The sequence below is a fragment of the Micromonospora rosaria genome, assembly GCF_001567585.1.
GTDB classification, from domain to species: Bacteria; Actinomycetota; Actinomycetes; order Mycobacteriales; family Micromonosporaceae; genus Micromonospora; species Micromonospora rosaria.
The window spans coordinates 1-54,331 of record NZ_LRQV01000035.1 but is presented as its reverse complement, the minus strand read 5'-3'; the positions used below and the strand labels follow the sequence as shown (position 1 = coordinate 54,331).

The 54,331-nt window shown below is 70.3% G+C and carries 42 protein-coding genes and 6 pseudogenes; 25 read left to right on the top strand and 23 right to left on the bottom strand.

Features of this window, described 5'->3' with window-relative positions; all coding sequences use genetic code 11:
- Window positions 1–80: 80 nt before the first annotated feature.
- From AWW66_RS36420 to AWW66_RS36415, 3 genes and pseudogenes are all read left to right on the top strand, one after another.
- On the top strand, window positions 81–473 hold the full coding sequence (locus AWW66_RS36420; RefSeq protein WP_425413273.1) for a hypothetical protein: 393 nt from the start codon (window positions 81–83) through the stop codon (window positions 471–473).
- Window positions 474–546: 73 nt separating this feature from the next.
- Window positions 547–867: a hypothetical protein gene (locus AWW66_RS12380; RefSeq protein WP_157527418.1), complete on the top strand. Its 321-nt coding sequence runs from the start codon at window positions 547–549 to the stop codon at window positions 865–867.
- Between the two features lie 132 nt (window positions 868–999).
- A pseudogene (locus AWW66_RS36415) lies at window positions 1,000–1,285 on the top strand (IS30 family transposase); the annotation flags it as partial.
- Between the two features lie 688 nt (window positions 1,286–1,973).
- Here AWW66_RS36415 and AWW66_RS32680 read toward each other — a convergent pair.
- The 3 genes and pseudogenes from AWW66_RS32680 to AWW66_RS12365 form a co-directional block, all read right to left on the bottom strand.
- Window positions 1,974–2,324: pseudogene (locus AWW66_RS32680) on the bottom strand (creatininase family protein); the annotation flags it as partial.
- Window positions 2,325–2,557: 233 nt separating this feature from the next.
- Window positions 2,558–3,106 carry a hypothetical protein gene (locus tag AWW66_RS12370; RefSeq protein WP_067364522.1) on the bottom strand — a complete coding sequence of 183 codons (549 nt, stop codon included), beginning with the start codon at window positions 3,104–3,106 and terminating at the stop codon, window positions 2,558–2,560.
- Window positions 3,107–3,203: 97 nt separating this feature from the next.
- Window positions 3,204–6,122, bottom strand: coding sequence for an AfsR/SARP family transcriptional regulator (locus AWW66_RS12365; RefSeq protein ID WP_245648200.1), 2,919 nt, complete (start codon window positions 6,120–6,122; stop codon window positions 3,204–3,206).
- Here AWW66_RS12365 and AWW66_RS36220 point away from each other — a divergent pair.
- From AWW66_RS36220 to AWW66_RS12345, 6 genes and pseudogenes are all read left to right on the top strand, one after another.
- A complete protein-coding gene (locus AWW66_RS36220; RefSeq protein WP_083978429.1) occupies window positions 6,078–6,695 on the top strand; it encodes an FG-GAP-like repeat-containing protein in 618 nt (205 codons plus the stop codon). The two genes, AWW66_RS12365 and AWW66_RS36220, sit on opposite strands and share 45 nt — an antisense overlap.
- A gap of 222 nt (window positions 6,696–6,917) precedes the next feature.
- Window positions 6,918–7,070, top strand: a pseudogene (locus AWW66_RS32670) (IS5/IS1182 family transposase); the annotation flags it as partial.
- A gap of 411 nt (window positions 7,071–7,481) precedes the next feature.
- Window positions 7,482–9,095: a flavin monoamine oxidase family protein gene (locus tag AWW66_RS12355; RefSeq protein WP_067364512.1), complete on the top strand. Its 1,614-nt coding sequence runs from the start codon at window positions 7,482–7,484 to the stop codon at window positions 9,093–9,095.
- 44 nt (window positions 9,096–9,139) lie between these two features.
- Window positions 9,140–9,787, top strand: a complete 648-nt coding sequence (locus AWW66_RS12350) for a Rid family hydrolase (protein WP_211271923.1) — start codon at window positions 9,140–9,142, stop codon at window positions 9,785–9,787.
- Between the two features lie 361 nt (window positions 9,788–10,148).
- Window positions 10,149–10,382: a hypothetical protein gene (locus AWW66_RS33660; RefSeq protein ID WP_157527414.1), complete on the top strand. Its 234-nt coding sequence runs from the start codon at window positions 10,149–10,151 to the stop codon at window positions 10,380–10,382.
- 148 nt (window positions 10,383–10,530) lie between these two features.
- Window positions 10,531–11,247, top strand: coding sequence for a hypothetical protein (locus AWW66_RS12345; protein ID WP_067364506.1), 717 nt, complete (start codon window positions 10,531–10,533; stop codon window positions 11,245–11,247).
- 660 nt (window positions 11,248–11,907) lie between these two features.
- On the opposite strand, the gene AWW66_RS12340 is transcribed toward AWW66_RS12345, so the two are convergent.
- From AWW66_RS12340 to AWW66_RS12325, 5 genes are all read right to left on the bottom strand, one after another.
- Window positions 11,908–12,159 (bottom strand): hypothetical protein, encoded by a 252-nt coding sequence (locus tag AWW66_RS12340; RefSeq protein ID WP_067364503.1) that lies wholly within the window; start codon window positions 12,157–12,159, stop codon window positions 11,908–11,910.
- A 127-nt stretch (window positions 12,160–12,286) separates the two neighbouring features.
- Complete coding sequence (locus AWW66_RS12335) at window positions 12,287–13,405, bottom strand: cellulose binding domain-containing protein (RefSeq protein WP_067364500.1); 1,119 nt, start codon at window positions 13,403–13,405, stop codon at window positions 12,287–12,289.
- A 10-nt stretch (window positions 13,406–13,415) separates the two neighbouring features.
- A complete protein-coding gene (locus AWW66_RS33655) occupies window positions 13,416–13,586 on the bottom strand; it encodes a hypothetical protein (RefSeq protein WP_157527412.1) in 171 nt (56 codons plus the stop codon).
- A 190-nt stretch (window positions 13,587–13,776) separates the two neighbouring features.
- Entirely contained in the window at window positions 13,777–15,933 is a 2,157-nt protein-coding gene (locus AWW66_RS12330) for an alpha-galactosidase (RefSeq protein WP_067364498.1), read from the bottom strand.
- Window positions 15,934–15,983: 50 nt separating this feature from the next.
- Window positions 15,984–17,195 (bottom strand): ROK family transcriptional regulator, encoded by a 1,212-nt coding sequence (locus AWW66_RS12325; protein WP_067364495.1) that lies wholly within the window; start codon window positions 17,193–17,195, stop codon window positions 15,984–15,986.
- Window positions 17,196–17,650: 455 nt separating this feature from the next.
- On the opposite strand from AWW66_RS12325, the gene AWW66_RS12320 reads away from it, so the two are divergent.
- From AWW66_RS12320 to AWW66_RS12290, 7 genes are all read left to right on the top strand, one after another.
- Window positions 17,651–19,327 (top strand): ABC transporter substrate-binding protein, encoded by a 1,677-nt coding sequence (locus AWW66_RS12320; RefSeq protein WP_083978427.1) that lies wholly within the window; start codon window positions 17,651–17,653, stop codon window positions 19,325–19,327.
- Window positions 19,328–19,363: 36 nt separating this feature from the next.
- Window positions 19,364–20,353 carry an ABC transporter permease gene (locus AWW66_RS12315; protein ID WP_067364489.1) on the top strand — a complete coding sequence of 330 codons (990 nt, stop codon included), beginning with the start codon at window positions 19,364–19,366 and terminating at the stop codon, window positions 20,351–20,353.
- 15 nt (window positions 20,354–20,368) lie between these two features.
- Window positions 20,369–21,424: an ABC transporter permease gene (locus tag AWW66_RS12310; protein WP_067364486.1), complete on the top strand. Its 1,056-nt coding sequence runs from the start codon at window positions 20,369–20,371 to the stop codon at window positions 21,422–21,424.
- Window positions 21,421–22,347, top strand: a complete 927-nt coding sequence (locus tag AWW66_RS12305; RefSeq protein ID WP_067364483.1) for an ABC transporter ATP-binding protein — start codon at window positions 21,421–21,423, stop codon at window positions 22,345–22,347. Before AWW66_RS12310 ends, AWW66_RS12305 begins: the two co-directional genes overlap by 4 nt.
- On the top strand, window positions 22,344–23,258 hold the full coding sequence (locus AWW66_RS12300; RefSeq protein WP_067364480.1) for an ABC transporter ATP-binding protein: 915 nt from the start codon (window positions 22,344–22,346) through the stop codon (window positions 23,256–23,258). The genes AWW66_RS12305 and AWW66_RS12300 overlap by 4 nt, the downstream gene beginning before the upstream one ends.
- A 178-nt stretch (window positions 23,259–23,436) precedes the next feature.
- Entirely contained in the window at window positions 23,437–24,759 is a 1,323-nt protein-coding gene (locus AWW66_RS12295) for an AGE family epimerase/isomerase (RefSeq protein ID WP_083978425.1), read from the top strand.
- Between the two features lie 126 nt (window positions 24,760–24,885).
- Window positions 24,886–25,173, top strand: a complete 288-nt coding sequence (locus AWW66_RS12290) for a PfkB family carbohydrate kinase (RefSeq protein ID WP_067364477.1) — start codon at window positions 24,886–24,888, stop codon at window positions 25,171–25,173.
- 66 nt (window positions 25,174–25,239) lie between these two features.
- Here the strand turns inward: AWW66_RS12290 and AWW66_RS12285 are convergent, their stop codons facing one another.
- Together AWW66_RS12285 and AWW66_RS12280 are read right to left on the bottom strand one after the other, a co-directional pair.
- Window positions 25,240–27,702: a glycoside hydrolase family 2 protein gene (locus AWW66_RS12285; protein ID WP_067364474.1), complete on the bottom strand. Its 2,463-nt coding sequence runs from the start codon at window positions 27,700–27,702 to the stop codon at window positions 25,240–25,242.
- A gap of 140 nt (window positions 27,703–27,842) precedes the next feature.
- Entirely contained in the window at window positions 27,843–29,099 is a 1,257-nt protein-coding gene (locus AWW66_RS12280; protein WP_067364471.1) for an ROK family transcriptional regulator, read from the bottom strand.
- 174 nt (window positions 29,100–29,273) lie between these two features.
- Here AWW66_RS12280 and AWW66_RS12275 point away from each other — a divergent pair, with 174 nt between their 5' ends.
- Window positions 29,274–30,770, top strand: coding sequence for a cellulase family glycosylhydrolase (locus AWW66_RS12275; protein WP_067364468.1), 1,497 nt, complete (start codon window positions 29,274–29,276; stop codon window positions 30,768–30,770).
- A 115-nt stretch (window positions 30,771–30,885) separates the two neighbouring features.
- Entirely contained in the window at window positions 30,886–32,970 is a 2,085-nt protein-coding gene (locus AWW66_RS12270) for a beta-galactosidase (protein WP_067364465.1), read from the top strand.
- A 316-nt stretch (window positions 32,971–33,286) separates the two neighbouring features.
- On the opposite strand, the gene AWW66_RS12265 is transcribed toward AWW66_RS12270, so the two are convergent.
- Window positions 33,287–34,432 carry an ROK family transcriptional regulator gene (locus AWW66_RS12265; RefSeq protein ID WP_067364462.1) on the bottom strand — a complete coding sequence of 382 codons (1,146 nt, stop codon included), beginning with the start codon at window positions 34,430–34,432 and terminating at the stop codon, window positions 33,287–33,289.
- Window positions 34,433–34,533: 101 nt separating this feature from the next.
- Here AWW66_RS12265 and AWW66_RS12260 point away from each other — a divergent pair, with 101 nt between their 5' ends.
- Entirely contained in the window at window positions 34,534–36,780 is a 2,247-nt protein-coding gene (locus AWW66_RS12260; RefSeq protein ID WP_169807099.1) for an alpha-galactosidase, read from the top strand.
- A gap of 201 nt (window positions 36,781–36,981) precedes the next feature.
- On the opposite strand, the gene AWW66_RS12255 is transcribed toward AWW66_RS12260, so the two are convergent.
- Complete coding sequence (locus tag AWW66_RS12255; RefSeq protein ID WP_067364456.1) at window positions 36,982–37,695, bottom strand: SDR family oxidoreductase; 714 nt, start codon at window positions 37,693–37,695, stop codon at window positions 36,982–36,984.
- Window positions 37,696–37,804: 109 nt separating this feature from the next.
- Window positions 37,805–38,881 carry an alkene reductase gene (locus AWW66_RS12250; protein ID WP_067364453.1) on the bottom strand — a complete coding sequence of 359 codons (1,077 nt, stop codon included), beginning with the start codon at window positions 38,879–38,881 and terminating at the stop codon, window positions 37,805–37,807.
- 166 nt (window positions 38,882–39,047) lie between these two features.
- On the opposite strand from AWW66_RS12250, the gene AWW66_RS12245 reads away from it, so the two are divergent.
- Window positions 39,048–39,650: a TetR/AcrR family transcriptional regulator gene (locus AWW66_RS12245; protein ID WP_067364450.1), complete on the top strand. Its 603-nt coding sequence runs from the start codon at window positions 39,048–39,050 to the stop codon at window positions 39,648–39,650.
- 193 nt (window positions 39,651–39,843) lie between these two features.
- Here the strand turns inward: AWW66_RS12245 and AWW66_RS12240 are convergent, their stop codons facing one another.
- Window positions 39,844–40,896 (bottom strand): NADP-dependent oxidoreductase, encoded by a 1,053-nt coding sequence (locus tag AWW66_RS12240; protein WP_067364447.1) that lies wholly within the window; start codon window positions 40,894–40,896, stop codon window positions 39,844–39,846.
- 581 nt (window positions 40,897–41,477) lie between these two features.
- On the opposite strand from AWW66_RS12240, the gene AWW66_RS12235 reads away from it, so the two are divergent.
- Complete coding sequence (locus AWW66_RS12235; RefSeq protein ID WP_245648198.1) at window positions 41,478–42,239, top strand: hypothetical protein; 762 nt, start codon at window positions 41,478–41,480, stop codon at window positions 42,237–42,239.
- A gap of 204 nt (window positions 42,240–42,443) precedes the next feature.
- Here the strand turns inward: AWW66_RS12235 and AWW66_RS12230 are convergent, their stop codons facing one another.
- Window positions 42,444–43,013, bottom strand: a complete 570-nt coding sequence (locus AWW66_RS12230) for a DJ-1/PfpI family protein (RefSeq protein WP_067364444.1) — start codon at window positions 43,011–43,013, stop codon at window positions 42,444–42,446.
- A gap of 88 nt (window positions 43,014–43,101) precedes the next feature.
- A complete protein-coding gene (locus AWW66_RS12225) occupies window positions 43,102–43,845 on the bottom strand; it encodes a GntR family transcriptional regulator (protein ID WP_067364441.1) in 744 nt (247 codons plus the stop codon).
- A 931-nt stretch (window positions 43,846–44,776) separates the two neighbouring features.
- Between AWW66_RS12225 and AWW66_RS12220 the strand changes: the two genes are divergently transcribed.
- Window positions 44,777–46,237: an NAD-dependent succinate-semialdehyde dehydrogenase gene (locus AWW66_RS12220; protein WP_067364437.1), complete on the top strand. Its 1,461-nt coding sequence runs from the start codon at window positions 44,777–44,779 to the stop codon at window positions 46,235–46,237.
- Between the two features lie 181 nt (window positions 46,238–46,418).
- Window positions 46,419–47,654, top strand: coding sequence for an iron-containing alcohol dehydrogenase (locus AWW66_RS12215; RefSeq protein WP_067364435.1), 1,236 nt, complete (start codon window positions 46,419–46,421; stop codon window positions 47,652–47,654).
- A 7-nt stretch (window positions 47,655–47,661) separates the two neighbouring features.
- Here AWW66_RS12215 and AWW66_RS33650 read toward each other — a convergent pair whose 3' ends face one another.
- Window positions 47,662–48,177, bottom strand: a complete 516-nt coding sequence (locus AWW66_RS33650) for an NAD(P)H-binding protein (RefSeq protein ID WP_157527406.1) — start codon at window positions 48,175–48,177, stop codon at window positions 47,662–47,664.
- A gap of 59 nt (window positions 48,178–48,236) precedes the next feature.
- On the opposite strand from AWW66_RS33650, the pseudogene AWW66_RS12205 reads away from it, so the two are divergent.
- A pseudogene (locus tag AWW66_RS12205) lies at window positions 48,237–48,473 on the top strand (transposase); the annotation flags it as partial.
- Between the two features lie 315 nt (window positions 48,474–48,788).
- Here the strand turns inward: AWW66_RS12205 and AWW66_RS12200 are convergent.
- From AWW66_RS12200 to AWW66_RS36400, 6 genes and pseudogenes are all read right to left on the bottom strand, one after another.
- Window positions 48,789–48,992 carry a cold-shock protein gene (locus AWW66_RS12200; RefSeq protein ID WP_067364430.1) on the bottom strand — a complete coding sequence of 68 codons (204 nt, stop codon included), beginning with the start codon at window positions 48,990–48,992 and terminating at the stop codon, window positions 48,789–48,791.
- 434 nt (window positions 48,993–49,426) lie between these two features.
- Window positions 49,427–49,747, bottom strand: a complete 321-nt coding sequence (locus AWW66_RS12195) for a MerR family transcriptional regulator (RefSeq protein ID WP_067364427.1) — start codon at window positions 49,745–49,747, stop codon at window positions 49,427–49,429.
- Between the two features lie 1,064 nt (window positions 49,748–50,811).
- Window positions 50,812–51,095, bottom strand: a pseudogene (locus AWW66_RS36405) (helix-turn-helix domain-containing protein); the annotation flags it as partial.
- Complete coding sequence (locus AWW66_RS34365) at window positions 51,092–52,534, bottom strand: hypothetical protein (RefSeq protein WP_067364424.1); 1,443 nt, start codon at window positions 52,532–52,534, stop codon at window positions 51,092–51,094. The gene AWW66_RS34365 and the pseudogene AWW66_RS36405, both read right to left, overlap by 4 nt.
- Window positions 52,531–53,061, bottom strand: coding sequence for a SigE family RNA polymerase sigma factor (locus tag AWW66_RS12185; protein WP_067364421.1), 531 nt, complete (start codon window positions 53,059–53,061; stop codon window positions 52,531–52,533). Before AWW66_RS12185 ends, AWW66_RS34365 begins: the two co-directional genes overlap by 4 nt.
- 280 nt (window positions 53,062–53,341) lie before the next feature.
- Window positions 53,342–53,596 (bottom strand): annotated as a pseudogene (locus AWW66_RS36400) (transposase); the annotation flags it as partial.
- A gap of 229 nt (window positions 53,597–53,825) precedes the next feature.
- Here AWW66_RS36400 and AWW66_RS12180 point away from each other — a divergent pair.
- Complete coding sequence (locus AWW66_RS12180) at window positions 53,826–54,290, top strand: hypothetical protein (RefSeq protein WP_245648194.1); 465 nt, start codon at window positions 53,826–53,828, stop codon at window positions 54,288–54,290.
- The last annotated feature ends 41 nt before the right edge of the window (window positions 54,291–54,331 follow it).

Sequence of the window (54,331 nt, the reverse complement as noted above, 5' to 3'; positions counted from 1 at the left end):
ACATCCACACGTACTATGTCGTCGTCGGCGACGAACCCGTCCTCGTCCACAACAACAACGTCCCCTGCGTCACGGGACGAGTGACCAAAAAGACCCACTACGCCCAGGCGACGGTTCGAGACGCTGACGGTGCCTTGTTGGATAGGTATCCGCCTCGAAGTGGTGCAACGACTCCCCAAGAGGCCGCGATTGGGACGGGGCGCGTGCGGCAAGCAGTTCACACGGAGCATCGCGCCACCAGGGCGGCCGGTGGGGCTCCCGTTGTGGGCGATCGTGTCATTAAGAATGATCCCTTCTGGGGCACCTCTCCTGTCCCTGAGGGAGGAACTGTGAGTATCGCTGGGATCAAGGAACCTTGCGGAACCTGTCAAGGGCAGATGAAGGCCTCTGCTGAGGACACCGGTGCAAGGTTCGAGTACCATTGGCCCGATGGTCGCGGTGGAATGAACGAGTGGTCAACTGATGACTTCTGATTCGAATTCTAATGCTCCTGCTGCGACGAGATGATCGTGCTGATCAAACAGCCGGGCAACTGGCGGATGGTTGATGGAGAATCTGGAAGTGGCGGATTCACCGACCTGCGGAATTTGTGAAAAGGCGTTTGATGATCGGCATGGCGCCGATAGTCACGACAGGGGAGAGGATGTTGGCAAGAGAGTCGAGTACGTCGTAGTCGGCAGACGTGGTGGGCTCGCGGAAGTTCGAGAGAAGGACTCCGACTCGGTGGTTCGCAGGACTGACGCCAGCATGTTGGCTTTCAATCTGCAGGTCGAGGAGTCCACCTTGCTAGGCCGCCGCTACAGCTGTTGGGTGGTGCCCGCTGAGTATGGCGTTATCAGGAGCGATTTTCGACTGATAACCGAATAGCTCGGCGCGGCGGTCGAGCGTCTCCTCAGAGATGAATATTCTCGAGGTGGGTCAGCCGGCCGTGATTCGCCGTGGTCACGTCGTATATCGGACCTATCGGACCTAAATATCTGATCCGGTTGCGCTGATCAAAGGATGGGCTGTCACCAGGCGTCGATCGCGGGTCGGTTGGCGTTCGACTACCCGGACGATCAGGCTTGCCGGGTGTCTCACGAGGTGATCTATCAGTGGGTTACGCCCAACCGGGTTCCACCCTGCTCGGGAGCTGACCCCGCTGCCTCCCGGCCGTACCGCCCGTCGTGGCGGTGCCCGCCTGGCTCCGGCACCCCGGATCCGTGAGCCCCGCTACCTCGACGAACGCCCCGCAGAGGTCGCCGGACGGCAGGTCCCCGGGCACTGGGAGGGCGACCTCCCAGTGCACCGCTTCCGCTGTGGATCATGGGGATGATGCGGTGTTGATCGGTATCAAGGTGGTACGCAGTGGGGAGTGGAGGACTCACCGTGCATAGGTATATCTCAAACCCGGCTGGGTTGTACGGCCATGGCTGAACCGACTCAATTTGCTCGAGAATCCCTCACGAGTTTGGTGTCGCCCCCGCGCAGTTCGCCGGCGCATGCTGATTGGGCGCGAGTGGAGTCCAAGATGGGCACTGCGCTACCTGCCGATTACAAGTGGCTCATCGATCAGTTTGGGCAAGGAATTTTCGGAGACTTCCTTCATATCTTCCATCCCGAGTCTGATCCAAAGGCACTCGAGCTCGAATACCAGCATGAGCGAGCTACCTGGGCATTAGAGTATCTCTTGAATAGGGGACACGACTTCCGAGATTGCCTTCTGAGCTCTTGTCCTTTGGTCGTTCGGATAATGGTGACGTCCTGTACTGGATCAAAGATCCGGTACGGGCGCCCGACCGTTGGCGTGTTGGCGTGGGTGAGGCGAGAGGGTCAATCTGGGAAGAGTTCGATGGGGGTGCCGTGGAGTGGCTTGAATCGATATTCGCCAAGAAGATCCGCATGAAAACTTTTCCGCGGGATTTTCCTCGAAAAAGAGTAAGCTTTAAATTTATTTATGACAGGCGTTGATGATGCTTCAGCTCTAATTGCGAGTTGGACAGGACGTAGTTTCCCCCGTGGCCGTTGACAAGGACGAGGCGGTCGATGCCCTGGTGTCGTAGGGAGGTTTGGACGTCCGTGATGATGGCGTGGAGGGTGCTGGAGCTGATGCTCACGGTTCCCTTCCAGGCGGCGTGTTCGTGGGAGCAGGAGATTGTGACCGGCGGGAGCAAAAGCGTGGGGTAGCGGTCGGCCAGCGCGGATGCGATGGCGCTGGCGACGATCGTGTCCGTGGTCAGTGGCAGGTGCGGTCCGTGCTGTTCCATGCTGCCGATGGGCAGGATCGCGACTGTCGCGTTACGCCGCTTCTCATCAGATGCCGTCGCGGTGGTCCACAGGTTCACGGTGCCATTGTGCCGCTGAGGCGGTGGGCGAGGGCGTAGCGAGCACGGAAGTGTTCTACCTGAGGCTTGGCGAGGTGGGGAGCGAGCAGGACATCGACACGACGTAGTGCACGGGTAAGGCGCAGAGACCCTGCCTCTGCAGCCGAGAGGTCAAGGGACTTGAAGCGCTGGGAAGGGCTGGACCGGCCGCGGCACCCGACTCGCCGGTGCCGCGGCCGGTCCGGCAGTGACCGTCAGACGAGGCAGCCCACCCACTTGGGCGGCACATAGAAGTACGCCTCGTGCTGGACACCGAGCTCGTCGGTGGCGAGCAGGTATGCCTGTCCGTCGTAGTAGCTACCGGCCTGGAAGCACGGGACGGGGTTGGTCAGACAGAGCAGCTGGGTCTGGCTGGCTACGGCGCAGGTTTTGAACGACTCCTGGATCGGGATCGGACGGCTGTTGGCGTAGCGGTAGATGTCTACGCCCGCCGCCAGCGACCGCGGCACGCCGCCGACGCAGTCGAGGAACACCGAGAACACCACCGAGTTGCCGCTCAGGTACGGGCCGCCGCCGTAGACATAGCAGGTGATGTTCGTGTTCGTGGAGTTCCGGCCGGTCGGCTTCTTGCCCAGCACGAGCGGATTGCTCAGACCTGGTTTGTTGTCACGGCGATCGGCGGTTCCGGTGCCGGGAGGGTCGGTCTGCGGTGCGGCCGAGGCGGTGCCCGGTGTCGCCAGCACAGCGGCGACGAGCAGTGCTGCGGTGACGATGCCGGCGGTGCGCCGTAACGCCTGATACATGCGGGCTCCCCTTCGCGGTGGTCGGCCCGGCCGGGACGGCCGGTGCTGAGCGACATGAACCCACATGAGGTTGGATTCGGACTGGACGAAGTCTGGATCAGCCGCCTGTCGCGCGTACCGCTTCCCGCTGGGCCCGGGCGATGCCCTCGTGTGCGTGTTCCTGCTCGTCGTGGTCGCCGGTCGAGGTGGCGATCGCCAGCGCGACGGAGTGCCGGGCCGCGGCCTCGGTGGTACGGCCCACGGCCGTCAGAACGTCACCGAGGATGTTGAGCGCGCTCGCCTCCCCGTAACGATGCCCGATCGAACGCAGGATGCGGATCGCCACGGTCAGGTCGCCAATCGCCCGCGCGTGGTCGCCACGACTGCCGTGCACCCGGCCCAGGTTCGTGAGCGCGACGGCTTCGCCGTAGGCGTGTCCGGCCGTCCGAAAGATGTGGCGTGCGGCCGACAGATGCCTGGCCGCCTCGTCGCGTCGCCCGAGACTTGTGCACACGTCGCCGAGGTTCGTCAGGGCGCTTGCCGCTCCGACCTCGGCGCCGGACTCGCGGAACAGGGCGGCGGAGCGGAGCAGCTGATCGTACGCCTCGTCGAGGTGGCCCGGGCGGGTGTTGGCGTTGCCGAGGTTGACCAGCGTGGATGCTTCGCCGTACCGGTCGCCAGCCCGGCGATAGGCGGCGAGCGCGGCCTGTTGGTGCGCGGCGGCGTCGGCGCGGCCGAGACGTTCGTGGACAATGCCGAGGTTGGACAGGGCCCGGGCGGCGCCGAGTTGGTCGCCGCACCGGTCCAGGATCGCGACGGCCTCGGACAGGTGCGTCTCGGCGAGTTCGTAACGGCCGAGCAGCCGGTGTACGGCACCCACGTTCGTCAGCGCCACGCCGTGCCGGGCCGGGTCGCCGCTGTGCCGTGCCGCTTCGAGCGCGTAGCCGTGCAACGCCTCGGCGTGGGTGTAGCCGCCGCCCTCAAGGTGGCGGTAGAGCGTGGCGGCGAGATCGGTCGTGAACTGGGGCCGGTCGTGTTCCAGCCCGGCGGCGGCGGTGGCGACGAGGCCGGGCAGTTCCGCGTCCAGCCAGGCACGTGCCGCAGTCGCGTCCGGAAAGCTCTGCGCGCGAGCCACCGCCGGTCGATGTGCCCGGTCGGCGGGGTGCAAACGGTCCATCGCCGCCGCGGCCGTGGCGAGTAGGTGGTCGTGCAGCCGGTCGATGGCCCCGCCGGGATCGTCGTCGGCGGCCAGCTCGGCGGCGTACGCGCGCAGCAGGTCGTGCATGACGTAACGGCCGGGCGATTCGGCGCGTATGAGGTGCTTGCGGGCCAGCAGTTCGAGGTGCGGCGCGGCGTCGGTGCGCGTCATGGCGGCGAGCGCGGCGGCGGCGTCCCTGTCGAACGACGGGCCGGGATGCAGCCCGAGGTGCCGGAACAGCCGGGCCACCTCCGCTGGAAGCTGCCGGTAGGACCAGGAGAACACCACCCGTACAGCCGCCCGCACGTCACCACCCGGATCCAGTAACCGCAGGCGCCGCTGTCGGTCGGCAAGCTCGCTCACCAGACTGGCGAGCGGCTCTGCGGGCCGGAACGCCGCCAGTTCGGCCGCGACCCGCAGGGCCAGCGGGAGGCGTGCACACTGCCGAGCCAGCGCGGCTGAGGCCTCCGGTTCCTGATCGACGCGTACGCCGACGAGCGAGCGCAGCAGCACCAGCGCCTCCGGGGCGGAGAGCAGGTCCAGCATGAGGCGGCGGGCGCCGTGCAGGGCGACCAGTCCGGCGAGGCTGTCCCGGCTGGTGATGATGACCGTGGCGGCTCCCGTACCCGGGATCAGGGGCCGGACCTGGTCGACGGAGGCGGCGTTGTCGAGCAGGATCAGCAGGCGACGGCCCGCTGTCTCGGCCCGGTACCGGGCGGCCCGGCGGTCGAGGTCGGTCGGAATGTCTGCGGCCGGGACGCCAAGGGACTCCAGGAGGTGTCCGAGCGCGGACCTGGCCGACACGGGGCGGCGCACATCGTAGCCGCGCAGGTCCAGGTGCAGTTGCCCATCGGGAAACCGGTCACGTCTGCGGTGCGCCCACCGCACCGCCAGGGTCGTCTTGCCGACGCCGGCGGTGCCGCAGACGACGCCGATCCGGATCGCCGTGGCCTGGTCGCCTATTAACTCGTCCAGGGCGGACAGCTCGGCCTCGCGCCCGGTGAAGCCAGCGGCCTCCGCCGGGAGCTGGTTGACCGGCGGCGCGGTGGGGGCCGTGCCGGCCAGCCCATCCACCGGCGGTGCGGGCGCCTCGTCATCGAGTACGCGTAGGTAGGCCGCGACGAGGTCCGGTCCTGGGCCGACGCCCAGTTCCTCGGCCAGGTGCCGGCGCGCGACGTCGTAGGCAGTCAACGCCTCGGCGCGCCTACCGATGGCGTTATACGCCAGGATCAGCCGCGCTTGCACCGCCTCGTCCAGCGGGTGTGCCGCCGCTTCCTCACGCAGCACCGGCAGGGCCCGATCGCCGGATCCCATGGCCAGCATCACGTCGGCGTAGCGGGCCACCGCCGCGCGGCGCTCGTCGAGCAGCGAACGGACAATCGGATGCCCGGCGAGCGCGGGCACATCGGCGAACGGTGCTCCCTGCCACATGTCGAGCGCGTCGGCGAGCTGTGCTGCGACGCCCCGCCTGTCGCCGTGGCGGTCAGCCTCCGCTGCGGCGGCCAGCAGGTCGTGGAACCTGTCGAGGTCGACCGCGCCGGCCGGCAGTCGTAGCGCGTACCCGCCCCCGGCAAAGGGCAGAACCGTGCTGGGCGTGTGAGCTCGCCGGCCGGGTTCGAGGAGCCGGCGTAGATGCTTCACGTGGGTCTGGATCACGTTCGCGGCGCTGGGGGGTGCCTGCTCGCCCCACACCACGTCGACGATGCGTGAACCCAGCAGCGGACGGCCTCCCGCGAGCACCAGCAGGCCGAACACGGTGCGACGGCCGGTCGGACCGAGGTCGATCTCCGTGCCATCGCGCCAGAGCCGGGTGGGACCGAGCACCTGGATGACAAGCAATCCGCACTCCCTCGTAGCAATGCCCGAGGTCTCCATTGTGGTGCGGGATTCGGTCGGATTCCAGATCGATGGACGTGGCTGTGCTCTGAGGGCCGGACGGTCGTCAGGGGGCACGTCGGGAAGGCTTGGCTCAACAGGCGCACCGCCGACGGGTGGGGCTGGGACTACACCGGATCGATCGCACCCGGGGCGCACCCAGCGCCCGACGAGATCCACCTCACCGACCTCAACGGTGACCTCCGCGCCGACTACCTGCTGGTCGACTCGGCCGGTCGGGTCTGGGCCTGGCTCAACGGCTACAGCGACAACCGCTTCACCTGGCGCTTCGACGGCATGGTCGCCTCCGGGGTCGGAGCGAGCGGCACCCAGGTCCGCTTCGCCGACCTCAACGGGGACCGACGGGCGGACTACCTGGTAGAGACCCCGGACGGCCAGATCAAGGCGTGGACCTTCCACGGGTACGTCGTCAACCAGCAGTCCGACACCCCGATGCCCGACGCGCCGAACACCCCAGGCAGCGGCGTGGGAATCGACCCCTGCCTTCTGGAAGTAGCGAACCGGCAGGACTGCTGAGCGGCAGCCGGCCAGGGCCCCGGGGAACGACGTCGATCTTCGGGCCCTGACCGGGTCGTCCCCCGTCAGCTTCGAGGAAGAAACGCTGTCCGTTGAGTATGCCCTTTTCGTCGTGATGGTGCTGGCCACGGTGGCTGCCGGGGAGACTGTGTCGACATAGGACGACGCTCCCGGTAAGACAGCAATCGACCAGGAGCCGATGCCCCAACCGGGAGCCTCGCTGTGCTGTCTTATCCGGCCGCGGTCGCCTCGTCCAGCCGCACCCTGAACCACCTGGCAGACCTCATCCGTACCGAACGCACCCACCGCCTCGGCCGGTGGCGACGTCTTGATGCCGGCCGGAAGGCCCTGCTTGCTCTGGCCCATCTGCGTAACCCGCCGATCCTGCTGGCCTCTCCCGAAGCGTCGATCTTCCAGGAGCGGCCCGCCCACGACCGGTCCGGATGATGTGCGCGACGTGCTCACCGGCCGGGCCAACCCGGGTTAACCGGTGCTGACGTATGGCGTCGTAGTCGGTCGGTGGTCGCAAACGGCGAGGACCCTGCCGGCCCGGCCCCGCGTCCGGACCGCGCCGGCCGTCTGCTCCTTCGCTCATCACGACCGACACGTGCCGAGCCAAGCGGCGGCGGACGCGGGACAACCGGTATGTCCCGATGGACCCCAGGCTCCGTAACCGGAAAGGCGATCTACCAGCGGGTACGTGACGTGGCCGACCTCGGGATGATCCGCTGGCTTAACGAAGGCTTCCTAGCGTCCGGATTGATCAACCCCACACCCGGAGGCCTGATGAGCCAGACCCGCAGGGGCTTTCTCCGTCGCGTCGGTATCGCCGGTGGTGCCGGCGTCATGCTGCACAGCATGGGCGCGCTCGGTTTGACCAGCGCCCACGCCGCGGAGACACCACCGTTCACACCACCGAAGAAGAGCGACCTCGGCCGGCACGGCCGCAAGACGGTCATCGTGATGGGCGGTGGCATCGCCGGTCTCACCGCGGCCTACGAACTACTCAAGGGCGGGTACGACGTCACCGTCCTGGAGGGGCGCGACCGGCCCGGCGGCCGTAACCGGACCGTCCGGGGCGGCGACACCATCACCGATCTCAAGGGGCAGACCCAGCGGGCGACCTTCTCCAAGGGCCAGTACATGAACGCCGGCCCCGGCCGCATCCCGCAGATGCACGTGACGATCGACTACTGCCGGGAACTCGGCGTCCCGATCGAGGTCTTCACCAACCAGAACGCCGACGCCTTCCTCTACCGCGAGAACGTGCCGGGTGCCCTCAACGGCGTCCCGGTCCGGCACCGGGCCGCCAAGGCGGACGCCTACGGGTACACGGCCGAGCTGCTCGCGAAGGCGACCGACCAGGGCTCGCTCGACCAGTACCTCACCGCCGAGGACAAGGAGCGCCTCCTGGCCTACCTGCGCAGCGTCGGTGCCATCGGGCCCCGGGTCGCCGGCGACCCGGCGGCCAGCTTCCGGTACACCGGCGGCGGGCGGCGCGGCTACGCCACGCAGCCGGGCGCCGGCCTGGAGTCGGGCACCACCATCCCGCCGTACGCGATGTCCGACCTTCTCGCCTCGACCGTGGGCAACTACTTCTCGTTCGAGATGGGCTTCGACCAGGCGATGATGATGTACCAGCCGGTCGGTGGGATGGACAAGATCGCCTACGCCTTCGCCGCGGCGATCGGTGCCCGCCGGATGCGGTACAACGCCGAGATCGTCGAGTACCGCAACACGACCTCGGGCGTCGAGGTCGTGTACACCACCCCGGCCGGTCCGAAGAAGGCGTTCGCCGACTTCGCGATCAACACCATCCCGCCGCACATCGCCGCGAGGATCAGTTCCAACCTGCCCACGGCGGTCGTCACCGCCCTCGGGTCGGTGAGCGTCACCAACGCCGGCAAGATCGGCATCGAGTACGACCGCCGGTGGTGGGAGGAGGACTTCCGCATCTACGGCGGCATCACGAACGCCAACACCAACCTCGGGAACATGTGGCACCCGTCGTACGGCTACAACGGCGAGCGGGGCACCATGATCGGCTACTACAACACCGGCGGGAACGCGAACTTCTACGGCAACCTGACCCCGGCGGAGCGACTGGCCGAGGCGGTACGGCAGGGCAAGAAGATATTCGGTGACGTGTACGGCGAGGGGATCACCGCCTCCTACTCCCGGGACTGGGCCTCCACGCGGTTCTCCGAGGGGGCGTGGGTCGGCTGGCCCGGCGCCATCGGTGGGCAGACCGGTGCCGCGTACCGCAGTCTCCTGGAGCCGACCGGCAACGTCTACTTCGCCGGCGACCACCTCAGCCACGCCATCGCCTGGCAGCACGGCGCGATGGTCTCCGCCCGTGTCGCCGTCGAATCCCTGCACGCCCGCGTCACGGCCGCATGAGCACGCCGGCCACCCCCGGTCGCCCCCACAGAAAGGTCCCCACCGTGCGCCGAAGCGCCATCCTCGTCCCCGCCGCCGTCGTCCTCCTCGCCATCCCCACCGGCGCCGTCGCCGGCGGGCTGTTCCCGCCCCGGCCCGGTACCACCGTCACCCTGCTCCCCGCCGGACAGGACAACCCCTCGATCGCCGACGGCGTGGCCATCGGCAAGGGCACCGCGCTCTACAAGACCAGCGGGCTCGGCCCGGCCGCCCTCAACCCGGCCGCACCGGCCGGGTCGGAGGCGCGTTACATCGACACCGAGGTGTTCCCCGGCGGTGTGCTGCCGCCGGGCGTGACCATCACCGAGGCGCAGGGCATCAACGTGCTGCGCCGGATCGGGGAGAACCTCGCCCGCGCGGGCCTGACCTACCAGGACGTCATCAGCATGCGGGTGTTCCTCCAGAACCCCGCCGGCCAGGAGCGGATGGACTTCAACGGCTGGAACCGGGCGTACCGCCAGTTCTTCGCCAACACCAGCCTGTTGACCGGCAAGCCGGTGCTCGTGCCGCTCGGGTCGGCCGCCCCGGCCCCGCCGATGGTGGTCAACCCCGCCCGGCCGTCGCGGTTCGCGCTCGAGATCGAGAACCTGCCGGTCAACGGCTGGCTGGTCGAGGTGGAGGTGGACGCCGCCTACCCCGCGAAGAACGAGTGACCCCCCGTCACAGGCGCACCGTCGACCGGCCGCTCCAAGGTCATGGAGCTGGACCGGATCGACCTCGCCTGATCCGGCACGCCTGATCCGGCACCCCTCCGACGGGCCTCGGTCGATCCGCCGCGATCGGCCGGGGTCCGTCCGTGGGTGTCGGTAGCCGGTGGCGGGGGCGGCCGTCGCCGCCCGGCCGCCCGGCAGGCCCCGGCTCACGTTCTCCCCTGCCGGTACGCGGCCAGCGTCCGGGAGATCGGCATGCCGGTCTGTCTCTCCAGTCGCCCGGTCCAACAAGATCCTCCACGGATACGTAGCACGCATCCTCGGGGAGACGTCGGAGCAGATCTGCATCTTCGTTGCCGAAGGCGTGCGGTACTTCGACGAACTCGCAGCCACCGAGCCACAAGCCTTCGCCGCACGTCGCGACGCGGCAACGTCCACCCTGGCCGACCTGCAACAGAGCCCCGCCGATCCGCGCCCTGAACTGCCAGCACAGGTACGCCAGCACGCACAAGCAACTATCGACGTCGACAAGTGCCTGCGGGTAGTCGACAGGGAAGGCATCAGCCGAGGCATGAAGCTCACCAACTACGCGACGTAACGGTGGAGGCGGTCCGGCGACGTGCGGATCTGCCGATGAGCCTGTACTCGCTCCGGACTTGCCGCTGACCGGTGACGGCGGGACCCGCACTCATGCCGGGAACGGCTCCATGTGCCCGCTCCACCCTCGACCGACTACTCTGCCGGCCATGAGCAACGCGGCCGGGGCGAAGGCGACCCGCGAGGAAGAGATCGCGTTTCTGGCCATGGAGCAGGTGCTCGGGGTCGACATCAAGCTCGCGGATGCCGGCGCTGGCGACAAGATGCCCGACGGCTCTTGGGTATACCCTGACGGCCAGGAGCGCCACGGCATCGTCGAGGTCACCTCGCCCCCGGCCGCAAGCCTGATGGTGCGATGGGCGCGCGCGAGAAGGGCGGGACTGCCCCAGACCGAGAGCGGATCGATCCCCTTGCGCTTGAACGAGCTCGCGCAGGTGTGCGATGAGATGCTCGCGGCGGACTGGGCTCGGGGGAACATCCACAAGCTCCTGGCCCAACCGGCCGATGAGCGGCATCTCTTCCTCTTTGGGCGGCGTCACGAGGAGGAGCACTACTTCTTCCGACTGTCCGATCTTGATGACGACGGGAAAACCGAGCCCGTCGATAACCTTGTCCTCCCGCAGGGCATCTCGGACGTATGGTTCCGGGGCCGGGCACGGCTGGACGGTGACCAACCACGTGACCAACCAGTGGGCACGGTGGAACTCAGGTTGGCGCGGTTCCACGCGGAGTCGGGTTGGCACCGCTACGTGGTCCGGATCGAGGAGCGGCACCTGCCGACCCCCAATCGGCATATCACCGATGATCGAGTTCCCGCTGGATGGCGACATCCCAAAGTTCGATCTACCAGGCCGGCCGATGACTGAGGCCGACTGGGTCGGCAATCACGTATCGGGTGCAGGCCTGCTCGTGCCGCGGATCATCGTGCCAGCGGTCTGATCCGCGAGCGGCCCACCGCTGGACGCCGAACCCGTCCTCATCTGGCTCCCCTCTGTGTCAAGACACCGCCGGGAGGAGGGTTCTATCCTGGGTGGCGGCGGGTCCGGGAAGTGACTTCTCCGAAGAGCCGGCTGGGGGATGGGAGTCGGTCGCGTTGGAGCCAGTTGTCGTTCCCCGGTGTCCTCCCGGGCTCGCCGCCGTGGCCACCGCATCGTTGATCATGCACCCGAGGCCGGGTGGCACGTGCGCCGGGCGTGGTTCCCGGCCGAACTGGCCATCCACCGAGTCGACGCCCTGGCATGGGCCCCGGCTGAATTCCGGAAGCATGGCGTGTACCTGTCCGTGCACGACCTGGCTGCGGCGTGAGCGGGTCGGACGGCGTCCTGATGGGGCGCCTGGAACTCGAACGCGCGTTCACTCACCTGGGCGACCGGCTTGTCCGTCGCGGGGTCGTCGCCGACATCTTCGTCGTGGGTGTTGCCGCGGTGGCGCTCGCCTACGACGCGAAACGGGTCACCAGGGACGTGGACGCGATGTTCGTCCCGCACGGAGTCGTCCTTGATGAGGCGCGTGCAGTGGCCGTCGAACTAGGCCTGCCGCCGTGGTGGCTCAGCGAGCAGGCCAGCCCAGATCGCCGCGGTGCCGGTGACAGCGGCCACCGTGGCCCCGACCGCTACGGCGAGGACGAGGGTCAGCACCGGCCGTGGCCAACGCTGCCGCGCTGCGGCCGGAAGGCCGAGAAGGATAGCGGTCGACCAGACGATCCAGGGCGGACCGTCGAACGCCGGACCCGGCGGGTCGAGCGGCGCATACGCCATCGCCGGGACCAGCACCGCCACGGTGAAATGGGCTCGATGGAACGGGCAGGTCCGGTGGTTCGATGGTCATGGGGTGTGTGCGGGACGCCGCGATCGAGCGGTGCGGTGTGGGCGCGGCGTCCGGCGTCGCACCCACACCCGCCGTCGGTCAACCGACCGTACAGCCCACCACCGGCGTCGGGTCGCTGCCGGTCGAGGAAGCCAGGAAGCCGAAGCTAGCCGAGCCGCCCGGGGCCAGGCCGCCGTTCCAACTCACGTTCCGTGCGCTCACCGCCGTTCCGGTCTGGGTGACCGTGGCGTTCCAGGCCTGCGAGACCTGCTGGCCGCTGTCGAGGCGGAACGTCGCGGTCCACGCCGTCGTCGTCGCCGTCGTGTCGTTACGGATGCTCACCTCGCCCTGGAAACCTCCCGACCACCGGGAGACCACCCGGTACGTCGCCGTGCATTGGCTGTTGCCGGGCGGGGGTGTCGACGGTGTCGGGGGAGGGGTGACCGAGGGGGTCGGACTCGGCGACGAGGTGGGCGGAACGGTACCGCCGAGCAGTTGCGCGAGCGCGGGATGGAAGCGGTTGGCGATCTTCCGGAATCCCGAGTCGTTCGGGTGCACCCCGTCGCCGGTGTCCGTGGCCGCGTTGAAGCCGGTCCACTGGTCCACGACGACGATGGGTGACTGGGCGGTGGTGAGACCGGCGGCCCAGCCGGGGATCCGGCTGTTGAGCGTGATGGTGTCGGCGGGGCAGGTCTGGCAGCCGTGGTGCGGGATGATCTGCGACACGATGATCTTCATGTCGGGGTTGTTTGCGCGCATCTGCCCGACCAGCTTGGTGAACGCGGCGAGGATCGTGTCCATGGACTGCCAGCCACCCCAGAGGTCGTTCGTGCCGAGGTGCATCACGACGACATCCGGTCGTGCGGCGCTCAACCAGGGCGGGAGCTGGTTGTTGTCGGCGATGCCGACTGCGGAGAAGCCGCCGTGGCCCTCGTGGTCGCTGTCGTAGGGAAAACCGTAGTTGCAGCTACCGCCGTCGGAGGCGCCGCCGACGAAGTCGATGTTCTGGTGGCCGTCGGTCTGCAACTGGTTCCACAACAGGGCACGCCAGCAGCCGGGGCCCGCGGTGATCGAGTCACCGAGCGGCATGATCCTGACCGGCGTCGCCGCCGTCCGGTGGGGAGCCGACTGCACCGGGGTGCCGGGGAGCGCCACCGTGCACGCCAGGATCGTGGTGATCGCGGCGAGCACCGCGTACGGGAAGGTCTTTCGCGACATCGGAGGCCTCCTACGGAGTCACGGTGAGCAGGTGGGCGCGGTGACCCTCGCCGTAGCTCCTGGGGTAGGTGACCGTGCAGCCCGAGGCCGCGGCCGAGGCGGGCAGGGTGGCGGCGGTCAGGCTGGCGGCCACCAGCGTGCCGGCCGCCGCCGACGCCAGCGGGGCGTGACGACGTGTCATAGAGGCTCTCCTGAGTACCTAGAGGGGAGCGTCGATGGGAGCGCATCTCAGAGCTTCGTCATTCACGTTCATCAGGTCAAGCTGATCGGTGTAATTGGCGGAGGGTGCCCTGGCCGGCGGCGCAGCCGTCGGGCCGCGCGAAGGCCGACGCGGGTGACACTGTCGGCCTTCGCGCCCTACCGGTTACGGCTCAGACCGCGGTGAGGTGCAGCACGAGCGCCTGGGCCGGCCAGAGGGTGGGCAGCTGGAGGCCGACCTCGGTGAGCACTCGGCCCGGGACGACGACCGGCGTCCTGCCCACCCACGCCGGGGTGACCCATCCCCACCGCGCCGTGCCGATCTCGTCCCGCAGGCGCAGCGAGTATCGGCGCTCCGGGTCGAGACCGTCCAGCCGCAGCCGCTCGACCAGCGCCTCCTCGCACGAGCTGACCGTGCACACGGTGAACACCGCCTCGCCGCGGTCGGGGGCGACCACGCCGCGCACCCGCAGTGCCGGGTCGAGCACGTCCGGGTGCACCACGGTGCCGGTGTGCAACAGCTCGCGGAGTTCCTTGTAGAGGCCGGCGAACGAGGCGATCCTGTCGGTCTCCTCTTCCGAGCATCCCAGGATGTCCCACTCGAAGCCTGCCGAGCCCTGCAGGGCGGTGGCCATGCGGTAGGACAGTGTGGTGGCGCGGCCCGACGAGTGCGCGGGGGAGGGGCCGACGTGAGCGCCGACGAGCTCCGGCGGCAGCAGGAGTTCCGTCCAGCGCTGGATGTCCTGCCGTTCGACGGGGTCGTTGGAGTCCGACGCCCACACCCGGTCGGTGCGCGCGAGGATGCCGAGGTCGGTGCGGGCCCCGCCCGAGGAGCACGACTCGATCTCGAGGCTCGGGTGGTCGGCCTTGAGGCGCTCGATCAGTCGGTACGCGGCGAGCGTCTGCGCGTGCGTGCCGGGTTCCCCGTCGTGCACCGGTTCGACCAGGTCTCGATTGTGGTCCCACTTGACGAAGTCGATGCCGAGCGGGCCGATCAGCGCGGACAGCTGCGCCCGCACATGCTCCCAGGCGTCGGGGTGGGCCAGGTCGAGCACGTACTGGGTGCGGAAGGACAGCCCTGCGGGCGACGGAACCGACGCCGGGTTGGCGAGCAGCCAGTCCGGGTGCGCGCGGGCCAGCTCCGAGTCGAGGTTGACCATCTCGGGCTCGAACCACAGCCCGAACTGCATGCCGAGTGAGTGGACGAGGTCCGCCAGGGGTTCGAGTCCCTGCGGCCACACCGTCGGGTCGACCTGCCAGTCGCCCAGCCCTGCGGTGTCGTCGCGGCGGCCGAGGAACCAGCCGTCGTCGAGCACGAAGCGCTCTATGCCCACGGCGGCGGCCCGGCGCGCGAGCTGTTCCAGGCGCGCGGGGTCGTGCTGGAAGTAGACCGCCTCCCACGTGTTGAGCACGAGCGGCCGGGGGGTACGGGGATGCTGGGACCGCGCGCGCATCCAGGTGTGGAAGCGGTCCGCGACACCATCGAGACCGGCGGCGGACCACGCGAAGTACGCCGTGGGGGTGCGGTACGACGCGCCGGACGCCAGCCTCACCTCCCCGGGACGCAACAGCTCGCCGGCGCCGAGCAGCGTGACGTGCTCCGTCACCCGGTCAGTCCGGTGGCGGACGTCGGCACTCCAACCGAGGTGGACCGCCCACACCTCACCCCGGCGGTTGCGCGGCGCCCCGATCGACGCGAGCGTCACCCAGGGTGCGTCGTGCCCGCCACGGCCGCGACGCGATTCGCGCGTGGTCGTCCCCCGGGGCATGGCCGTGGTGAGCGGCGCCTTCTCCCGAGTCCAACGCCCGGAGAAGGCGGTGAGGTGGTCGGCGGTCTTCGGCACCGGGAGCGTCGCCTCCAGCCATGCCACCTCCACGTCCCCGGCACCATCGTTGATCAGCTCGTGGTGCAGGAGCGCCAGCCCGCCGGCGCCGAGCTCCACCTGGATGCGCAGGGTCAGGCCGGCGTCGGCGTCGGTCGCGGTGACGCGCACGGAGCCGGTGTCCTCGTGCTCGACCCGCGACGTCCAGCGCGGATAGAGGGGACGGCCGTCGCGGGTGGCGAGCAGTCCCGGTCGGCCGGACCAGCCGTTCGCCTCCTCGGGCACGATCGGTAGGCGCCAGGCGGCGTCCAGCGTGCCGGGCGTCGTCTGACGGCTGGTGGCCCGGTCCAGGGCGTCGAGGTCGCTGGCCTCCAGCGGGCCGAGGTCGGCGCCCCAGTGCAGGACGGCGGGCAGGCCGGTTGCGGGATGGGCGAGGATGATGGCGACGCCGTCGCGGCGCAGTACTGTCCAGGCGGCGTGCGGTTCGGGGGTGCGTGGGGACGACATCTCTCTCCTGGCTCTCGTCGGGCGGGACCGGGCGGGGTGGAGGGGTCGCGTCAGGCGGGCGTCCTGGCGATGTGCTCCACGGTGACGCTGCGCAGGACGTGGAGGGCGCCACCGATGGCGGCGGCGGTGTCCACGTTGGCGGACAGGAGGACGCGGGGCCGGCTGAGCGCCCGGCTGAGCGCGTGGCGGGTCAGCTCCGCCTCGATGAACTGCTGGTAGAGCGGGCCGGCGTTGACGAGGGCGGGTCCGGCCAGCACGACGGTGTCGAGATCGAAGAGATTCACCATGGTCACCGCCGTGCGGCCGGTCCAGCGGGCGGACTGCTGGAGGATCCTCGTGGCGTCCGGGTCGCCCGCCTGCCACGCGCGCACGACGCGCCCGAAGTCGGCGAGGGTGTCCTCCTCGTGGGCCCTGATGCCGAGGCGCTCGGCGAGGTCGGGACGGGCGAGCACCTGCGCGACGACCGTGCGTGGGCCGGCCTCGGCCTCGGCGCAGCCACGGTTGCCGCAGACGCAGGGGGCGCTGGCGCCCATGAGCGCCACGTGCCCTATCTCGACGGCGTTCGAGGCGCGACCGCGGTAGGCGTTGCCGTCCGCCACGATGCCGCCGCCCAGGCCGGAACCCAGGTAGATGAGCCCGAACGTGTCGGTCGGCACCGTGCCGGACCACTGCTCGCCGGTGGCCGCCGCCGTCGCGTCGTTCTCCAGCAGGACGGGTAGGCCGAGCCGGTTCGACAGTGTCGACGTCAGGGGGTACTGGAGCCAGTCGGGCGTGGGATGGGCCATCAGGAGCATGCCGCGCTCGCGGTCCTGAGGTCCGTGGGTGACCAAACCGACGCCGAGGACCCGCTCGCGCGGCACGCCCGTGCGGTGCACCAGGTCGTCGACGTGGTCGGCCAGGGTGGAGACGGCCGCATCCGGCCCGCTGGTCCCGGTGCCGCGGAAGCCGGCGGTCGCGACCCGCCGGCCGGCGAAGTCGATCACGACGATCGTCGTCGTGGTGCGGTCGAACTGGACTCCGACGGCGTACCAGGCATCCGCCTCCAGCTCCAGCAGGCGCCGGGGCTGGCCCCGGCCCTGCTGCTCACGGCCCACCTCGCGGACGAGGCCTCCGTCGATCAGACGGCGGACCACGTGGGTGATCCTGGCCTGCGTGAGGCCGGAGAGCGCGGCGAGCTCCACCCGGCTGAGCGTGCCGCGGGTGCGCAGGAGATCGAGCATCCGCCCGGCCGTGGTGACGCGACCATCGTCGTTGCGGAGCATGCCGCGAGCCCTCCTAGATCCGGCCGGGAGCTGGAGCCGGGCTGATCACTCCCGCTCATATGTTCATCAGATCAACTAAATGGCGCAAGGGTCGACGGCGGCGGCCTCCGGCCCGGCGAAGCCGATGAGTCGGGGTCGTCGCGGTGTGGTCGGGCTGGACGACGGCGTGCCGGGTGGCTGCCTCCAGCTCGGACGGACACCGGCGACAATCCCGGCGGGTGCGCTGCTCGTGGTCCGTCTGGCGGATGCGGCGACTCCTCGGCGGGGCGGTCCGTCCCCGACCGTGGCCGGGGCGGGCGGCTGCGACCAGCCGTCCGTCGGTCCCGGAGCGGGAACTTATCGAGATCGATCCACCTCATGCATTGACTGAGTAAATTTAGTCGCTTAAGAATACATGTCATGCCCTTCCTGGGCCACGGCGGGCGAGCATCGCCCCCGCGCGTGAAAGGACCAAGATGTCTCTTCTCACCGGCATGTCGCGTCGCGCTGCGGCGCTCGCGGGCGCAGCCACGCTCGGCCTCGTGCTGACCGGCTGCTCCGGCGGGACCCCGTCCGCCGGCTCGGAGGCCACGCTCGTGGCCTACACGGGTCAGTCGGGCGACTACCAGATCAACTTCAATCCGTTCTCGCCGTCCCGGATCGGGGGTCTCGGCGCGATCTACGAGACACTCTTCTTCGTCAACAAGGCCAAGGTGTCCGACCTTGTGCCGCTGCTCGGCACGCAGCACTCCTGGAACACCGACGGCACCGTCCTGTCGGTGACCCTGCGCGACGGGGTGACGTGGAGCGACGGTCAGCCCTTCACCGCGAAGGACGTCGTGTTCACCTTCGGCCTGCTGAAGAACAACGCGGCCATCAACAACATCGGGTTCGACGGCACCGCCGCGGCGGTGGACGACACCCACGTCACCTTCACGTTCCAGGCGCCGGCCTTCGTCAAGGGTCCCGACCTGCTCGGTACCGTGCCGATCGTCCCCGAGCACCTGTGGAAGAACACCAGCCCCACCGAGGACGTGGTCGAGAAGCCCATCGGCACCGGCGCCTACCTGGTCAGCGAGTTCAAGCCGCAGGCCTTCACCTACTCGGCGAACTCCAGGTACTGGGGCGGCGAACCGAGGGTCAAGAAGATCCGTTTCGTCGCGCTGTCCGGCAACCAGGCCGGCGCCGACGGCATCGCGGCCGGCACGGTCGACTGGTTCACCGGACCGATCCCCGACATCAAGAACACCAGGAAGAACTTCCCGAACTACGACGCGTACACCCAGTGGCAGAGCCAGATGGTGCTCGCCACGTGCTCCAGCGTGCAGATGGGGTGCACGGGCCCGCAGACCGACCCGGCCGTCCGGCACGCCCTCTACTCCGCCCTCAACCGGACCCAGCTCAACAAGCTGGCGTTCCAGGACACCGCGAGCGCGATCTCCCCCGCCTTCACGCTCACCCCCAGCCAGGACCGCTTCGCCGCCGCCAGCCTCGCGGGGAAGGTGGCGCCGATGACCGCCGAGCCGCAGAAGAGCGCGCAGATCCTGGAGCAGGCCGGCTGGGTCAAGGGCTCCGACGGCATCTACGCCAAGGGCGGCCAGCGGCTGTCCCTGACGGTCGAGGTGGTCACCGGCTGGACGGACTACATCACCGCGATCGACACGATGGCCTCGCAGGCCAAGGCCGCCGGGATCGAGCTGCAGGCCGCCCAGTCCTCGTGGAACGAGTGGACGGAGAAGAAGGGATCCGGCAGGTTCCAGCTGGTCATCGACTCGCTGGGGCAGGGCCCCGCGCCGGACCCGTTCTACCTCTACACCTACTTCTTCGACTCCGGCACCGGGGCCAAGGTGGGCCAGTCCGCCGGCAACAACTTCTCCCGCTACGTCAACCCGCAGGTCGACGCGGCGCTCGACGACCTGGCCGCGCTTCCCCTCGACGACCAGGCGGCCCGGCAGCCGTACTTCGACACCGTCCAGCAGGCGATCGTGCGGGACATGCCGTACGTCCCGGTCCTGACCGGCGGGACGACGAGCGTCTGGAACACCGCGAAGTTCAGCGGCTGGCCCTCCGACCAGGACCTGTACGCCTTCCCGGCGGTGTGGTCGTCCCTCGACGCCGCAGAGATCTTCAAGCGGCTCAAGCCGCAGAGCTGACCGCCCCGGACGCCGCCCCGAGGAAAGAGCGCTGCCGTGAGTTACTTCCTCCGCAAACTGGGTTTCTACGCGGTCGCCCTCTGGGCCGCCCTGACCCTCAACTTCGCCATCCCGCGCCTCCTGCCCGGTGACCCCGTCGACATCCTGCTGGCCAAGCTCCAGCAGCGCGGTGGCACGGTCAGCCCGGAGACGCGCGAGGCGTACGCGCTCCTGCTCGGGGGCGACGACACCGGGCCGCTGTGGAGCCAGTACCTGGACTACCTCAAGAACCTCGCGCGCGGGGACCTCGGGGTCTCGGTGAGCTACTACCCGGCCAAGGTCTCCGACGTGATCCTGTCGTCGCTGCCCTGGACCGTGGTCCTCGTCGGGGTCGCCACCGTCCTCGCCGCGCTGCTCGGGGTGCTCCTCGGCGCGGTCGTGGGGTGGCGCCCCGGCACCTGGCTCGACTCGCTGGTCCCGGCCACGACGCTGTTGGCCGCCATCCCGTACTTCTGGCTCGCCCTGATCCTCACCTACCTGCTGGCCCGGGTGCTCGGCTGGTTGCCGCTGCAGGGCGGCTACGACGTCGCGCTCACCCCCGGCTGGAACACGCCGTTCATCCTCTCGGCGGTGCGGTACGCCACCCTGCCCGCCCTGACCATCGTCCTGGCCTCGGTCGGCGGGTGGCTGCTCGGCATGCGGAACATGATGGTCTCCACCCTGTCCGAGGACTACGTCCTGACGGCGGAGGCCAAGGGCCTGTCACCGAGGAAGATCCGACGCTCCTACGCGGCGCGCAACGCCGTCCTCCCCTCCGTGGCCGGGTTCGCCATCTCCCTCGGATTCGTGGTCTCCGGTTCGGTCATCACGGAGCAGGTCTTCTCCTATCCCGGGATCGGCGGGCGCCTGCTCGGCGCCGTGACGAACAACGACTACGCGCTCATGCAGGGGGTCTTCCTCTTCATCACCCTCGCCGTGCTCGGCGCCAACCTGATCGTCGACCTGCTCTACGGCCTGATCGACCCGCGCACCCGCGCCCGGCACTGACGGGGAAACACCACGATGACGAACCTCACCCCCGCCAGCGCACCGACGGTGGCCGACGCCGCCGACACGCTCACCCCGACGACCGGCCCGACGGGCCGCCCCGCCCGAGCGGGCTGGCGCATGCTGCTGCCCTCCATGACGCCCTGGCTGGCCCTCGGTCTCGTGCTGGTCGTCGGGATCACGCTCTTCGGGATCATCGCCGTCTACCTCGTGGGCGACCCCAAGCAGATCCGGGACCAGGGGCTCACACCGCCGTCGGCGCAGTTCCTGCTCGGCACCACCCAGACCGGGCAGGACGTGCTCGCGCAACTCGCCCACGCCACCCGCGGCTCGTTGCAGATCGGCGTGCTCGTCGGCATCCTCACCACCGCCCTGTCGGCGTTCTTCGGCATCTACGGCGCCTACCGAGGCGGGATCGTCGACGAGGCGTTCTCCCTGCTGTCGAACGTCTTCCTGGTGATCCCCGGCCTGCCCCTGGTCATCGTGATCTCGGGCTTCGTACCGCGCGAGAGCCGTGGCGTGTGGACCATCGTCGTGGTGCTCGCCCTGACGAGCTGGGCCGCGTCGGCGCGGGTGCTGCGCGCCCAGACGCTCTCGGTGCGCAACCGCGACTACGTCGCCGCGTCGAAGGTCGCCGGCGAGAAACCCTGGCGGGTCATCGTCGTGGAGATCCTGCCGAACCTCCTGCCGGTCATCGCGTCCCAGTTCGTGTTCGCGGTCATCGCCGCGATCCTCGGCGAGGCCGGTCTGGCCTTCATCGGCCTCGGCGCCTCGAACTCCGCCACGCTCGGCACGATGCTCTTCTACGCGCAAAACGGGTACGCGCTGTCGCTCGGCGCGTGGTGGTGGTTCGTGCCGCCGGGCCTGATCATCGCGCTTTTCGGCATGGGCCTGTCCCTGGTGAACTTCTCGATCGACGAGATCATCAACCCCAAGCTCAGGAACCTGCGCCGGCACCGCAGGCGCGCGCGGCAGGTCGCGCGCACGCAGCGGGGACCGGCCCGCCGCAGGACCGACGCCCCGGGTGCCGGCTCCCCCGGCGCGAACCTCTCGGAGGAGTCCCCGCGATGAGCACGACGCTCCAGCACGACCACGCCTGCGCCGCCGACGGGTCGAGGGTCGACGCCGTACTGACGGTCGAGAACCTCACCGTCGTGTACGAGGCGGACCCGCCGGTGACCGCCGTCCGGAACGCGAGCCTGACGCTGCACCGGGGGGAGATCCTCGGCCTGGCCGGCGAGTCCGGGTGCGGCAAGACCACCCTGGCGTACGCGATCAACCGGCTGCACCGCCCGCCCGCCCGCATCGCCTCCGGCCGCGTGACGTTCCACGACAGCGCCGGCGAGGACATCGACGTGCTCGCGCTGACCGACGTGGAGCTGCGCGCGTTCCGCTGGGAGAAGCTCTCCATGGTGTTCCAGGGCGCCATGAACGCCCTCAACCCCGTCACGACCGTGCGGGCGCAGCTGCGCGACACCCTGCTGGCCCACCGCCCCGGCCTGCCGCGGGCGCAGGTGCGCGAGCGGTCCGCAGAGGTGCTGCGGCGGGTCGGGGTGGACCCCCGGCGACTGGGCTCCTTCCCGCACGAACTCTCCGGGGGAATGCGGCAACGGGTCATGATCGCGATGGCGATGCTGCTCGAACCGCAGGTCATGATCATGGACGAGCCCACCACGGCGCTGGACGTCGTCGTCCAACGCGAGATCCTGACCGAGATCGTGCGGCTGCGCGACGAGCTGGACTTCGCCGTCATCTTCATCACGCACGACCTGCCGCTGCTGCTGGAGATCAGCGACCGGATCGCCGTCATGCTGGCGGGCGAGATCGTCGAGCTCGGCGCGGCCGACCTGCTGTACCGCCACGCGCGGCATGCGTACACCCGTCGGCTCCTCGGCTCGTTCCCGAGCCTGTCCGGAGCGCGCGGCGCGTTCATCCGCACCGGGGTCGACGAGACCGCCGCACCGGCCGACGGCACCATCGAGGAGCGCGCATGACCCTCGTCCACGTGACCGACCTCGTCAAGGACTACCGGATCCGCACGGGCCTGCGCCGCACGCGGCTGCGCGCCGTCGACCACGTCAGCTTCGACCTGGTCCCCGGGCGTACCGTCGCCCTCGTGGGGGAGTCGGGCTCGGGCAAGTCCACCATCGCCAAGATCCTCACACGGATGGAGAAACCCACCTCCGGCACGGTCGACGTGCGTCTCGACGACGGCACCCCGGTGCAGGGGTCGCTGTACCGGCGGCAGGTGCAGATGGTCTTCCAGGACCCGTTCGCCTCCCTCAACCCCTTCCACTCGATCGAGCACCACATCGCCCGCCCGCTGCGCATCCACCAGCGCACCCACACCGCCGCCGAGACACACCAGCGGGTGCTGGAGATGCTCGAACGGGTCAACCTCACCCCGGCCGAGACCATCGCGCCGCGCCGCCCGCACGAGCTCTCCGGCGGCCAGCGCCAGCGGGTCGCGATCGCCCGCGCGCTGGCCCCGGGAGCACAGGTGCTCGTCGCCGACGAGCCGGTGTCCATGCTGGACGTCTCGATCCGCCTCGGGGTGCTCAACCTCATGGGCCGCCTGCAGCGGGAGGACCGGCTCGCCGTCCTGTACATCACCCACGACCTGGCCACCGCCCGGCACTTCTCGGACGAGATCCTCGTGCTCTACCGAGGTCGCATCGTCGAGCGCGGGCCGTCCGACGCGGTGATCCTCGACCCGCACCACCACTACACCAGGTTGCTGGCGCGCTCGGCACCGGATCCCGAGCGCCGCGACCGGGTCACGGCCGCCGTGACGGTGGACCGCGACGCCATCGACAACAGCGTCTGCTACGACCACCGCACCCGCCGGTGGGAGCAGGCCGGGGTACCGTCGGCCACGGCGACCGACCGGCCCGCCGTGGGCTGATCCGGCAGCCCCCGCGCAGCGTTCCGCATTCGTTTCCGCACCCCGACGGCATGGTGACCCTCCGCGCCGGCCGGTCCGTCACCTTCCGCGTGACGTCGCCGTCCGGCGACCCGCAGGCCTTCGCCGCCGCCGTCCGCTGCGCCAACGCCCTTCTGGACCCGGCAGAGAGGACCCTTCCGTGACCGCCACCCCGGCCCTGCCCGTGAATCGGCTCGCCCGGCCCGCCCACCACGCGTGGCTGGACGCCGAGTGCCGCCGGCTGCTCGCCTTCGGCGCGCGGTCCGCGCTGCCCGACGGCGGCGCCGCCTACCTGGACACGCATGGCGTGCCGGATCCCACGCACGGCGTGCTCACCTGGATCACCGCCCGCACCGCGCACGCGTACTCGCTCGGTGTGCTGCTCGGCGTGCCCGGTAGCGCCCCCGTCGCCGACGCCGCGCTGGCGGGCCTGACCGGTCGGCTGCGCGACGTCGGGCACGGTGGGTGGTTCCACGCGCTCGGACCGGACGGCGTCCCCGACCGCGCCGCCGGCAAGTCCTGCTACAACCACACCTTCGTGCTGCTCGCGGCGTCGTCCGCAGCGCTCGCCCGCCGACCCGGCGGCACCACGCTGCTCGCCGACGCCGCCGACGTCTACCTCGCCCGGTTCTGGGACGACACGGCGGGCCGCCCGCTGGACACCTGGGACGCCGACTTCACCCGCCCCGACGACTACCGCGGCCTCAACGCCACCATGCATGCGGTCGAGGCGATGCTCGCCGTGGCCGACGCCGTCGAGGTGCTCGACGACCCGGTCGAGCCCGCCGTCGGCGGGGGAGCGGCCGTCTGGCGGAACCGGGCCGCGCGGGCGGCCCGGTTCGTCGTCGAACTCGCCGCCGTCCACCACGGGCGTCTGCCGGAACACTTCGGGCCGGACTGGACCCCCGATCTCGGCTTCCACCGCAGCCGACCGGACGACCCGTTCAAGCCGTACGGCGCCACCCCCGGCCACGGTCTGGAGTGGTCGCGGCTGCTGCTGACCGTCGAGGCGGCGGTGGGCGTCGACGACGCCCTCGTCGCGGCGGCGGTGCGGCTGTTCGACCGGGCCGTCGACGACGGCTGGGACGCCGACGGCGCGGAGGGCTTCGTCTACACCACCGACTGGGACGGCACGCCGTTGGTGCGCCAGCGGATGCACTGGGTGGTGGCGGAGGCGATCGCCGCCGCCGCGGCGCTGCACCGGCGCACCGGCGAGCGGCGGTACGCCGACCACTACGCCGCCTGGTGGGACTACGCCGAGCGTCATCTGCTCGACCGCACGGGCGGCTCGTGGTGGCACGAACTCGACCCGCGGAACCTGCCCGCCACGACTGTGTGGCCCGGCAAACCCGACGTCTACCACGCGCTGCAGGCCACGCTGCTGCCGCGGCTGCCGCTCGCGCCCACGCTCGCCCGGGCGCTACGGTCGGGGCTGCTCGCCCCGCCGCCGAAGGACGCCGACGGCCGATGGCGACCGGCATGACCGGGCCGTCGGTGGTGGTGATCGGCGAGACGCTGATCGACGTGCTGCCGGCGGGTCGCGGCGACGGCGTCGATCCCGGCGTACGGGAACTGCCCGGCGGCAGTCCCGCGAACGTGGCACGGCAGCGTGCTCGTCCGCGGCGACGACGTCGTCACCGTGCCGGGCGTGCCGGTGACCGTGGCCGACACGATCGGTGCCGGCGACACCTTCATGGGGGCGCTGATCGACGCGCTCGTGGGTCTCGGGGCGCACGGTCCGGCCGCCCGTGGGGTGCTCGCCGCGCTCAGCGGAAAGGAGCTGCGCCGGGCGGGATCCCGGGCGGCGAGCGCCGCCGCCGTCACGGTGTCCAGGCCGGGTGCCGACCCACCGACGCCGGCCGAGCTCGACGCGGTGGCGCAGGCGGCGACCGGCTGAGGCGGGGCGGCACCACGACGGCTGCGGGTCGGACCGGACCCGCAGCCGTTGCGCCCGGGGGCGCTGTCAGTCCTCGTCGGGCCTCTCCTCGGCCCGCGCTGCCGCGTTGGCGGAGCGCAGCACCCGGGGATGCAGCAGCGCGGACGGGTCGGCCAGGGACGCCGTGGTGCGTACGGTGAAGGTGTGGGTCTCGCCCGCGAGCAGCGAGACGAGCATGTCGTCGACGACCGCGTCGGGGGCCACCTTGTCGGCGAGCAGGGCGAGGTCACGGACGTACGAAGTGGCCCGCACGTCCACCCGGTAGCCGCCGGTCACGGGCGTGACCTCGGCGGTGACGGGCGTCGGGTGGTAGGCGAGGTCGCGGTCCTCGGTGAACTGGTGGTGGACGCGGGCGCCGTCGGCGGCGGCGACCAGGATCTCGCGTGTCGGGTCGGCGGGGGTGCGCAGGTCGTCGGCCAGGTCGAGCAGGGCGACGGACCGGGGCGGGACATCGAGCGGCAGCTCGGCGGTCGCCAGGAGGTCGCCGGCGAGGGTCTGTCGCGTGGCGTGGACCGTGCCCGTCCACGGCTGGTCGTCGTCGTTGACCGCGACCAGGGTGGCTCTGCCCGCGCGGGGCTGCACGGTCAGCAGTCGTGGGGCGAACGCGTGTCTGAGGGCGTAGTAGAGGGGCTTGGGTCGTTCGTCGCTGTCCACGGCGGCCCACGAGGTGACCGGCCAGCAGTCGTTGAGCTGCCAGACGAGGGCTCCGGCCGTTCGTGGCCACCAGGAGCGGAAGTGTTCGACGCCGAACGCCACCGCCCGCGCCTGGTTGAGCTGTGTCGCCCAGTGCCACTGCTCGAAGTCGTCCGGGACGGGCAGGTGGGGTGCGAGACCCCGGTCCAGCTTGCCGTTGCCGTCCCCGGCCTTCTGGTGCAGCAGGAACGCGGGTGAGGTGGGGGTCAGCGGCTGGTCGTGGATCCAGCGGGTGAGGGTCGCCCAGGTGGGTGGGCCCTGGAAGCCGAACTCCGCGCAGAACCGCGGGATGTGGTCACGGTAGTGGGTGTAGTCGAGCATGTTCCAGACGTCCCACTCGTGGCGGGTGCCGTGCTGGGCGTCGTTGGGCGGGAAGTCGCCGGGGCTGTAGGGGCTGCCGGGCGCGTACGGGCGGGTGGGGTCCAGTTCGGTGACGAGGTCGGGCAGCAGGCCGGTGTAGTAGCCGAGCCCCCAGCTGCGTCCGTCGAGGGACTCCCGCCAGCCCTCCCAGTCGGTGTAGGCGGGCAGGTTCTCGTTGTTGCCGTTCCACAGCACGAGCGACGGGCGGGCGACCAGCCGGGTGATGTTCTCCCGCGCCTCGGCCGCGACCTCGCTGCGCAGGGGCTCCTCCTCGGCGTAGAAGGCACACGCGAAGGGGAAGTCCTGCCACACCAGCACGCCCCGCTCGTCGCAGGCGGCGTAGAAGTCGTCGGTCTCGTAGATGCCGCCGCCCCAGATCCGCAGCATGTTCATGTTCGCCCCGACGGCCTGGTCGATCCGGCGGGCGAGCCGCTCGGGGGTGACCCGGGTGAGGAGGTGGTCGTCCGGGATCCAGTTGGCGCCCTTGGCGAAGATCCGGGTGCCGTTGACGACGAAGGTGAAGGGAGTGCCGGTCCCGTCCGGCGCGGTGTCCACGGCGACGGTGCGGAAGCCGATCCGACGCCGGTCGGTGTCCACCGGCTCGCCGTCGGCCAGCAGCGTGACGGTCAACTCGTAGCGCGGCTGCTCACCGTAGCCGACCGGCCACCACAGCCGGGCGTCCGGCACGAGGACGGTGACCTGCGCGGCGTCGCCGGAGACCGGCACCCGTTCCTCGCGGTCGCCGACGGTCACCACCGCGGTGTAGGCGCGGTCCGCGGCCCGATCCACCGCCAGGTGGACGTCCACGCGGCCGGTCCCGTCGGCGTCGACGGTGACGAGCGGGCGCACCCGGGCCAGGCGGGCGGTGTCCCAGCGTTCCAGCCGCACGGGCTTCCAGATGCCGGCGGTCTGCAGGTCCGGACCCCAGTCCCAGCCGAAGGAGCAGGCCATCTTGCGGATCGCGTTGTACGGGTGCGGGTAGGCGCGCTGCCGCCAGCCGAGCCGGGCCTCCAGCCGCTCGGCGTGGCTGAGCGCGGATCCCAGCGTCACGGTCAGGTCGTTGCGGCCCTCCCGCAGCGCCTCGCGGACATCGAACCGGTAGCTGCGGTGCATGTTGGCGGTGTGGCCGAGCACGACGCCGTTGAGCTCGACGGTGGCGATCGTGTCGATGCCGTCGAAGACCAGCTCCACCCGCTCGCCCACCCGGGGCGCGGTCGTCTGGAACGCCGTCGTGTACCGCCAGTCGACGCGGTGCATCCAGGTCAGGGCCGCCTCGTTGCGGTCCAGGTAGGGGTCGGCGATGAGACCGGCGGCCATCAGGTCCAGGTGGGTGCTGCCGGGCACCTGAGCGGGAACGTCCCGCCCGGCGAGGACATCCGGCACGGGGCCACCGATGGCGCGCAGGCGCCAGCCCTCGTGCAAGGTCGAGCGCGTCATGGGACCCTCTTCGTCGTTTGGCGGCAGGGACCGAAGCTGCGGAGGATCCTTACGCAGGTAACCTAATTAAGTCAACGAGTCGGCCGGGCCGGGCGGTCCGGACGGGCCGCGCCCCGGCGCGTGAGCGCTGGTGGGAACCCTCAGTGAAGCCCGGCCGCGCCAGCGGGCGCCGGCCGGGCTTCGCCGTCCGGGCGGGGACGGCCGAGGGTCAGTTCGCTCTGCAGGACGAGGACCGCCCCGCCGATCGCCGCCGCGTCCGAACCGTTGACCGACGGCACGATCCGCACCGGATGCGCCCGCCGGGCGAACATGCGGCGGTCCATCTCCTGCTGGATCATCGTCTGGTAGATCGAGCCGGCCACCGCGAAGCTCGGTCCGGCCAGGACGATCGCATCCACGTCGAACAGGCAGGCCATGGTGACGGCCGCGTGACCGAGATAGCGGGCCGACCGCTCGACGAGGCCCCGCGCGCCGGTGTCACCGGCGTTGGCCGCGGCCGCGATCCGCGCGAACTCGGTGAGGACGTCGGCGGCGGTCGGGTCCAGGCCCAACCGCTGGGCGAGCCCGGGTGTCGCCAGGGCCTGCCGGACCAGGGCCGACGGGCCGGCGTAGTTCTCCAGGCAGCCGACGTTGCCGCAGGGGCACTCGTCGCCGTTGACGTCCATCGAGATGTGGCCGATCTCCACGGCGTTCGACGAACTTCCCCGATACACCGCACCGGCGACCACGACGCCGCCGCCGATTCCGGTGGCCATGTAGATGCAGCCGTAGGTGCTGCGGGGGTCCACCGCACCCATCCAGTACTCGCCGACCGCGGCCGCCGCCGCGTCGTTGTCGAGGAGGACGGGCAGCCCGAGGGTCTCCGTCAGCCGCCGCGTGACCGGGTAGTTGAGCCACTCGTCGGTCGGCTGCGGCGTCAACAACACACCCGCGCGCCGGTCCTGTGGACCGTAACTGACCAGGCCGACCCCCAACACCCTGTCGCGCTCCACGCCCGCCGTGGCCAGCAACGTGTCCACCTGTGCGGCCACCAGCGGCAGCGCCCGCTCCGGCGGCATCGCCACGCCCTGGAACGACGTCCGGGCCACCTGTCGGCCCGCCAGGTCGACGACCACGACAACGCACGTGTTGCGTTCGAGTTGCACCCCGACGCTGTAGCGGGCCAGCGGATTGAGCTGCACCATGGTGCGTGGCTTGCCACCCGTCGGTGCACCCCGGCCGGCCTCGACCACCAGGCCGTCACCCATCAGCTCACGCACGACCTCGGAGATCGTCGCGCCCGTCAGGCCCGTCGCCGCCGCGAGTTCGACCCGGCTGATGCTGCGCGCCGCCCTGATGACGTCCAGCACCAGGCCGCGGGTCTTCGGTCGGCTGGCCCAGATCGGGCTGCTCGCCACGGTCCCTCCCGGTGTTCGCCCCGTCGCCAGGCTACTTCACCTACGGCGACACCATTCAGCCGCGATCACGCCCGCGAGCGGGCGCGACGCCGCAGCGTATTGACTTTCGTAACCTGCCTAATTAAGGATGTGTGCAGCGCTCCCATCGATCTCTCACGATCTCGAGGAGATCACATGAAACATCGTCGTGCCCTGCTGGCCGCCAACGTCACCGGCGTGCTGATGCTGGGTGGCATGGTGACGGCCGGCCTCCCCGCCGCGGCGGCCTCGACCGGCTGCGCGGTCACCTACACCGTGCAGAGCCAGTGGCCGGGCGGGTTCACCGCCAACGTCGCTGTCACCAACCTCGGCGACGCGCTGACGAGCTGGACGCTGACCTTCGACTTCCCCCACGCGAGCCAGAAGGTGACCCAGGGCTGGAGCGCCACCTGGACCCAGGCCGGCACCCGGGTGTCGGCCGCCAGCATGAGCTGGAACGGAGCACTGGGCACCGGCGGCGCGACCTCGATCGGCTTCGGCGGCTCGTGGAGCGGCGCGAACCCGGTGCCCACGTCGTTCGCCCTCAACGGCACTACCTGCACCGGGTCGGTGACCACACCCACCCCGGGCCCGACCACCACCGGTCCGACCACACCGCCGCCCAGCGGACCGGCGCCGGAACTCCGTGCGTCCGGCAACAAGATCCTCACCGGCGCCGGCGAGCCGTACCGGCTGTTGGGCGTGAGCCGGTCCAGCGGAGAGTTCGCCTGCGTGCAGGGCAAGGGCCTGTGGGACTCCGGGCCGGTCGACCAGGCCTCGGTCGACGCGATGAAGACCTGGAACATCCACGCCGTGCGCGTCCCGCTGAACGAGGAATGCTGGCTCGGCCTCAACGGCTCACCCAGCGGCCCCGCCTACCAACAGGGCGTCAAGGACTACGTGAACCTGCTCGTCGCCAACGGCATCAACGTCATCCTCGACCTGCACTGGACCTGGGGCGCCTACCCCGACAGCCCGGACTGGCACTGCAAGGACGAGCACGCCACCTGCCAGAAGCCCATGCCGGACGCGCGGTACGCCCCCCAGTTCTGGACCGGTGTCGCCACCGCGTTCAAGGGCAACGACGCGGTCGTGTTCGACCTGTTCAACGAGCCGTACCCGGACATGCCCGCCGGCTGGGACAAGACCCTGGGCTGGCAGTGCCTTCGCGACGGCGGCACCTGCGCCGGACTGCCCTACGAGGTGGCCGGCATGCAGGACCTCGTCGACGCGGTCCGCGCCACCGGCGCCACCAACCTGCTCATGGTCGGTGGCCTGGAATGGACCAACGACATGCGGGAATGGCTGACCTACAAGCCGAACGACCCACTGAACAACATCGCCGCGTCGTGGCACGCGTACAGCTTCAACGCCTGCGCCAGCGAGTCCTGCTGGGACAGCCAGATCGCCCCGCTGGCGCAGCAGGTGCCCGTCGTGCTCGGCGAGTTCGGCCAGGACGACTGCGGCTTCGACTACATGCAGCGGCTGGTGAACTGGGCCGACGCGCACGACCTGAGTTACCTGGCCTGGACCTGGAACCCGTGGGGCTGCACCAGCGGTGCCGTGCTCATCAAGGACTGGGCCGGCACACCGGAGGCCGGCGTCGGCGAGGGCTTCAAGGCCCACCTGCTGACCCAGACCCCGTACCTCTAGACGCCCTCTCGGCCGGTCAGCGTTCGCGGACGCTGACCGGCCGACGGCCCACCCACCCGGACCTGAGGGGAAGACATGCGGTTGTTCCTGTCGACGGCGCTCGTGGAGGTCGGCGATGTCTGACCTTCCGCCGCGGGTGTTGTTCGGTGCGGCGTACTACCACGAGTACCAGCCGTACGAGCGGCTCAAGACCGACCTCGACCTGATGGCCGCGGCCGGCTTCACCGTCATCCGGGTCGGTGAGTCGGTCTGGTCGACGTGGGAGCCGGAGGACGGCCGATTCGACCTCGACTGGCTCCAGCCGGTCCTTGACGGCGCCCACGAACGCGGGATCAGCGTGGTCCTCGGCACCCCGACGTACTCGGTGCCCCCGTGGCTGGCCCGCCGCTACCCCGAGATCGCCGGGGAGCTCCGTACGGGTGAACGGATGGGGTGGGGCGGCCGGCAGGAGGCGGACTACACCCACGCCGCCTTCCTGTTCCACGCCGAGCGGGTGACCCGCGCGGTCGTCGCCCGCTACGCCGACCATCCGGCCGTCATCGGGTTCCAGGTCGACAACGAACCGGGCCTGTGGCTGTTCCGCAACCACGGCGTCTTCCAACGATTCGTCGACGACCTGCGCCGCACGTACGGCAGCGTCGAGGCCCTCAACCGGGAGTGGGGTCTGGTCTTCTGGTCGAACCGGCTGTCGACCTGGGCCGACCTGTGGCGGCCGGAGGGCAACACCCATCCGCAGTACTCGCTGGCGTGGCGGCGCTTCCAGGCGCGGCTGACCACGGAGTTCATCGCCTGGCAGGCCGGCATCGTGCGCGAGTACGCCAGCCCGCGACAGTTCGTCACCACGTGCATCGACTACGGGCGACCGGCCGTCGAGGACGACGAGCTGGCCGCCCGGCTCGACGTGACCGCGGGCAACGCCTACTACGAGCCGCAGGAGGCGCTGACGCTTCCCGACACCCGCACGCCGCCGCCGGACCGGGTGGGCGACGGGGCCTGGACGATCCACCAGCACGCCGACCGGATGTGGAGCTCGCGCCAGGAACCCTTCCTGGTCACCGAGACCAACGCCAACCACCGGATCGCCCCGCACAGCCGCCCCGCCTACGACGGGCAGTGGCGGCAGGCCGCCTGGGCCCTCGTCAGTCGCGGCGCGCAGATGATCGAATACTGGCACTGGCACACCATCCACGCCGGCGCGGAGACCAGCTGGGGCGGGATCATCCCGCACAGCGGTCGACCCGGACGCGCCTACCGGGAGATCGCCCGCATCGGCCAGGAACTCGGCACCGCCGGCGACCTCGTCGCCGGGCTGACCCCCGGCGCCGACGTCACCCTGCTCCACTCCTTGCCCACTCGGTGGCTGATGCAGGAACACCCGCCGCTGGCCCGGCGGGACGGCAGCGGCGACACCGACTCCTACCACGCGTTCTTCGACGCCTTCCACCGTGGGGCGTTCGACGCCCGGCTGCAGACCCGCATCGTCCACGTCAGCCAGCTCGTGACCCAGCCCGTGGAGCAGGCCGTCGCGGGCCACCCGGTGCTCGTGGTGCCCGGACTCTACGTCGCCGAGGACGCCACCCTGGACTGGCTGAAGGCGTACGCGCAGGCCGGCGGGCACCTGGTGGTCGGTCCGCGCACCGGCTACAGCGACGGCGAGACACGGGCCCGCGTCGACGTGCAGCCCGGACGCCTCGCCGAGGCCGCCGGAGCGTGGTACGAGGAGTCCGCCAACCTGCTGGACGAGGTGCCGGTGACCGCGCGGGACGCCGGACTGACCTTGCCGGGGCGGCCCGCCGCGACCCGCTGGCTGGACGCGCTGATCGCTGAGGACGCCACCGTGCTGGCCGGCTACGACCACCCGCACTTCGGGCGGTGGGCGGCCGTCACCACCAGGGTGGCCGGACGCGGACGGGTCACGTGCGTCGGGGCGCTGCCCAACGTCGACCTGGCCCGGGGCATCATGCGCTGGCTGCTCGCCGGGCGGTCAGACCAGTGGTACGCCATGCCCGACTCCGTGACCAGCACGGGAGCGACCGCCCGCACCGGGCAGCGGTTACGTTTTCTGCACAACTGGTCGTTCACCCCGGTGGACGTCCGGGTCCCGGTCGCGGTCACCGACGTGCTCGACGCCACCTCGTACGCCCCGGGCGACGAGCTGCCGCTGGGACCGTGGGACGTGCGCGTCCTCGTCGAAAACTGACCGGTCCTGCGGACCGGTCAGCGACGTGATGGCGCACGAGCGTTGCAGCAGGGGCCGGGGCCCCGGGTCTGAGGATCACGGTGGCCTTCGTGTACGTGCCGCGCTGGTCGCCACGTGGACGCCCAGTGAGCCCAGCAGTACGGTGACGGCCGCGCCGATCGAGGCGAGACGCCGCAGGCCCGGACTGCACGCCGGTGATGCCGCCGTTGTAGTTCAGCCGCCACTGCTGGTTGGCCGCGCCGGTGCAGGACCAGATGACTGTGTCAAGAAACTGCGGCGCGGTTCTCCGCCTGGCCGGGTGCCCGGAAGGCGGACGTCAGCGGCCGAGAATGCGGTGCTGGAGGGCGATGACGGCGGCGCCGCGGGCCCACTCGCTGAAGGTGAAGGGCTTGACCACCACGTCGACGGGCGTCGAGGTCCAGTGGGTGTGGGCGGTGAGCGCGGCGTCGAACGCCTCGGCGCACACGTCGTACATCGCCACCGCCTCGCCGGACAGGATGACCAGCTGCACCCCGGTGATGTTCGCGACCGTGGCGACCACCTGCCCGAGGGCGTGGCCGGCGTCCTCGAAGATGCGCCGGGCCGCCGGCTGGCCCTCCGCCGCCAGCGCCAGGCACGCCTCGAACGTCAGGTCCGAACGGTCGAGGGTGCTCGCGACGGCCCGCCGGACCGCCGCCGAGCTGGCGTAGGCCCGAGCGCAGCCGCGATGGCCCAGCTCGCACAGTGGCCCGTTGTCGTGGATCGACAGGTGGCCCACCAGGCCGGTTCCCCGGCCGGCGGCACTGACGAGACGGCCGCCGATCACCAGGCCGCAACCGAGGCCGGCACCCACCGTGACCAGTGCGAACGAGTGGCGCCCCACGCCGGCGCCGAACCACTGCTGGGCGGCGGTCAGCGCCCGTACGTCGTTCTCCACCACCACCGGCAGGCCCGTGGCCGCCGCGACGAGGTCGCCCAGGGGCACATCGCGCCAGCCCAGGAACGGAGAGGTGGGCACGACCGGGTCTCCTCCGGAGGCCGTGCCCGCCAGGCTTATCCCGAGGGCCGCGGGTGGCTGCCCCGACCCGGTCAGGTCACGCACGGCCTCGCCGATACGGGTCACCACGTCGTCGACGGCGTGGCTGAGCAGGGGGCGGCGCAGCTCGTGCTGAATCTCGGCGCGAAGATCGGTGCGGACCGCGAACAGCTCGTCCTCGGTCAGCTTGACTCCGAGCAACGCCGCCCGGGCCGGATCGACCGCCAGTGGCTGCGAGGGACGACCCATCATGCTGCGGTCGCCGCTCGGCTGGTGGAGCAGGTAACCGTTCTGTAGCAACGGTTTGGTCAGCTTCGTCACGGCGGACGGCGAGAGGTCCAACCGGCGTGCCGCCTCCGCCCGTGACAACGGCCCGTGTACGAGCAGCTCCACGAAAACCGATCGCATGCCCTCGGTCAGATGCGCATCGGATAGCACGCTGGACATCGTGGACAAATTTGTTGATGATGTCAAGGAATGGGCCTGGCTGCCCCATCCGTCGGCGGGTGCTCTACCGGATCTGGTGCACGGAGGACGTGGTGTCGCTGGTGTCCCTCGATCAGGACGGCCGGTTGTGGGCACTCAACACCCGCGACTGCACCTACGTGATCGGCATCGAGATCGACCACGCGACCGGCGAGGCGCTGGTGCTGCAGAAGTACTGGGGACCGATCCTACCGCCGCAGGCTGCCCTGGAAGCCGCCGCCATGTCGGCCGGGCCCGGCAATTCCTCAGGCGCTGGCCGGCACGTGACCAGCTTCTCCCGTCCCGTCGAGGTCGAGGAACTGCTGCCGGTCGACGGCGGCCTGCGGTGGGGCCTACCGACCCTCCAGGTCGCGGTGGACCAGGTGCGGTCGCTGGAGCTGCGGTTGGTCGGCGTCAGCGCGACCTCCGGAGACGGGGCGGACCAGCTCGACATCGCGCTGGAAGACCACACCTTCCCGATCGACGTGGTGCTGCACGCCCGTCCGTACGCCGACTCGAACGCCATCGCCCGGTGGGTGACCGTACGGCACCGGGCCGGCGGCGACGCGGCCGTGGAGGTCAGCCGCCTGGACTCCGGCAGCTGGTTCATCCCCGACGCCGAGGACTACCGGTACCGGGCGGTGTGCGGGGCCTGGGCGGAGGAGAGCCAACTCCAGCAGGGCCGGCTGCCGGTGGGCGAGCTGACCTTCACCAGCCGGCAGGGGATCACCGGCCACCACGCCAATCCCTGGATCATGATCGACGCCGGGGACGCCGGCGAGGAGCACGGAGCGGTGTGGAGCGTCGCCCTGGCCTGGAGCGGCAGTTGGCGCATGACCACCACCCGCCGGCCGGAGGGCGCGACCGCGGTGACCGCCGGATTCGGTCACGACGGATTGCGGTGGCCGCTGCCGGCCGGGGCCGAGCTCGTCACCCCGACGGTCCTCGGCCTCTACAGCGCCCACGGGTTCGGCGGCGTCAGCCGCGGCTGGCACGACCACATCCGCCGGCACATCCTGCCCGCCGGCGACGAGGACCGCCCGGTGCTCTACAACTCATGGGAGGCAACCGGCTTCGCGGTCACCGAACCGGAACAACTCTCGCTCGCCCGGCGGGCGGCCACGCTCGGCGTCGAGCTGTTCGTCGTCGACGACGGCTGGTTCGGCCGGCGCGACGACGAGCACAGCTCGCTGGGCGACTGGTGGCCGCACCGGGAACGGTTCCCCGACGGGTTGCAGGGCCTGTTCGACGGCGTCCGCGCGCTGGGTATGAAGGCCGGGCTGTGGGTGGAACCGGAGGGCGTCAGTCCGGACAGCGACCTCTACCGGGCGCACCCGGACTGGACGCTGCACCTCGACAACCGCCGCCGCGACCGCAAACGTCACCAGCTTGTGCTCAACTTCGCCCGTACCGACGTCCGCGACTGGGCCCTGGGATGGCTCGACCGGCTCGTCACCGACCTGCGCCTGGACTACCTCAAGTGGGACATGAACCGGCCGTTCACCCAGGCGGGCTGGCCCGGCGGGCGCCAGGGCCAGGACCGTGTCTGGATCGACCACACCCGGCACGTCTACCAGGTCATGGCCCAGCTGCGGGCCCGCCATCCGGGACTGCGGATCGAGTCGTGCGCCGGTGGGGGCGGCCGGCTCGACCTCGGCATCCTGCACCACATCGACCAGGCCTGGCTGTCGGACAACACCGATCCGATCGACCGGCAGACCACGCAGCACGGCGTCTCCCAGCTCTACCCGGCCAACGTCATGTCCGCGTGGGTCACCGACTCGCCGAACGCGAACGTCGGCCGGTCCACGCCGTTGCGCTACCGCTTCCACGTCGCCATGGCCGGGGTGCTCGGCATCGGGGTGGACCTGGCCCGCTGGTCCGCCGCCGAGCTGGACGAAGCCCGCGCCCTGATCGCGCAGTACAAGGAGGTACGCCGCACCATCCAACACGGCCGGCAGTACCGGCTCGGTGGGCGGCCCGGCGTCGAGCGGTCGGCCCTGCAGTACGTGCTCGACGACCAGGTCGTCGTGCTCGTCTACAACCCGCACGGAAACGCCAAGAGCGGTCGCCGGTGGTTGCGGCTGACCGCCCTGGATCCGGACGCGCGCTACGAGGTGGTCGACGGCGGCGACACCGACGGCGTACCCGGCCGGCTGGCCGCCGGGTCACGCTGGCAGGGCAGGACACTCATGGCCGTCGGCATCCGGCCCACCGCCTGGGAACCCATTGGCGCCGACCACCGCAGCGACCTGATCGTGTTGCGGATCAGAGAACAGGGCTGCCGGGTCGCTGGTCGACCGTGCCGTCCTTCCTCGATGTCGTTGTAGCCGATCACGGCGATGTCCTCGGCAACGCAGCCTGCGCGGGAGTGCGGTGTGGAGGGTTCCCGAGGCGACCGGGTCGCGGTAGCAGAACGCCGCGCCCGGCGGGTCCGACCGGTCCAACCGCGCGGCCATGGCTGTGGCGCCGTCGGCCCGGTTGGAGCGCGTGGGTCAGCCAGTGCACGACGCCACTGCCATGCCAGATGATCAGTTGCTGGTGGCCAGTTGCGGGTAGACGGCCTCGAGCGGGGCGGACAGGCCTGCCTTGAGCTGCACGGAGTTGTCGTCGGCGAGGACCTCGTAGCCGCCGGACTCGAGCGTGTCGAAGACCTTGGTCACGAGGACGGCCGGGTCGAGCTTGGGGTCGGTGGTGTGGGCGGCCATCGCGGTGTCGACGTAGCCGACGTGCACACCGACGACCTGCACGCCTGCGGGCTGCAGTTCTAGGCGCAGCGAGTTCGTCGCGGACCACAGGGCGGCCTTGGTGGCGGAGTAGATGCCGGCCACGGCGTACCAGGACAGGGCGGAGTGGATGTCGATGATCGCCGTGTTCCCGCCCTTCGCGGACAGGATGGGTGCGAAGGCGCGGGCGAGGAACAGCGGGCCGAGGAAGTTGGTCTCCACGTTCGCGCGGATCTCCGCGTCGGTGTGGGTGAGGATGCCGGGTGTCGCGGGGGATGCGCCGGCGTTGTTGATCAGCACGGTCACGTCGGAGGCCTGGTCGACGACGGCCTGGATGGATGCGGGGTCGGTGACGTCGAGCTTCAAGGGCACGATGCGTTCGTCGTCCCATTCGCGGGGGTTGCGTGCGGTGGCGTACACCTTCGCCGCCCCGCGGGCGAGGGCTTCGCGGACGAAGTGGCCGCCGATGCCGCCGTTCGCTCCGGTGACGAGGACGACGGCTCCGTCGAGAGAGGTCATGAGATGTGCTCCTTTGGGTGTGCTGGTCGAATGGTCGGAGGGTGACGGATGGTCGGAGGGTGACCGGGGCGGGAGTCAGGTCTTGCCCGGCCCGGTCCCGTGCGGGGGGTCAGACGCCGGTGCGGGCCGGGTAGTCGGTGTAGCCGTGTGCGCCGCCGGTGTACAGGGTGGACGGGTCGAGGTCGTTGAGTGGCGCATCGGTGCGCAGCCGCTCGACAATGTCGGGGTTGGCGAGGGCGTAGCGGCCGAGCGGTGCGAGGTCGGCGAGACCGGTGACGATGTCCGCGTCGATGCCGTCGCGTTCGCGCCCGTACCGGACGACGAGGACCGCGGTCGGCCAGACCTCGCGGAGGGCGGCCAGCAGCTCGTCGTCGCCGAGGTGGTGCACGTGCAGGTAGACCAGGTTCAGCTTCGCGAGCTCACCCACGAGGTACCGGTACTGGGCGCGCACGGCCTCGGCATCGCCCTCGTCGAGCCCGCCGAGCGGGAACGCGGGCGAGATGCGGATGCCCGTGCGGTCGGCCCCGATCTCCTCCGCGACCGCCTGGGTGACCTCGACCACGAACCGGGCCCGGTTCTCGATCGACCCGCCGTAGGAGTCGGTGCGCTGGTTCGCGTTGGGGGCGAGGAACTGGTGCAGCAGGTATCCGTTGGCGGCGTGGATCTCCACCCCGTCTGCACCGGCCGCGATCGCCGACGCCGCGGCGTGACGGAACTCGCCGATCACGTCCTGGATCTCGGCCACGCTCAGCTCCCGCGGCACGGGCGTCTTCTTGGGTCCCTCGGTGGTGAACATGTCCTGCTCGGCTGAGATCGCCGACGGGGCCACCGGCTGCCGGTGGTGCGGGGTGTTGTCGGGGTGGGAGATGCGGCCGACGTGCATGAGCTGGATGAACAGGTGCCCGCCCTTCTCGTGCACCGCGTCGGCGACCTTGGCCCACCCGGCGATGTGTTCGGGGGTGTAGATGCCGGGGGTGGTGAGGTATCCCTGACCGTCCTCCGACGGCTGCGTGCCTTCCGTGATCAGCAGTCCCAGTGCTGCTCGCTGGCGGTAGTACTCCGCCGCGAGTTCCCCGGGTGTGCCGTCGGGGTTCGCGCGGTTTCGGGTCATGGGAGCCAGGGCGAGACGATGCGGAAGCTTGAGCCGGCCCAGCTTGAACGGCTGCCACAGGGATGAGGAGTTCATGACAGGTGCGGTTCCTTCGCAACGGACGGATCGCCACGGGCTGAGGTGCGCGACCGGGTGGTCTCACACCCGCATGGGAGAATGAGCGCGGGCACATCCGAACCCACACGGCAATGACTACACTCGAAACTGAGGCGAGTCAGAGTTTATTCCCGGAGGAGCACCGATGCCAGTGGGGCCCTCTCCGCTCGGGCGGCGCGAGCGGAACAAGCAGGCCAAGCTCGAACGCATTACCGCTGCGGCCAGCGAGTTGTTCGCCGAGCACGGGGTGGACGAGGTCACCACCCAGCAGATCGCCGACGCGGCCGACATCGGCACCGGCACCTTGTTTTTGTATGCCAAGACCAAGGGCGAGTTGCTCCTGCTCGTGCAGAACGCCCACTATGCCACCGCGCTCGACCGCGGCCGCACCGCCGCAGCGAAGGAAACCACCGCGGTGGGTGCGATCGTGGCGCTGCTGACGCCGGTGGTGCAGTGCAACCGCGTCCAGGTCGACAACGGCCGCACGTACCTGCGGGAGATGGTCTTCGGTGACCCGGCCGAGCCTCATCACGCCGAAGCCCTCGCGATCGTCGGGCAGACCGAGGACGCGACCGCCAACATTCTCGTCCGGCATGCCGGGCTCGTGGACGCGCAGGCTGCGACGCTGGCGCGGGTGATCTCCGCGATCTTGTTCTTGACGATGGCCTCCAGCGAGCACATCGACAGCAGCGTCGAGAAGATCGTCGACGCTGTCCGCTCCCAGATCGTGGCGATCCTTCCCCGCTGACCCAGGAGGCATCCCGCCCGCGGCGCGCGGTACCACATCCACCGCTGCCCGAAGCGCGGTCATGCGGGTACCTGCGTGATCGTGGCGCGCGGGCGGCGGATGGCGAGGGAGACGACGGCGGCGACCGCGGCGTCGATCTGGTGCGCGGCGAAGACCAGCGGCCCCTTCTCGCCGTGATGCTCCTTGATCGGTGTCAGTGGCGGGTGCGCTCGGAAAGGGCTGGGGAGGCAGGGGTGGCGTCATCAGGCCCGGCCGGGGTGACGACGACGGCCTTTCCGCGGATGCTGCTCCTGCCGAGGGAGGCGAGAGCGTGCGGGGTCTGCGCGAAGGAGAAGGTGGCGCCGACGACGGGGCGGATGGTGCCGGCGTCGACCAGGTTCGCGATCTGACGCAGCTGGTCACCGGAGGCGCGCATGAACAGGAACTCGTAGGTCACACCGAGCTTTCGTGCGAGGCTGCGGGTCTTGCGGCTGAGGGCCGCGATTGCCAGACGGAGGATCGGGTTCAAGCCCCGCTCTCTCGCGAAGGCCGGGTCGGGGACGCCGTAGATTCCGACAACCTTCCCTCCACGCCGGAGGACCCGCAGGGACTTGTGAAGGTTGTTCCCGCCGAGGGAGTCGAGGACGACGTCGTATCCGGAGAGTTCCTTCTCGAAATCCTGCGTGCGATAGTCGATGACGACGTCGGCGCCGAGTTCACGGACGAAGTCCGCGTTTGTGGCCGAGACCGTGGTCGCCACGTGGGTACCGAGGTGCTTGGCCAGCTGGATCGCGATCGTGCCGACCCCTCCGGAACCGGCGTGGATGAGGACTTTCTGCCCGGCCCGCACGTTGCCCTTCTCGACCAGTGCCTGCCACGCGGTCAGCGCCACCAGCGGCAGCGATCCTGCCTCCGCCGCGCTGATCGTGGCGGGCGCGAGGGCGAGGTCGGCCTCGTCCACCGCGATGCGTTCGGCGAAGGTGCCGATCCGACCGTCGCGCGGGCGGGCGTAGACGTGGTCGCCGGGCTTGAACCCGTGAACCTTTGCCCCGACGCGGAGGACCGTTCCGGCGAGGTCGTGCCCGAGGGCCAGAGGCGTCTTGTACGGCAGGATCCGCTTGAACTCGCCCTCGCGGATCTTCTCGTCCAGCTGGTTCAGACCGGCCGCTGTCACACGGACCAGGACATCCCGCTCGCCCACGACGGGCTCGGGAACGTCCGCCTCGTGGAGGGGCTGCTGATAGGCGTCGAACACGAATGCTCGCATGATCTGTCTCCTCGGATGTCTGTGGCGTTCCTGGCGGGAGCCATGCCCCGGTGGCCCCGCACGGTGACCACGGCGGGTGACGAATTCGTCTACCGGCGCGTTCGCTCCCTGCTCCGTCCCTCTCAGCACCTCCTCTCACCCCGAGTCGGTGCGCTCATGCCCGGACGGGTTCCGTTTCCCCGATTCCGACCGAGCATACTCGTATATGAGTATACTCAGTTAGTTGGTCGGGGGGAGGAACGCCATCAACTCTCATCAAGCCGGCACCCCGCGCCTGTATGCGCCGACGAAGGCCGAGCCGTTGACCCTGGTCCAGGACCAGACGTTCGCCACCGCTGTCGAGGACGGCCCGCGCCGCCGCAGCCGCCGGAGCGGGCGCCGGGGAGACGGTGCCCGTGCCCTGAGCGCGCTCGCTACTCGATCCCGGCGTCGAACGGCGCAGGTGTCGATGAGGTGGGACCCGCTGCGCCGACGCGAGCTGATCGCGACGACCGCCGCCGCGGTGACGGGAACGACGGTGCTACCTCCGGGCCAGGCCACCGCCGCGCCGTACCCAGCGCCGCGACGGCGCGCAAAAGCTCATGCTCGACACCGCCCGAGCGCTGCAGGCCGACACCGGTCTGCCCGGCGTCGTCCACAGCGCACTGTACGGGCACCTGCTGGCCGCGGCCTCGTACACCGCCGCGTTGCGCGACGACCGCGACAGCGCCTGGACCTTGCTCGGCGAGGCCGCAGACGCCGCCCGCCGTTGCGGTGGCACCACGTCCGATCGGTTCAACATGCTTGAACTGGCCGTCTACAAGATCAGCGTATCGCGGGTGCTCGGCGACTACGGCGCCGCTGTCGACGACGCGCGCCTGGTCGACTCGGCCCGGATCATCTCGCCGGAGCGCCGTGCCCGGTACTGGGAGGACACCGCCCTGGCACTGCACGGCCGCGGCCGCCCGCAGGCCACGTTCCAGGCGCTGCTGGCTGCCGGACGGGACACCCCGCAGGAGGTCCGGTTCCGGCCCTGGGCGCAGCAGCTCACCGCCGACCTGCTCTCCCGCAAACAGCCACAGCCTGCCAGGCATGCGCGAGTTTGCTGGCCGCGTCGGGGTGCGCTGACCCGCCTCACGCCACGCGGGTGTCCGCTCGGCGTACGCGCTGGTCATACTTCAGGGCTGGCGGGAGCCGGCGTAGGTCTGGTCGGTCGGGCCGCCGGTCGGCCAGAGCGGGGGCCCGTGGTGTGGTCGGACTACAGGTGGTGGGCAGCCGAGGGGAGTTGCCGTTGCCGGCCAGCGCGGCAGTCGTGTGCGATCCTGCCGGGCAACCGCTGCCTGTGGTCGCCCATGATCCGCTGATGATTCATCCGGCCAGTACGGTGGTGCGGCTGCTGGCCGGCCTTCATAACGGGTGATCGGTGACCGCGCTGGACCCGGTCGTGTCGGGTCCGCAGCCGTGCAGCATCAGCACCGCGGGTCCGGCTCCGCTGTCCAGGACGTGGACCGGGGGAGCCGTCAACGGTGACGGTCCGAAGTGCCGTCACCGAGGCAGGCCCCGACGGCTCACGCCGGTGCGGCGTTGACGGACGTCGAGAAGACCTCCATCATCGCCCTGCCGAACTGCGGCATGTCGGGCCACCCCCGGCAGGAGACGAGGTTGCCGTCGACGACGTCGGGAGCGTCGATGACCGTCGCGCCCGCGTTCTCCATGTCACCGGTGATGGGGGGAAAGCACGCCGTTTTCCGACCCTTCAGCAGCCCGTACACCGCTGGTACCTGCGCGCCGTGGCACACCAGCGCGACGGGGAGGTTGCGCGCGAAGAAGTACTCGGTGATGCGCCTGACGTCGGCGTCGACCCGGATCCACTCGGGGGCACGTCCCCCGGGGATGATGAGCGCGTCGTAGCGCTCGACGTCGACCTCGGCCCAGGGCACGTCGACCGGCAGCTTCCGGCCGTTCTTCTCCACGTAGGCGTCGGAGTTGGGGTCGAACTCGTGGATGACCAGTTGCACGTCACGCATCGTCCGTGACGAGACGTCGACGTCCCAGCCGCCCTCCTGCACGCGGTAGTAGGGATACATGGTGTCGAGTTCCTCGGCGGCGTCGCCGGTCAGGAGCAGCGCTCGGGGCACCTGCTTCTCCTCGCATCCGGGGGCGGGTGAGGTAGATCCAATTCGATCCGATCCGGTGGGGTCAGCATTGCTCGGCCCAGCCCGCCCGTCAAGCCTCGCCCGTCGTGGCGTTTGCGTCCTCGACCTCGTCGAACAATCGCCGGAAACGCTCGCCGGACCGCAGGATGTGCCGACGCATCGCGTAGGCGGCGGCGTCGGGGTCACGCGCGGCGATCGCGGCCACCACGTCCTCGTGCTCAGCCAGGGCCAGGTGGGTGACCTGGGCGTCGTGGTGCAGCCGGAAGAGGTGCACGTGGCTGTGCAGACGAGCGAGCGCTTCCCGGATGACCTGGTTCCCCGCGCTCAGCGCGACGAGATCGTGAAAGGCGGCGTCGCGCAGCCCGAAGGCGCCGTAGGCCAGGGGCCCGTCGCCCCGCTCCAGGTCTGCCATCTCCTCCAGCATCCGTCGCAGACCGGCCACCTGGGTCGGGGATGCGCGTTCGGCGGATCTGCGCGCCGCTGCCGGCTCGAGGAGCAGGCGGACCTCGAGCATGTCCTCGAAGCGGTGCCGGGTGATCTGGGGTGGAATGCGGTAGCCGGCATGGGGCACCCGCACGACCAGGCCCTCGGCCTCCATGCGGTTCAGAGCGTCCCGGATCGGCGTCTGCGAGACCCCCAGCTCTCGCGCCAGGACGTCGATTGTGACGCGGGAGCCAGGCTCGATCCGCAGCGACATCAGCTGTCCGAGCAGCGTGTCGTATACCTCGTCGGCGAGCCGGCCGCCAGATCGTCCCAGCGGCATTCCGCCCGTCGCGACCCTACGGCCCCGCGCGGTCATCGCGTCGTCGGTCATCGTGGCAGGTCCTTCTCGTACGGCCTCTCGAACCTGTTGACATCAGTCACCACGCTGCGACATGCTGACGCCTCCACTCGATCGTATAGGAAAAGTGCCGAGGGCTCGCCATTCGGCACCGTCGCGGAACCGCCCGCCACCGCTCTACTTCGATCACCTGGAGCTGCGATGAGCACGCTCGACCTCCTGCTTGCATCCTCACCGGACCGTAGACGGACCGTAGGCCGACCACGAGCGTTCAGCCACCCGGTGGGTCGCGCGGCTCGTCGGAAGCGCGCCGATCGGCCTGCTCGCCTGCCACTCCGAGGGAGATCGTCTGGTCGGTGCGGCAGGCTGGACCCGGCGGCGGCCTCGCTGGACCACGGCTGACGACGGTCGTGCGCTGCTGTTGGGCCCGCGCGCGGCGGACCTCTCCGTCGGACAGCATCAGAACGCGTCGTTGTCGGGCGAGCCCCACGGGCTTGAGCCGCCCGGTGACCGAACGGTGGTCGACGTCCGAGGGGGTACGGAGATCCTCAAGATCAGGCCACGACCCGCTAGCACCGGTACGCGGGCGAGCGACTGCGTGTCATCGACTGCTTGTCCCAGTCGGCCGGGGCCGTGCGCACCTGGGCGACGTGGGCACCGGGCTGCCGCTGTCGGAGGCTGGGCGGTGTCCGCGCCGGGCGGCGACGGTGCTGTGCGCCCGGACGTGACGATCGAGCCTCGGCGAACCATCACCAGCGGGCCCGGCCTGACGACGCTGAGCCGGCCGTCGTCCGGGAAGGGGGTCGCCGGCGCGGGGCGTCGCCCCGCAGACAGGGCCAAGGCCGCATGCGATCCGCCCGGCGACCTCGCCCCCGACGAGGGCGGGTGACCCGTACGGCTACGCGCACCGCCCAATCGCGCAGGCACGCCGGACATCACCACACAGATCACAGGAGGCGACGCGATGAGTGACCCGGTGAACGTCTTGGCCCCCGAGCACCGGCGGCTCCGCATCGGCGACGGGTGGCGCGACGCCGCAAGCGGAGCCACCTTCGCCGTCGAGGACCCGGCCACCGGCACGAGCATCGCCGAGGTAGCCGACGCCGACGCCGTCGACGGGCTCGCCGCTCTGGACGCGGCGAGCAGGGCACGGGCGGAGTGGGCGGCGACCCCGCCGCGGAGACGCTCAGAGTTGTTGACCGCGACGTACCGGGCACTGACCGGGCGATCCGAGGAGGTCGCCCGGCTGATGACGCTCGAGATGGGCAAGCCGCTCGCCGAGGCTCGGACAGAGGTGGCCTACGGCGCCGAGTTCTTCCGGTGGTTCGCCGAGGAGGCGGTGCGCGTCGAGGGGCGCTACAGCACCGCTCCCGCAGGCGGGTATCGCATCCTGACCGTGCCGAAGCCGGTCGGGCCGTGCGTCCTCGTGACGCCCTGGAACTTCCCGTTGGCCATGGGTGCCCGCAAGATCGCTCCTGCGCTGGCGGCGGGCTGCACGACGATCACCAAGCCGGCAGCCCAGACGCCACTCACCATGCTGTTGCTGGCCCGCATCATGGAGGAGGTCGGCGTTCCCCCGGGCGTCGTCAACGTGGTGACCACCACGCGTGCCGGCGAGGTGGTCTCCGCGCTGCTGGCCGACAGCCGAATCCGCAAGCTGTCGTTCACCGGGTCGACCGAGGTCGGACGGGTGCTGCTCCGACAGGCTGCGGACAACGTGCTACGCACCTCCATGGAACTGGGCGGCAACGCGGCCTTGATCGTGTGCGCCGACGCTGACCTGGACGTCGCGGTCGACGGCGCCGTGGTGGCCAAGATGCGCAACCTCGGGGAGTCCTGTATCGCTGCCAATCGGATCTACGTCGAGGAGCCGGTGCGCGAGGAGTTCACGGCGCGCTTCGCCGAGCGGATGGGCGCGCTCTCGGTGGGCCATGGCCTCGACGACGGCGTGGACGTCGGGGCGTTGATCGACGAGGCTGCCGTCACCAAGATCGACGAGCTCGTCACCGACGCGGTCGGTCGCGGTGCCCGGGTCCTGGTGGGCGGCGCGCGTTTGGCTGGGCCGGGCCACTTCTATCCGCCCACGGTCCTGGTCGACGTACCCGACGATGCGCGGATGCTGGCGACGGAGATCTTCGGCCCGGTGGCGCCGATCATCCCGTTCACGTCCGACGACGAGGTGATGGCGAAGGCCAACGACACCGAGCACGGCCTGGCCGGATACGTCTTCACCCGTGACCTGCGGCGGGCGCTCCGGTTCGCCGAAGGGCTGGATACAGGGTTGCTCGGCATCAACCGTGGTGTGATATCGGACCCGGCAGCTCCGTTCGGGGGCGTGAAGCAGTCCGGGATCGGTAAGGAGGGGTCGCACGAGGGCATCCTCGAGTACCTCGACCTCACCTACGCGGCGATCGACCTTCCGTGACCGGCCTGCCGCTCCGGCATCGCGACGGAGCCGAGGGCGGCCGGGCGCGACCGACTCGTGGCGCCCGGCGCGGACTCCTGCGCCACCCAGGTGGCCGACCGTGCCGACGCCGTCCCGGTCCCGCCGGTGACCTGGACATCCGCCCAGCACATCGCCGCCGACGTTGCGGAAAGGCACTGACATGCTCGAGACCGTCCGTGGACCACGCCAGCTGATAGTGGGCGAAGGGGTCGCGCAGAACATCCCCCGAGTGGTGGCCGAGTGCGGCTCACGAGTCCTCGTCGTGACCGACCAGGTTGTTCTCAGGCAGCCCGGTGTGGCCGAGATCGTGGCCGCCGTACGGGAGAAGGTCGAGGTCGTCGAGGTGTTCTCCGACGCGACTGCGGACGTGCCACTGGCCGATGTCGCCCTGGCCGTCTCGGTCGCCGCCGAGGTGGACGCCACCGTGATCCTCGCCATCGGGGGTGGCACGGTGATCGACCTCGCCAAGATCGTCGGCGTCGTCCGGCGCCACGGCGGGACGCCGCGCGACTTCTACGGCGAGTCGAAGGTGCCGGGGCCGACGATTCCTCTCGTCGCGGTCCCGACGACGGCAGGCACCGGCTCCGAACTCACACCCGTCTCGGTGCTGACCGACCCCGACCGCGAGCTGAAGGTGGGGGTCTCCAGCGTCCACATCGTGCCCGACTTCGCCATCGTCGACCCCGAACTCACCTACACCTGCCCGGCGGCCGTCACCGCCCACTCGGGCATCGACGCGTTCTGTCACGCGGTGGAGAGCTACACGGCGCGACCCCGGGCCCACGGACCGCGTGACCCGGTGGAGCAGGTCTTCCTCGGCCGCAACCCGATCACCGACCACTACGCGCTCCTGGCCGCGCAACGGATCGCCCGTAGCTTGCGTCGTGCTGTCAGGGACGGGGGCGACACGGACGCGCGCGCGGACATGTCCTACGGGTCGATGCTCGCCGGGCTCGCCTTCTCCCACGCGGGCAACGCGGCCCCGCACGCTCTCCAGTACCCCATCGGCGCAGCCACCCACACGCCGCACGGCCTGGGCGTCGGGCTGCTCCTGCCCTACGCGCTGGACGCGGCCAGGGAGACCATCGGCGACCGGTTGGCCATCCTCGCCGGGGTGTGCGGGCTCGACGTGGCCGACGCCTCGGATGCCGAGGCCGCGGATACGTTCCTCACCTGGCTCGACGGGCTCCTTGCCGAGATCGGCATCCCTCCCACCTTGGCGGACATCGGCGTGGCACGCGCTGACCTCCCGCGTTTCGCGGAGATGGCCAGTGGTGTCACCCGCTTGATCCAGAACCATCCAGGCCCGACCGACGCCGCCAGCCTGACCGCGATCCTCGAAGCGGCCTGGACGGGGGAGCGGACCCGACACGTCCCGACGCCGAGCAGATCGTGAACGCGGGTCAGGGCGCGGTGGGCCATTCGTCCTGCCGCCAGGTCTTCTCCGGCACCGCGAAGTGTGCCGCGCCGGGGCCCGCCAGGTAGGCGGCGACCGGGGTCGGCAGCACGTCCGGGTAGTCGGCGTTGCGGACGTCCCGCAGCGAGGCCGTCCCGTCGAGCATGGCGATCTGGTACTGCAGGGCCGGGTACTCGAACATGCTGGACGCCGTGAACTGGCGGCGGGCGATCTCCGCGCGCAGGTCCCGCAGGGTGCCCTTGCGCACGAGGTTCCACCGGCGTCCGGACGCCGCCTCGACCTCGTTGCGAAGGGCCAGCATGGCAGGTTGCTGGAGCGGCTGGAGCGCGGCGACGCCGTCGGTCAGGTCGCCGACGTACGGTGTCAGGCGGGGATGGGTCGGCAGTGTGTCCTTCGACGACCCGCGGACCAGGGCCCGCACGTCGGCGCCGCGTGCCAGCAGGTTCGTCACGATCAGGCTGCCGAGGCTTCCGGTCGCACCTGCTACCAGGACTGTCGTCATCGTCGGTGCTCCTCAGGTTCTCTCAGGCGCCCGCAGGCAGGCGCGTGTGGCGGGGGATGCCGCAGATCGTGCCCAAGCATGTTCGCAGGTTCGACGGGTTCAACGAGGCGATCCTGTCGCTGCATGCGAAAGGGTTGACGACCGGGGAGATCTCCGCCCACCTGGCCGACGTGTACGACGCCGAGGTGTCCCGGGAGCTGATCAGCCGGGTCACCGACGCGGTCGTGGACGACATGGAAGCCTGGCGGCAGTGGCCTCTGGACCGGATCTACCCGGTGGTGTTCATCGACACACTCCCGAGCACCGCCATCGACCCGGTCGGTGCCGGTCGGGTCTGGGCGGCGCTCACGCGGTGACTGCCAGGGGACAGACTCAGTCGGGCAGCTGCACGTCGGGTTCCTGGCCGACCAGGTGGGAACGGTGCTGACGGATCCACGTGGTCGGGAGTCGTCGGTGTTGAGCGAGGTTACTCAACCGTAGGTTCGTCGGTGCCCGTGGTCGGGGTGAAGGCTTTGCCGTAGCTTCCAGCGGCGTTCAGGTCCCGGTGGCGTAGGGGAACGCCGAACGGCGGCCCGCTGAACCAGTCGGGCCGCCGTTGGCGAAGTTACGGATCAGAGCGAGCGGATGTTCTCCGCCTGCAGGCCCCTCTGGCCCTGGGTGATATCGAACTCCACCCGCTGGTTCTCATCGAGGTTGCGGAAGCCGCTCGCCGAGATCGCGGAAAAGTGGGCGAAGACGTCGGCGCCGCCGCCGTCCTGGGCGATGAAACCGAAGCCCTTGTCGCCGTTGAACCACTTCACAGTACCTGTAGCCATGTCTGCTCCTTCGCAGGCTGGTAGAGACCGCACTGCGCGGACCCTTACGCCGCCGCGTTGATCACCCGCGCCGGAACCGACACGCAAACGAAAAAACGCCCGGATGGGTTTCAGATAACCTTACCCAGGCGCCGAAGACGTCTAAGGAAATCAAAACTGCAACCCGGCAACCGTAGCACAGAATACGACAGTCCGGGCCGGAACCCTGGTGCGTGGTCCTGTCACAGCATCAGCCCGGCACCCGGAATCCCGCTGCCGGCTCATCGGTCCGGCCGGCGTTGTCCGGTGTGCTGGCCACGGGTGTGCCGTGTCAGCCCCACGTCGCGCGCCCGCCTCGATGGCCTGTCGAGAAACGCCTTCTTGCTGGCCGGCAGGGGAATCCGGGTACGACAAACGGTCCCCCTCAGGGATGGAGAAGGACCGTGAGGCGTGGATCAGGCGGCGTCGGCTTGCTGGCGGCGCTGGTGGTTCCGGTTGTGCTGGAGGGCTTCTTCGAGTTGGTCTTCGAGGATGATGATCCGGCAGGCGGCTTCGAGGGCGGTGCCGTGGTCGACCATTTCCCGGGCTCGTGCGGCCAGGCGGAGCTGGTAGCGGGAGTAACGGCGGTGTCCGCCGGCCGAGCGGAACGGGGTGAACAGTTTCGCCTCGTCGAGGCGGCGCAGGAAGTCCTGCGAAGCGCCCACGATCTCCGCGGCGCGACCCATCGTGTAGGCGGGGTAGTCATCGTCGTTGAGCATGTCGTCGGGTTGGGCCATACATACCTCTCCATGACGAGGGCCCCGGCGCGGGAAGCGCCGGGGCCCGGGGTTACGGGTTGAGTACACCATCTACCGACAGGTTCGTCGGGTTCTCGTTTCCGCACCGTGCCGCCATCAGCGACATAGGGTGCGAGGATCGCATAAGCGTGACCGGAGACCACCTCACGTTCGGTGGGACTACGGTGTCCACCGCAGAACGGCAACTACGTCCTGACGGCGGGCGATCCAACGGCGTCCAGCCCTCCCTTTCCTCTGCTTCCATAACCAGTGGTGCTGCCCGCCGGTGTCGGAGCCCCACGCAACTTCACGGCCCCGCACACGTGCGGCGGATCTTCCCTGCATCAGGCGGAGCCCCGAACCTGCATCGGCCCTGCCTGCGGTTGCCCTGACCTGGAGTTACGTCAAGGTCTTCACGTGCACTTGCCTTGCTCGTGCGGTGCGGTTCCACCGCAGTTGCCGAGCGAGCCACGAAGGTCCGGGCTCTGCTTGACGCTCGGCGTGTTCCGTCGGCGTTCTTACCGATCTCTGTCGTCAACGGAGGCAACTCTACCCAGCCCCACCGATAATGTCTAGTCGCCGGAGACCAGATTTTCTCGGCGGCTGCCCGAGGCTTTCAGGACGGCTGATCGGACGGCGGGCTGCGCGCTGGACCTGCTGTTCGAACCCGCGAACTTTCCGCACCGTACCCGGATGCTCGACCCCCCAGCCGGTCCGGGCGCACCCGCACGTCGGCCTGCGCGACCCGGCCGGCTCGCCGCCAGGCTGACGATCGCGGAGATCGCCACCCTCGCCGGCGTGCCCGTCGACGAGGTGCGCGCCCTGGTCGACGCGCAGCCAGGTGGCGGCCAGAAGACGCTGAGGAGGGGGAGTCCGGATCCCGCCGTGGGGAGGGGCGGCACCCTCGGCGGAAGCGGCGCGCACCGGATCTCAGAATGGATTCCTCGTAGGGCCCGCGGCGGCCGGCACGTCAGGGTCGTGGGTGGGACGCCCGGGAGTGATGGTCCCGGGGATGATCAGCTGCGCGGCGTGGACGTGGTCGTCGCGCAGTCCCCGGTAAGTGTCAGCGTGCCGTCCAGGATCGCGTACGCCAGCATCGGATCCGTTCCATCGCGGTGACCAGGTCGTCGGCGGATGCCGCGAGTAGGGCGATCGCTTCCTGCACGTAGCGCCAGGCGGTGGCGACGCCGATCGCAAACCCGCAGGCCAGCCGGGTGTATGTATCGCAAACCGTGGGTTGCGAGCTTGGCCGACCTGGGCGGTTGGGCAGCGGGCCGTCCCGGTGATGAACCTGCTCGGCGTGGCCGAGCCGTCTTCGGGTGGCTCGGCCACGCTTTCGGTTCGTCAGGGGGTCACCCGGGTAGCCGGGCTGTCGCCCGGCAGGCCTGACATGGTGGCCTCGACCGGCGGCACCGGAGTGGTTCCGAGGATGCTGCCGTCGGTGGAGTAGGCGGTGAGGGTGGCCGGCTGGTCCGGCGGTATCCGGGTGGTGCCGGCGTTCGACGCGTCGAGGGTGACCGTGGCCGGGGGTGCGCCGCCGACCGTGACCGTGACGCGGGCCGCGTCCGGCGGGGCGATCACCCGCACCTGGTCCGTCGGCGTGCGGGTGCTGTTGTCGGCCCGGATCCGCCAGCCGATTGGTCGCTGGTCGGCGCCCTCGGCCGGCAGCAGCAGCCGCAGGTCGGTCCACCAGCCGGATCGGTTGTCGCCGTGCATGGCGTACGCGATCACCCCGCCGCCGGCGGGCTGCACGGTGAGCAGCGCGGCGGACTGGCCGTGCTGGCTGCCCGACCAAGGCACCCGTACCGTCGTCCCGGCAGCCGGGAGGCGACTGTCGAGGAGTGCCGATTCGACGAAGTTGCGCAGGGCGGCGTCGTCCAGCGGCGTACCTCGGGCGCCCCGTCGGGCGGCGGTGAGCAGGACGTCCATCTCCGGCCCGGTCGGGTCGATTCCGGCGTACGGGCCGCCGCCCAGGCCGCCCTGGTAGAGCACCTGGTCGCCGCGGCTGACCCGAACGACGGGTTCGTGCTGGAGCGGCGCGGGGGGCAGGACGGCGAACCCGACCCCGCTGCCGTCCGCCCTGGCGAGGTCCTGGTACTCCAGGGTTCCCCTCGGCGTGTACCGAGGGTCGCCACTGATCATCACGGTGGATTCGGCGGGCCCGACGACAACCGCGAATCCGCCCCGGTCGGGACCGGCCTGCATCAGGGTCATCACCGGGTCGTCGACGCCCTCGCTGTGGCCGGCGTAGCGCATCTGTTGGGCGCTGGCCCCGGCCGGACCCACGTACCAGACCAGCGCCTCCTTGGTCAGGAGGCCGAACCGCAGCGGCACCGCGACCAGCGCGACCCGGTGGCCCGGCTGGTCACTGCCGTAGAGCACACGAATCCGGTCGCGATCGCCGACCTTCCAGAAGCCGACCGGGTTGGAGCCACCCCACGAGGTGTCGGTGCTCATCGACGGATCGGTGCTGATTCGCGCCCGCAGCGTGTCCAGCCAGGCCTGATCGCCGGCCAGCGCGCCCCGGGGCGGCGCGTCGAGCAGCGCCGTCGGGGCGGCGGCGACCGCGATGCCGGGCGCCCAGCCGGGGAGGGGCACCACGTTGGTCTGGACCCCGACGAGCGCGGCCATGACCGCGGCGGCCACCGCCGTCCGGATCAGCCGCGTGCGCCGGTGCCGTCGCTCGCGCCGGGCGAACCCCGGCCACGGGTCCTCAGGTACGTCGACATCGTGCGCGGCCTGCGACAGCGCGGGACTGAGCGTCGAATGTGCGAAGCTCTCGGTCATGCCGGTTCCTCCTGAAGCCCTACCGGGGACTGAGGGGCGGGTGGGGCGAACTCGACCCGCAGCCGGGCCAACCCGCGCGACGCCTGGCTCTTCACCGAGCCGACGGAGCAGCCGAGAACCCTGGCGGTGTCCGCCTCGCTCAGGTCCTCGAAGTAGCGCAGCACCAGAACCGCCTGGGTTCTCGGCGGCAACCGACGCAGCGCGGTGAGGAGCAGTTGCCGCTCCTCCACCTGCGCGTACGCGTCCGGCATCGACGCGCTGTCGGAGGTCAGCAGCGGCACCTCCAGCGGTCGCCGCCGACGTCGCCAGGAGATTGCCGTGTTGACCATCGCCCGGCGTACGTAGACCTCGGGCGCATCCCTGCGCAGTACCCGCCCCCAGCGCCGATGGGTCTTCTCCAACGCCGACTGCACCAGGTCCTCGGCTGTCCCCCGGTCGCCGGTCAGCAGGTAGGCCGTTCGGAGCAACCTCCCCCACTGTCGTTGTACAAACAGCCGGAACTGTTCGTCGTCCTCGTAGCGACTCACGCCACCTCCAGGTCGCGTCCGTCTCGCGTTCACGAGCGGATGCCGAGTGAGACGCGATCGGCGACGTCTGGGGTTGAGTGGAAAACCGTACGTCGAGGCGGATTCGGATCTGCCGGTGGGTACAGGTCTTGAATGGACAGACTGTATCGGGTGCGAGGGTCAGTCCGGTGTGAGCGAGGAAGCCGTCGAGTAGATCGTTGCGGTACTGGATGCTCCTGAGCCGGTTCATGATGATCGCGAGGAGGTGGTCGACGCCGGGGACGGCGAGGTTGCCGATGCGGCGTCTGGAGTGGGACCAGACTGCCTCGGTGGGGTTCAGGTCCGGGGCGTAGGCGGGTAGCCGGATGACGGTCAGCCAGTCCCGGGCGTCGACCATCTGCCGTATGGCGGCGGAGACGTGGGTGTTCAGGGTGTCCCAGACCCACACGATCGGGCGGCCGAGCTGTTGGTGAGCGGCGTCGAGCAGGGCAACATGGTCGCTACCTCCTGCAGGGACCAGCAGGGCCCCGTCGTTGGGCGTGATCGGTGAGCTCACATCGCACCTCAGCACATGCGGCCTCTCCGTGGCATCCGGCCACAGAGCCTCCGCAGAAAACACGTTTGGTGGATCACGGTGACCGCTGCTATTTTTCGCGAGGCCGTGCGAGAGACCGAGGAGGTGGTACCCGTGACCGTTTCGACGTGGGTGCTCCCCTCTGGGGTCATGGTCGGGCGATAGGTCGTCCGGGAGCGCCGTTCACGAGCACTCCCCGAAAGGCACGACCATGCGGTTCACTACTGAGCAGCGCCTCGATGACACCGTCCTGGAACGCGAATTCATCCTCGGCGAGATCCCCGGCGTCCTGTGGACGCCCGCATCCGCACCGGCCCCGCTGATCCTGCTTGGCCACCCCCCGCTCGGACTGCGCACGATGTACCCCCGGCTGGTGGCTCGGGCTCGGCACGCCGCGGCGGAGGGCTTCGCCGCGGCCACCATCGAACTTCCCGGCAGCGGTGACCGGCCCCGTTGGGCCGCTGCCGAGCAGGCCCGTACCGACCTGCGCCGGGCGCTGGAGGCCGGCGAGCCGGTCAGCGACGAGATCATCGACGCCCTCGTCCTCCCGCTCGTCGACAAGGCGGTCCCGGAATGGCAGGCCGCCCTGGATGCCCTCCTCGCGCTGCCCGAGATCGGCGGCCCGGTCGGGTACTCGGGGGGAGTGATCTCCGTCGGCATGAGGTTCCCCCGATAACGCGGAGGGTTGGTTAGCAGGCGAGAGCCTGCTCAGGGATG

Coding starts and splice junctions, on each gene's coding strand:
- AWW66_RS12380 (WP_157527418.1), top strand. CDS start 547: ATGGAGAATCTGGAAGTGGCGGATTCACCGACCTGCGGAATTTGTGAA.
- AWW66_RS12370 (WP_067364522.1), bottom strand. CDS start 3,106: ATGTATCAGGCGTTACGGCGCACCGCCGGCATCGTCACCGCAGCACTG.
- AWW66_RS12355 (WP_067364512.1), top strand. CDS start 7,482: ATGAGCCAGACCCGCAGGGGCTTTCTCCGTCGCGTCGGTATCGCCGGT.
- AWW66_RS12345 (WP_067364506.1), top strand. CDS start 10,531: ATGAGCAACGCGGCCGGGGCGAAGGCGACCCGCGAGGAAGAGATCGCG.
- AWW66_RS12335 (WP_067364500.1), bottom strand. CDS start 13,405: ATGTCGCGAAAGACCTTCCCGTACGCGGTGCTCGCCGCGATCACCACG.
- AWW66_RS33655 (WP_157527412.1), bottom strand. CDS start 13,586: ATGACACGTCGTCACGCCCCGCTGGCGTCGGCGGCGGCCGGCACGCTG.
- AWW66_RS12330 (WP_067364498.1), bottom strand. CDS start 15,933: ATGTCGTCCCCACGCACCCCCGAACCGCACGCCGCCTGGACAGTACTG.
- AWW66_RS12325 (WP_067364495.1), bottom strand. CDS start 17,195: ATGCTCCGCAACGACGATGGTCGCGTCACCACGGCCGGGCGGATGCTC.
- AWW66_RS12320 (WP_083978427.1), top strand. CDS start 17,651: ATGTCTCTTCTCACCGGCATGTCGCGTCGCGCTGCGGCGCTCGCGGGC.
- AWW66_RS12310 (WP_067364486.1), top strand. CDS start 20,369: ATGACGAACCTCACCCCCGCCAGCGCACCGACGGTGGCCGACGCCGCC.
- AWW66_RS12305 (WP_067364483.1), top strand. CDS start 21,421: ATGAGCACGACGCTCCAGCACGACCACGCCTGCGCCGCCGACGGGTCG.
- AWW66_RS12300 (WP_067364480.1), top strand. CDS start 22,344: ATGACCCTCGTCCACGTGACCGACCTCGTCAAGGACTACCGGATCCGC.
- AWW66_RS12285 (WP_067364474.1), bottom strand. CDS start 27,702: ATGACGCGCTCGACCTTGCACGAGGGCTGGCGCCTGCGCGCCATCGGT.
- AWW66_RS12275 (WP_067364468.1), top strand. CDS start 29,274: ATGAAACATCGTCGTGCCCTGCTGGCCGCCAACGTCACCGGCGTGCTG.
- AWW66_RS12270 (WP_067364465.1), top strand. CDS start 30,886: ATGTCTGACCTTCCGCCGCGGGTGTTGTTCGGTGCGGCGTACTACCAC.
- AWW66_RS12265 (WP_067364462.1), bottom strand. CDS start 34,432: ATGTCCAGCGTGCTATCCGATGCGCATCTGACCGAGGGCATGCGATCG.
- AWW66_RS12255 (WP_067364456.1), bottom strand. CDS start 37,695: ATGACCTCTCTCGACGGAGCCGTCGTCCTCGTCACCGGAGCGAACGGC.
- AWW66_RS12250 (WP_067364453.1), bottom strand. CDS start 38,881: ATGAACTCCTCATCCCTGTGGCAGCCGTTCAAGCTGGGCCGGCTCAAG.
- AWW66_RS12245 (WP_067364450.1), top strand. CDS start 39,048: ATGCCAGTGGGGCCCTCTCCGCTCGGGCGGCGCGAGCGGAACAAGCAG.
- AWW66_RS12240 (WP_067364447.1), bottom strand. CDS start 40,896: ATGCGAGCATTCGTGTTCGACGCCTATCAGCAGCCCCTCCACGAGGCG.
- AWW66_RS12235 (WP_245648198.1), top strand. CDS start 41,478: ATGCTCGACACCGCCCGAGCGCTGCAGGCCGACACCGGTCTGCCCGGC.
- AWW66_RS12225 (WP_067364441.1), bottom strand. CDS start 43,845: ATGACCGACGACGCGATGACCGCGCGGGGCCGTAGGGTCGCGACGGGC.
- AWW66_RS12220 (WP_067364437.1), top strand. CDS start 44,777: ATGAGTGACCCGGTGAACGTCTTGGCCCCCGAGCACCGGCGGCTCCGC.
- AWW66_RS12215 (WP_067364435.1), top strand. CDS start 46,419: ATGCTCGAGACCGTCCGTGGACCACGCCAGCTGATAGTGGGCGAAGGG.
- AWW66_RS33650 (WP_157527406.1), bottom strand. CDS start 48,177: ATGACGACAGTCCTGGTAGCAGGTGCGACCGGAAGCCTCGGCAGCCTG.
- AWW66_RS12200 (WP_067364430.1), bottom strand. CDS start 48,992: ATGGCTACAGGTACTGTGAAGTGGTTCAACGGCGACAAGGGCTTCGGT.
- AWW66_RS12195 (WP_067364427.1), bottom strand. CDS start 49,747: ATGGCCCAACCCGACGACATGCTCAACGACGATGACTACCCCGCCTAC.
- AWW66_RS34365 (WP_067364424.1), bottom strand. CDS start 52,534: ATGACCGAGAGCTTCGCACATTCGACGCTCAGTCCCGCGCTGTCGCAG.
- AWW66_RS12180 (WP_245648194.1), top strand. CDS start 53,826: ATGCGGTTCACTACTGAGCAGCGCCTCGATGACACCGTCCTGGAACGC.